47 protein-coding genes and 1 tRNA gene (2 of these 48 cut by a window edge) are annotated in these 57506 nt (G+C 71.6%); 33 read left to right on the top strand and 15 right to left on the bottom strand.

Features of this window, described 5'->3' with window-relative positions:
• A protein-coding gene (locus EJV46_RS02185; RefSeq protein WP_131546947.1) for a hypothetical protein crosses the window boundary here: on the bottom strand, nucleotides 1-8 show its beginning. 199 nt of this gene lie to the left of the window's left edge; the window shows 8 of its 207 coding nt (coding positions 1-8); its start codon is at nucleotides 6-8; its stop codon lies off the left edge, out of view.
• 333 nt (nucleotides 9-341) lie between these two features.
• Nucleotides 342-497, bottom strand: coding sequence for a hypothetical protein (locus tag EJV46_RS22630; RefSeq protein WP_165585287.1), 156 nt, complete (start codon nucleotides 495-497; stop codon nucleotides 342-344).
• Nucleotides 498-957: 460 nt separating this feature from the next.
• Between EJV46_RS22630 and EJV46_RS02180 the strand changes: the two genes are divergently transcribed.
• The 4 genes from EJV46_RS02180 to EJV46_RS02165 all read left to right on the top strand — a co-directional run bounded on the left by EJV46_RS02180 (nucleotide 958) and on the right by EJV46_RS02165 (nucleotide 4665).
• Nucleotides 958-1926, top strand: coding sequence for a tripartite tricarboxylate transporter substrate binding protein (locus EJV46_RS02180; protein WP_131546946.1), 969 nt, complete (start codon nucleotides 958-960; stop codon nucleotides 1924-1926).
• Nucleotides 1927-1930: 4 nt separating this feature from the next.
• Nucleotides 1931-2914: a tripartite tricarboxylate transporter substrate binding protein gene (locus EJV46_RS02175; protein WP_131546945.1), complete on the top strand. Its 984-nt coding sequence runs from the start codon at nucleotides 1931-1933 to the stop codon at nucleotides 2912-2914.
• Between the two features lie 69 nt (nucleotides 2915-2983).
• The gene (locus EJV46_RS02170) at nucleotides 2984-3700 is read left to right on the top strand and encodes a DUF1028 domain-containing protein (RefSeq protein WP_131546944.1); all 717 of its coding nucleotides are present in this window, start codon (nucleotides 2984-2986) and stop codon (nucleotides 3698-3700) included.
• Complete coding sequence (locus EJV46_RS02165) at nucleotides 3697-4665, top strand: tripartite tricarboxylate transporter substrate binding protein (RefSeq protein WP_131546943.1); 969 nt, start codon at nucleotides 3697-3699, stop codon at nucleotides 4663-4665. Before EJV46_RS02170 ends, EJV46_RS02165 begins: the two co-directional genes overlap by 4 nt.
• Nucleotides 4666-4674: 9 nt before the next feature.
• On the opposite strand, the gene EJV46_RS02160 is transcribed toward EJV46_RS02165, so the two are convergent.
• The 7 genes from EJV46_RS02160 to EJV46_RS02130 all read right to left on the bottom strand — a co-directional run bounded on the left by EJV46_RS02160 (nucleotide 4675) and on the right by EJV46_RS02130 (nucleotide 12058).
• Nucleotides 4675-5670, bottom strand: a complete 996-nt coding sequence (locus tag EJV46_RS02160) for a tripartite tricarboxylate transporter substrate binding protein (protein WP_131546942.1) — start codon at nucleotides 5668-5670, stop codon at nucleotides 4675-4677.
• Between the two features lie 116 nt (nucleotides 5671-5786).
• On the bottom strand, nucleotides 5787-6545 hold the full coding sequence (locus tag EJV46_RS02155; RefSeq protein ID WP_131546941.1) for a hypothetical protein: 759 nt from the start codon (nucleotides 6543-6545) through the stop codon (nucleotides 5787-5789).
• Nucleotides 6546-6701: 156 nt separating this feature from the next.
• On the bottom strand, nucleotides 6702-7325 hold the full coding sequence (locus EJV46_RS02150) for a response regulator transcription factor (RefSeq protein WP_131546940.1): 624 nt from the start codon (nucleotides 7323-7325) through the stop codon (nucleotides 6702-6704).
• Nucleotides 7325-9532 (bottom strand): ATP-binding protein, encoded by a 2208-nt coding sequence (locus EJV46_RS02145; protein ID WP_165585286.1) that lies wholly within the window; start codon nucleotides 9530-9532, stop codon nucleotides 7325-7327. The genes EJV46_RS02150 and EJV46_RS02145 overlap by 1 nt, the downstream gene beginning before the upstream one ends.
• Before the next feature lie 109 nt (nucleotides 9533-9641).
• Entirely contained in the window at nucleotides 9642-10598 is a 957-nt protein-coding gene (locus EJV46_RS02140) for a tripartite tricarboxylate transporter substrate binding protein (RefSeq protein ID WP_131546938.1), read from the bottom strand.
• Between the two features lie 66 nt (nucleotides 10599-10664).
• Nucleotides 10665-10740, bottom strand: a tRNA-His gene (locus EJV46_RS02135).
• A gap of 127 nt (nucleotides 10741-10867) precedes the next feature.
• Nucleotides 10868-12058, bottom strand: a complete 1191-nt coding sequence (locus tag EJV46_RS02130) for an aminotransferase (protein ID WP_131546937.1) — start codon at nucleotides 12056-12058, stop codon at nucleotides 10868-10870.
• 290 nt (nucleotides 12059-12348) lie between these two features.
• Between EJV46_RS02130 and EJV46_RS02125 the strand changes: the two genes are divergently transcribed.
• The 4 genes from EJV46_RS02125 (at nucleotide 12349) to EJV46_RS02110 (ending at nucleotide 16295) form a co-directional block, all read left to right on the top strand.
• Entirely contained in the window at nucleotides 12349-12687 is a 339-nt protein-coding gene (locus tag EJV46_RS02125; protein WP_131546936.1) for a P-II family nitrogen regulator, read from the top strand.
• A 134-nt stretch (nucleotides 12688-12821) separates the two neighbouring features.
• Complete coding sequence (glnA, locus tag EJV46_RS02120) at nucleotides 12822-14246, top strand: type I glutamate--ammonia ligase (RefSeq protein WP_131546935.1); 1425 nt, start codon at nucleotides 12822-12824, stop codon at nucleotides 14244-14246.
• Between the two features lie 331 nt (nucleotides 14247-14577).
• On the top strand, nucleotides 14578-15696 hold the full coding sequence (locus EJV46_RS02115) for a mandelate racemase/muconate lactonizing enzyme family protein (protein WP_131546934.1): 1119 nt from the start codon (nucleotides 14578-14580) through the stop codon (nucleotides 15694-15696).
• 2 nt (nucleotides 15697-15698) lie between these two features.
• A complete protein-coding gene (locus tag EJV46_RS02110; RefSeq protein ID WP_131546933.1) occupies nucleotides 15699-16295 on the top strand; it encodes a GAF domain-containing protein in 597 nt (198 codons plus the stop codon).
• Between the two features lie 46 nt (nucleotides 16296-16341).
• Here the strand turns inward: EJV46_RS02110 and EJV46_RS02105 are convergent, their stop codons facing one another.
• Complete coding sequence (locus EJV46_RS02105; RefSeq protein WP_131546932.1) at nucleotides 16342-17034, bottom strand: cyclase family protein; 693 nt, start codon at nucleotides 17032-17034, stop codon at nucleotides 16342-16344.
• A 126-nt stretch (nucleotides 17035-17160) separates the two neighbouring features.
• Here EJV46_RS02105 and EJV46_RS02100 point away from each other — a divergent pair, with 126 nt between their 5' ends.
• Nucleotides 17161-18141: a tripartite tricarboxylate transporter substrate binding protein gene (locus EJV46_RS02100; protein ID WP_131546931.1), complete on the top strand. Its 981-nt coding sequence runs from the start codon at nucleotides 17161-17163 to the stop codon at nucleotides 18139-18141.
• A gap of 27 nt (nucleotides 18142-18168) precedes the next feature.
• On the opposite strand, the gene hutU is transcribed toward EJV46_RS02100, so the two are convergent.
• Nucleotides 18169-19854 carry a urocanate hydratase gene (gene hutU, locus EJV46_RS02095; protein ID WP_131546930.1) on the bottom strand — a complete coding sequence of 562 codons (1686 nt, stop codon included), beginning with the start codon at nucleotides 19852-19854 and terminating at the stop codon, nucleotides 18169-18171.
• Nucleotides 19855-19958: 104 nt separating this feature from the next.
• Here hutU and EJV46_RS02090 point away from each other — a divergent pair, with 104 nt between their 5' ends.
• From EJV46_RS02090 to EJV46_RS02035, 12 genes are all read left to right on the top strand, one after another.
• Complete coding sequence (locus EJV46_RS02090) at nucleotides 19959-20234, top strand: DUF3297 family protein (protein WP_131546929.1); 276 nt, start codon at nucleotides 19959-19961, stop codon at nucleotides 20232-20234.
• 124 nt (nucleotides 20235-20358) lie between these two features.
• Nucleotides 20359-21354 (top strand): YMGG-like glycine zipper-containing protein, encoded by a 996-nt coding sequence (locus tag EJV46_RS02085; RefSeq protein ID WP_131546928.1) that lies wholly within the window; start codon nucleotides 20359-20361, stop codon nucleotides 21352-21354.
• A 7-nt stretch (nucleotides 21355-21361) separates the two neighbouring features.
• A complete protein-coding gene (locus EJV46_RS02080) occupies nucleotides 21362-24280 on the top strand; it encodes a caspase family protein (protein WP_165585284.1) in 2919 nt (972 codons plus the stop codon).
• 85 nt (nucleotides 24281-24365) lie between these two features.
• Nucleotides 24366-26273 (top strand): type VI secretion system Vgr family protein, encoded by a 1908-nt coding sequence (locus EJV46_RS02075; RefSeq protein WP_240782440.1) that lies wholly within the window; start codon nucleotides 24366-24368, stop codon nucleotides 26271-26273.
• 1 nt (nucleotide 26274) lies between these two features.
• A complete protein-coding gene (locus EJV46_RS02070; protein ID WP_131546925.1) occupies nucleotides 26275-26865 on the top strand; it encodes a DUF6931 family protein in 591 nt (196 codons plus the stop codon).
• On the top strand, nucleotides 26865-27164 hold the full coding sequence (locus tag EJV46_RS02065; protein WP_131546924.1) for a PAAR domain-containing protein: 300 nt from the start codon (nucleotides 26865-26867) through the stop codon (nucleotides 27162-27164). Before EJV46_RS02070 ends, EJV46_RS02065 begins: the two co-directional genes overlap by 1 nt.
• Nucleotides 27165-27330: 166 nt before the next feature.
• Nucleotides 27331-29058, top strand: coding sequence for a type VI secretion system-associated FHA domain protein TagH (gene tagH, locus EJV46_RS02060; protein WP_131546923.1), 1728 nt, complete (start codon nucleotides 27331-27333; stop codon nucleotides 29056-29058).
• A 36-nt stretch (nucleotides 29059-29094) separates the two neighbouring features.
• Complete coding sequence (tssK, locus tag EJV46_RS02055) at nucleotides 29095-30432, top strand: type VI secretion system baseplate subunit TssK (RefSeq protein ID WP_131546922.1); 1338 nt, start codon at nucleotides 29095-29097, stop codon at nucleotides 30430-30432.
• Nucleotides 30433-30495: 63 nt separating this feature from the next.
• Nucleotides 30496-31878, top strand: a complete 1383-nt coding sequence (gene tssL, locus EJV46_RS02050; RefSeq protein ID WP_131546921.1) for a type VI secretion system protein TssL, long form — start codon at nucleotides 30496-30498, stop codon at nucleotides 31876-31878.
• A gap of 1 nt (nucleotide 31879) precedes the next feature.
• Nucleotides 31880-35422, top strand: coding sequence for a type VI secretion system membrane subunit TssM (gene tssM / locus EJV46_RS02045; RefSeq protein WP_131546920.1), 3543 nt, complete (start codon nucleotides 31880-31882; stop codon nucleotides 35420-35422).
• A 97-nt stretch (nucleotides 35423-35519) separates the two neighbouring features.
• Nucleotides 35520-36068, top strand: a complete 549-nt coding sequence (gene tagF, locus EJV46_RS02040; RefSeq protein WP_165585283.1) for a type VI secretion system-associated protein TagF — start codon at nucleotides 35520-35522, stop codon at nucleotides 36066-36068.
• Entirely contained in the window at nucleotides 36065-36775 is a 711-nt protein-coding gene (locus EJV46_RS02035; protein WP_131546918.1) for a PP2C family serine/threonine-protein phosphatase, read from the top strand. Before tagF ends, EJV46_RS02035 begins: the two co-directional genes overlap by 4 nt.
• Before the next feature lie 40 nt (nucleotides 36776-36815).
• Here EJV46_RS02035 and EJV46_RS02030 read toward each other — a convergent pair whose 3' ends face one another.
• The 3 genes from EJV46_RS02030 to tssH all read right to left on the bottom strand — a co-directional run bounded on the left by EJV46_RS02030 (nucleotide 36816) and on the right by tssH (nucleotide 40697).
• On the bottom strand, nucleotides 36816-37178 hold the full coding sequence (locus EJV46_RS02030) for an H-NS family nucleoid-associated regulatory protein (RefSeq protein WP_206020679.1): 363 nt from the start codon (nucleotides 37176-37178) through the stop codon (nucleotides 36816-36818).
• A 208-nt stretch (nucleotides 37179-37386) separates the two neighbouring features.
• Nucleotides 37387-37866: a type VI secretion system tube protein Hcp gene (locus EJV46_RS02025; RefSeq protein ID WP_131546917.1), complete on the bottom strand. Its 480-nt coding sequence runs from the start codon at nucleotides 37864-37866 to the stop codon at nucleotides 37387-37389.
• Nucleotides 37867-38099: 233 nt separating this feature from the next.
• Nucleotides 38100-40697 carry a type VI secretion system ATPase TssH gene (gene tssH / locus EJV46_RS02020; protein WP_370323067.1) on the bottom strand — a complete coding sequence of 866 codons (2598 nt, stop codon included), beginning with the start codon at nucleotides 40695-40697 and terminating at the stop codon, nucleotides 38100-38102.
• Between the two features lie 356 nt (nucleotides 40698-41053).
• Here tssH and tssA point away from each other — a divergent pair, with 356 nt between their 5' ends.
• The 12 genes from tssA (at nucleotide 41054) to EJV46_RS01960 (ending at nucleotide 55434) form a co-directional block, all read left to right on the top strand.
• A complete protein-coding gene (gene tssA / locus EJV46_RS02015; RefSeq protein WP_131546915.1) occupies nucleotides 41054-42187 on the top strand; it encodes a type VI secretion system protein TssA in 1134 nt (377 codons plus the stop codon).
• A gap of 158 nt (nucleotides 42188-42345) precedes the next feature.
• On the top strand, nucleotides 42346-42852 hold the full coding sequence (tssB, locus tag EJV46_RS02010) for a type VI secretion system contractile sheath small subunit (protein WP_131546914.1): 507 nt from the start codon (nucleotides 42346-42348) through the stop codon (nucleotides 42850-42852).
• Between the two features lie 4 nt (nucleotides 42853-42856).
• A complete protein-coding gene (gene tssC, locus EJV46_RS02005) occupies nucleotides 42857-44353 on the top strand; it encodes a type VI secretion system contractile sheath large subunit (protein WP_131546913.1) in 1497 nt (498 codons plus the stop codon).
• Between the two features lie 22 nt (nucleotides 44354-44375).
• On the top strand, nucleotides 44376-45902 hold the full coding sequence (tssC, locus tag EJV46_RS02000) for a type VI secretion system contractile sheath large subunit (protein WP_131546912.1): 1527 nt from the start codon (nucleotides 44376-44378) through the stop codon (nucleotides 45900-45902).
• Nucleotides 45903-46023: 121 nt separating this feature from the next.
• A complete protein-coding gene (locus EJV46_RS01995; protein WP_131546911.1) occupies nucleotides 46024-46824 on the top strand; it encodes a type VI secretion system accessory protein TagJ in 801 nt (266 codons plus the stop codon).
• Between the two features lie 33 nt (nucleotides 46825-46857).
• A complete protein-coding gene (gene tssE, locus EJV46_RS01990) occupies nucleotides 46858-47370 on the top strand; it encodes a type VI secretion system baseplate subunit TssE (RefSeq protein WP_131546910.1) in 513 nt (170 codons plus the stop codon).
• Between the two features lie 109 nt (nucleotides 47371-47479).
• Nucleotides 47480-49309: a type VI secretion system baseplate subunit TssF gene (gene tssF, locus EJV46_RS01985; protein ID WP_131546909.1), complete on the top strand. Its 1830-nt coding sequence runs from the start codon at nucleotides 47480-47482 to the stop codon at nucleotides 49307-49309.
• On the top strand, nucleotides 49306-50454 hold the full coding sequence (gene tssG, locus EJV46_RS01980) for a type VI secretion system baseplate subunit TssG (protein ID WP_131546908.1): 1149 nt from the start codon (nucleotides 49306-49308) through the stop codon (nucleotides 50452-50454). The genes tssF and tssG overlap by 4 nt, the downstream gene beginning before the upstream one ends.
• Nucleotides 50455-50559: 105 nt before the next feature.
• On the top strand, nucleotides 50560-52047 hold the full coding sequence (locus EJV46_RS01975) for a class I SAM-dependent methyltransferase (protein ID WP_131546907.1): 1488 nt from the start codon (nucleotides 50560-50562) through the stop codon (nucleotides 52045-52047).
• Between the two features lie 2 nt (nucleotides 52048-52049).
• Nucleotides 52050-53531, top strand: coding sequence for a class I SAM-dependent methyltransferase (locus EJV46_RS01970; protein ID WP_131546906.1), 1482 nt, complete (start codon nucleotides 52050-52052; stop codon nucleotides 53529-53531).
• Nucleotides 53532-53675: 144 nt separating this feature from the next.
• A complete protein-coding gene (locus tag EJV46_RS01965) occupies nucleotides 53676-54350 on the top strand; it encodes an OmpA family protein (protein WP_131546905.1) in 675 nt (224 codons plus the stop codon).
• 70 nt (nucleotides 54351-54420) lie between these two features.
• Complete coding sequence (locus EJV46_RS01960) at nucleotides 54421-55434, top strand: hypothetical protein (protein ID WP_131546904.1); 1014 nt, start codon at nucleotides 54421-54423, stop codon at nucleotides 55432-55434.
• Nucleotides 55435-55489: 55 nt separating this feature from the next.
• On the opposite strand, the gene EJV46_RS01955 is transcribed toward EJV46_RS01960, so the two are convergent.
• A protein-coding gene (locus tag EJV46_RS01955) for a serine/threonine-protein kinase (RefSeq protein WP_131546903.1) crosses the window boundary here: on the bottom strand, nucleotides 55490-57506 show its 3' portion. The gene runs 95 nt beyond the window's last position; the window shows 2017 of its 2112 coding nt (coding positions 96-2112); its start codon lies off the right edge, out of view; the stop codon is at nucleotides 55490-55492.

Below are 57506 nucleotides of genomic sequence, written 5' to 3'. Positions count from 1 at the left end.
AGGCGCATGTGCAACTCCTGCGCCGGAGCGGCGCGCGGCAATTGGAAGTGCGAAGGCGAGGCAGGCCGCAGTTCAGCCATGGCGATACATCCCGCCAGCCGGGACGCGCAGGGTCCGGAAGCTGTCCGAGGCATCGCCTTCTCCTCTGTGAACTGGAGCGGCATCTTGGCGGGATCCGACGCCCTTCAAGGCCCGACGCGGTGAATTCATCCTTGCCGGAAAGTGGCCGGAGCCCGAAGGCCCCGGCCAAGGTCATGGGAGGAAACGCTAGCAAGGCGTCGCCTGACACGGCCCGAAGGCCGCTCCGCCGGCGACAAGCGGAGAGGGTGCACGCGTAAGATCTAGGACGCGAAACTGGCGGCCAGGACAGCGTGCGCGATGTCCTCGGACGGCGGCGGGTAGCCGGCGTGCAGCACGAGGCCCAATGCCGCGGTCCAGAAGAGGGCCAGGAGGGGAAGGGCGAAGCCGGCGGCTTCAGCGAGTTCGACGAGCGACATGGGTGGATCCGGAAGGGTCAGGAAGGGCGGGGCGCGTTCACACGCGACAACACCCGCCAGCTTGGATCGTCCGATGCGTGATCATGACGAAGGATTATGCGACCAATCGGTATAGGTCAAGCTCTTTCCACGAGCTTATATGTATATTTTTAGCTGGCCCGAAAACTGTATAATACGCTGTAAATAAACATCTATTTTAAGACATCAGGATGACGGTGGGGGCGAAATCCTGCCGGATCGACGAGAGTAATGCATTTTACATTGTAAAATAATATTTCTATCCCGTAATCCGGTGTCATATTGCGGCCGTCAGCCATCACGGAGCCATCGCATCCTCGCCATGTCCGCAGAACCACCCGTTCCCGCGAAGCATGTTGACGCGGCGCGATGTCGGAAGGCCGCCCGGCGCGCCTGACGCGCGGTCCGCACCGCCATCCCCTCCTTCCATCGGAACTGTCCCATGCTTCATCGCCGCCACATCCTGGCCGCCGGCGCGCTCCTCGCCGCACGTCCGGTCCAGGCCAAGACCTTCCCGCAGCGCCCGCTGCGTCTCGTCGTCTCCTCCGCGCCCGGCGCCAGCCTGGACGCGCTGGCCCGCATTCTCGCGCCCACGCTATCGGCCCGCCTCGGCCAGCCCGTGCTCGTCGAGAACCAGGGCGGCGCAAATGGCCTCCTCGCCGCCCAGCAGGTCGCCCGTGCCGAACCCGACGGCCACACCCTGCTGCTGACCGGCGACGCCATCATCCTCGCCGCCCTGGCCGAGCCGCGCGCCGGCATCTCCTTCGAAAGCTTCGCGCCGGTCATCCATGCCGTGCGCGCCGCGCAAATCCTGGTGACCCATCCCGGCACCGGAATCCGCGACATGGCGGGCTACCTGACCGCCATGCGCGCGCGGCCGGGCGGCCTGAACGTCGGCATCGCGGCCCAGGCCGGCATCGCCCAGGTGGTCCACGAGCTGCTGACCGCCCGCCTTGGCGACCTCCGGGTGGAATTCGTCTCCTATCGCGGCGGCGGCCCGGCCGCGACCGACCTCATCGCCCGCAACACCGATGCTGTCGTCATCACCCTGCCCGCGGTCACCGAATACATCCGCCAGGGCACCATGGTGCCGCTCGGCGTCAGCACCGGCGCGCGCGATCCTGCCCTGCCGGAGGTTACAACCTTCGCCGAGACCGTGGCGCCTGGCTTCGACGTGGATTCCTGGCAGGGCATCCTCGCCCCCGTGCGCACGCCGCCCGCCATTGTCGCGGCGCTGCATCAGGGCGTCGCGGCAACGCTGGCCGATCCCGCTGTCGCCGATCGCCTGCGCGGCCTCGGCTTCACCATCACGGCCCTGCCGCCCCAGGAGTTTGCCGCCCGGGCGGCGGCCTCCAGCGCGCAGGCCGCCCCCGTCATCCGCGCCATTGCCGAACGCTCTCCCCGAGGCTGAACCCATGATCCGCATCCCCCGCCGCGCGCTGCTCGCGGCCTCCCTCCTCGCCGCCCCCGCCATTCAGACGGGGGCCGTCCAGGCACAGGGCTTCCCGAGCCGGCCCGTCCGCGCCGTCGTCCCCTTCCCGCCCGCCGGCGGCGTGGACGTCTTCGCACGCGCCTTCGTGCCGGCCTTCGCGGCCGCGCTCGGCCAGGGCGTCGTCATCGAGAATATCGGCGGCGCCTCCTCGCGCGTCGGCAACCAAGCGGTGCTGCGCGCCGCGGCGGACGGGCACACCATCCTCATCACCAACGACACGCTGGCCGCCGTGGAGGCGCTGCCCATTCCCGGCAGCGGGCCCTTCGTGCCGGGGCTGGCGCCCGTGCTGCTCGGGGTAGCGGCCTCGCATGTGGTCGTGGCCCACCCGCGCGCCGGCCTGCCCGATGCGGCGGCCTATGCCGCGCGGCTGCGCTCGCGCCGCCCGGTGAATGTCGGCGTGCCCGGCCTGGGCACCGCGCATCATTTCGCCAGCGAGCTGCTCGGCCAGGCGCTCGGCGGCCGGCCCGAGCACGTGGCCTATCGCGGCGGCGGCCCGCTGCTGGTCGACGTGTTGGGCGGCACGCTGGATGCCGGCGTGGTCACGCTCAACGCAGCGCTCGACCACATCCGCGAGGGCCGCCTGGTTGCGCTCGGCGTCACCGGGAAGGAGCGCAGCCCTGCCGCACCGGGCATCCCGACCTTCGCCGAAACCGTCGCGCCGGAATTCGAGATCCGCACCTGGATCGGCCTGCTGGCGCCTGCCGGCACGCCCGCGCCGGCCCTGGCCGCGCTCCAGGCTGCGGGCCTTGGCGCCCTGCGCGATCCCCGTGTCGTCCAGCGGCTGAACGGCCAGGGCTTCGATGTCGAAGGCCGCGGGCCGGAGGCCTTCGGCGCCCTGGTCCGCGACACGGTCGCCCGCTTCGCCGCCGTGGCGGGCGCGGTCGGCCTTCGGCCGGAAGATGCCTAGCGGCCATAGCGATTTGCGCTCCGGAGGAGGAAGGCGCTAGCATTCCTTATAGGGAATGGAGCAGCTGCGATGACCTTCACAGTTCTGGGTTTCTGCGAGGAGACCGGGCGCCTCGGCGTCGCCATCGCGACCTACTCCCTCGGCGTCGGCGCCAAGTGTCCGCAGGCGCGCTCCAACCTTGGTGCCGCCAGCAGCCAGGCCTTCTCCAACCCGAGGCTGGCCCGGCTTTCGCTCAGCTTCCTCGCGCTCGGGCACGATGCGCGGTCCGCTCTGGCGGCGACGCTCGCGACCGACGAGTTCGCGGACTACCGGCAATGCGGCATCGTCGATCGCAACGGCGGCTCGGCCGCGCATACCGGGCCGAACACGCGCCCCTGGCACGGCCATCGCACCGGCCCGGGCTATGCGGTCTTCGGCAATGTCCTCGCGGGCGAGCAGGTGGTGGACGCCATGGCCGAGACCTTCCTGGCCACCAGGGGAGAAACGCTCGCCGAGCGCCTGATGCGCGTCCTGGAAGCGGGACGCGACGCAGGCGGACAGTCCGGCGGCAACGGGCACCTGCCGGAGCGCTCCTCGTCCCTGCTCATCCAGCATCGCGACGAGCAGCCGGAGCTCGACCTGCGGGTGGATTCCCACCCGCACGCCGTGGAGGAAATGCGTCGCATCTACGAGGAGTACAGCGAGTACCTGCCGCTCTACCGCATGCGCGCCGAGCATCCGCCCTCGGCCCCGCCGCAGGAGAAGTTCGTCGCCGAACTGGCGGCGCGCAAGGCCGCCAGGGCATGACATCGCGCCGCCCCCTGCTCGCCGCCCCTTTTCTCGCCTTGCCCGGCCTTGCCCAGGCGCAGGCGCGCTATCCGAACCGCCCCGTGCGCGTGATCGTCGCGCTGGCCGCCGGCGGCGACAACGACCTCGTCACGCGGCTGCTGACCCAGCGCATGTCGGACAAGCTCGGCCAGCCCTTCGTGGTGGAGAACCGCCCGGGCGCCGGCTCGCTGGTCGGCCACGAGGCGGCGGCGCGCGCGGCACCGGACGGCTATAACCTCATCATGAGCACGATCAGCGCCCTCGGCGCCAACCTCGCGCTCTACAGCCGGCTGCCCTACGACCCCGTGAACGACTTCGTGCCCATCATGCTGGCGGGCCTCGCGCCGGGCGTGCTGGTGGTCGGCGGCAGCAGCCCCTTCCGGACGCCGCAGGACATCGTCGCGGCCGCCAAGGCGCGGCCGGGCGTGCTGACCTTCGGCTCGGCCGGCAACGGCAACCTCACCCAGCTCATCGCCGAGGTCTTCAAGCGCGCAACCGGCATCGACGTCGTCCACGTCCCCTATCGCGGCATTCCCGATGCCCAGCGCGACGTCGCCGCGGGCCGCGTCGACTTCATGTTCGCGATCTCGCCCTCCTCCGTGCCGCTGATCGAGGGCGGGCAGCTGCGCGCGCTCGCGGTGACCTCGGCCACGCGGCTCGCGGTGCTGCCGCAGATCCGCACCATGGCGGAGCTCGGCTATCCGGATTTCGACATCAGCTCCTGGTACGGGCTGATGGCGCCGCGCGGCACGCCGCCGGAGATCGTCGCCACGCTGAACGAGGCCGCCAACGAGGCGCTGCGCGATCCCAACGTCGAGGCCAGGCTGCGCGGCATGAGCGTCACGCCCGGCGGCGGGTCGCCCCAGCAGTTCCAGGCCTTCATCGAGCGCGAGCGCGCCCGCTGGGTGGCCATCGTGCGCGAGGCGGGGATCACCGTGGACTGAGCGGACGCGCTACTCCACGCGGATGTCGTTCGCGCGGATCACCTGCGCATAGGTCTCGGTGTAGCGCCGGATCTCCGCGCCGAACTGCGCCGCCGGACGCGCCAGCACGGTGAAACCCGTCTCCTCCAGCCGACCCTTCACCTCGGGCCGCGCGAGCGCCGCGGTCCAGGCCGCCTCCAGCCGCGCCCGCGCCGCCTCGGGCACCTCGGCGCGCGTCAGCAGCCCGAACCAGCTGTCGGAAAGCACCAGGGGAAAACCCAGCTCCGCCATGGTCGGCACGTCCGGCAGCTCGCGGGTGCGGGCCTCGGCCGAGATGGCGACGGCGCGGAGCCGGCCCCCCTGCACCGGCTGGATCACATCCGGCAGGTTGGAGAACATGAACTGCAGCCGGCCGCCCATGAGGTCGGTATTGGCCTGCGCCGCGCCGCTATAGGGGACGTGGGTGGCATTGAGCCGCGCCAGCTCGCGGAACTGCTCGCCGCCCAGGTGGTTCGAGGTGCCGATGCCGTAGGAGCCGAAGGCCAGCCCGCCGCCCGGCCGCCGCCCGGCCTCCAGGAAGCCGGCGAAGTCCCGCGCCACGGAGGGATGCACCACCAGCACATGCGGCACGACGGTGCACATGGAGATGGGCGCGAAGTCGCGCAGCGGGTTGTAGGGCATGCTGGGCCGCAGCGTGATATTCGCGGCGAAGCTGTTCGCCACCATGATCATCGTGTGGCCGTCCGGCGCCGCGCGCATGACCTCCTGCGTGCCGACCACCGTGGCGCCGCCGGGCTTGTAGTCGATGACGACGGGCTGTCCGAGCTCCTGCTGCAGGAAGGTCTGCGAGAGGCGCACCACCGGGTCCATTGTGCCGCCCGGCGTGAACGGGATGATGACGCGGACCGGCTGCGTCGGCGACCAGCGCGATCCGTTCGAACCCTGCGCCAGGGCGGGCGAGACGAGGGTTGGCGAGGCAAGCATCGCGGCCGCGGCGGCGCGGCGGGTGAGGCGGATGGACGGCACGGCTTGGACCTCCTGCGTGGAGGTCCGATCCTTGCCGGGCGGAGATGCCGGTCAAGCGCGCTTCGGCTCGGAACATGGCTTTCCGTGCAAGCTTTGCCCAGCAAGCGCGCAAAGCGTCACCGGGCAGGCAGCACCCGCTCCACCGGCACGCCTCGGCAATCCATTTCGTATTCCAGGTCCTGCACCGGCGGCCGGCAGAACTGCCAGGCGAGGCCGTGCCGCGCGGCGCCGCGACGGACGATCTCGCTCGCCAGGAAGGGGTGCAGGTCATGCACCGTATAGACCTGCACGCCGGTCGTGTCGGCCCAGCCGAAGCCCAGCGCCTTCATGCGCCGCTCCATCTCGCCGAGCACGAATTGCCCCTTGCTCAGGAGCCCGGCCGGCGAGAGGTCGCCCAGCGCGATGGCGTGGTCTCGGTAATTGGCCTTGCCCTCCTGGGATTCGCCGCTGCCCGCGACCACGAAGCTCGGCGCCGCGCCGCCATCCGGCACCGTGTAGCTGAAGGCGTGGAAGGAGGGCTCGGCCGGCGGGGCGATCTCGGGGCAGACATTGCTGCGCGCCACGGGATTGTCGCCGTCCAGGAAGATGCCCCATTCCGTGAGCACGCCGCCGTAGATCTTGTTGAAATCGGCAAAGCCCTGCTCGGTGAAGGGGGCCGGCGAGCGCAGCTCGCAGGCGCAGAAGGCCGTCCTCGGCCGTCCTGCGGCCTCCAGCACCGCGGCAATGCGGGAAAAGCCCGCGGCCATCGGAACGGGGTCTGCGAAGCGCACGCGCTCGATGCGGAAGCCGGGCTCGGCCGCCACGCCCGCGGAGTACTGGTAGACCCCTGGCACGTAGCGGAAGCCGCGATCGGCGGCGAGGCGGGTCGAGGACATGCGGCGGGCGTCTCCGGCTGAGCATCTTCAAGTCCGGCGGAAGCGCCGGATGCCCGGAAAATGCGACAAAGCAAAGAACCGGAGCGGCAGCAGCCAGCGCAGCGGAAACCTCTCCGGATCCCGCGGATGCTGGACCGCCCCCGTGATGGCCGCAAGCTATCCTGCCCCGCCGATGCCGCCCTCAAGGCCGATCCGCACCGCCTCGGGCAGGCTGCGGACGCCGAGCTTCTCCATCAGATTCGCGCGATGCACCTCCACCGTGCGCGGACTGATGCCGAGCTCGAAGCCGATCACCTTGTTGGCCTTGCCCTCCATCAGCGCCGCCAGCACCTCGCGCTCGCGGGGCGAGAGCGCGCCGACCTTGGCCTGGGCCTGCGCCGCGAGCAGCCGCTGGCGATCCACCTGCCGCGAAGAGGCCAGCGCGCTGCCGACCGCCTCCAGGATACGCTCCTCGGCATAGGGCTTCTCGACGAAGTCCAGCGCTCCCGCGCGCATGGCCCGCACCGCGAGCGGGATGTCGCCATGGCCCGTCACGACCACCACCGGCAGCCGGATGCCGCGCCGCGACAGCACCTCCATGAGGAGAAGCCCGTCCATCCCGGGCATGCGGACGTCGAGCACGATGCAGCCCTGGGCCAGCCCGCCGGGCGCCTCCGCCGTCTGCAGCAGCGCCTCCGCGCTGCCATAGGTCTCCACCTGGTGGCCTGTGGAGCGCAGCAGCATCGCGAGGGACCGGCGCACCGCCGTGTCGTCATCCACCACATGCACCACGCGGTTCATCAGCCCGAGCCCTCCGCTGGGGCGAGCGGCAGGTCGATGCGCATCACCGTCCCTCCGCCCTCCCGCGCCATTGCCGTGATCCGGCCGGCATGCGCTTCGACGATCGCACGGCAGATGGCCAGTCCGATGCCCATGCCCCCCTCCTTGGTCGAGACGAAGGGCTCGAAGAGCCGCTCCTTCACCTCCGGCGGCAGGCCGGGCCCGCCATCGGCGAAGCGCAGCACCGCCCGCCCCTCCTCCTGCCGGAGCGAAACGGAGAGGCCGCGATCCTTCAGCCCCTCCGTCGCCTCGATCGCGTTGCGCAGCAGGTTCACGAAGACCTGCTGGAGCTGCACCTCGTCCGCCATCACGATGCAGCCGTTGATCGCGATGTCGAGCGCGATGGGCAGGCTCTCCTCGCCGCGCGCCGCGCAGATGAGCGCCACGCCGTCGGCCACGAGCGGGCCGAGCGCGACATATTTCTGATCGGTCTCCCCGCGGCCGATGAAGTCGCGCAGCCGGCGGACGATCTCGCCGGCGCGCTGGGCCTGGGCGGCGGCCTCCTGCATCGCCTCGCGCGCGGCGCCGATGCGCGCCGGATCCGGCGAATCGTCCTGCAGCCACCGGGCTCCCGCGCGGAGGAAGTTGGCGACAGCGGTGAGCGGCTGGTTGAGCTCGTGCGCGACGCCCACGCCCATGGCGGTGAGGCTGTCGGCACGGGCGATGCGCCGCATGGCCTCCTCGGCCGTGCGCAGGCGCTCCTCGGTGGCGCGGCGCAGCGTGACGTCGCGCGCCACGCTGACCAGCCCCGCGATGCGGCCCGACGAATCCCGCCAGGGCCCCTTCACGGTGAGGTAGGTGCGCGCCTCGTGCCCGTGGCCGGGCAGGACGACGCGGTTCTCGTATTCCTGGGTGATGCCACTGTTCATCATGGCGCGGTCGGTCAGGGTCATCTCGCGGGCCACGTCCGGGTGGGTGAGCTCCGCGTCGGTGCGGCCGATCACCTCGTCCTCGCTGCGGCCGAAGGCGCCGGCGGCGGCCCGGTTGACCAGCACGTAGCGCAGCTCCGTGTCCTTCACGAAAATGGCCTCGGGCACCGACTGCACCACGGATTTCAGCAGCCGACGCTCGTCCTCGGCCTCCCGCGTGAGCAGCAGGTTCTCCTCGGCCGCGCGGCGGGCGGCCTCGGCCTCGCGGCGGGGGGCGTTCTGGGCGGCGACGACGGCCGCGGCGAGCGCCTCGAACTCGGCCACGCGCGCGGTCCCGGGCGGCTGCACGGTCGTGCCGTCCACGAGGTTCTCGAGCGGCCGCATCAGCCGCCGGATCAGCAGCAGCATCGCGGCCACGGCCAGCAGCAGCAGCGCCGCCACCAGGCCCAGGCGCCAGAGCACGACCGGCTGCCAGGTCGCCCGCTCCTCCGCCTCGCCGACGCTGACGACGACGACCCAGTCGTTGATCGGCAGCCGCTTGAAGGCCATGACCGAGGGCAGCCCGTCGAGCCCCTCCCCCCGCAGGATGCCGCGCCGCCGGTCGCCGATCGCCTCCGAGATCCAGGCAGGGGCCGAGCGGGTGATGGTCCGCTCCGGATCGGGCTGGCGCGCGACCAGCCGGCTGGCCGGCCCCAGGATGAAGGCGGTCGAGCCCAGCGCGTCCGGCAGCGGGCGCAGCGGCTGCTCGATGCGGCTGGTGGCGAGCGGCATGGCCAGCGCGCCCCGGACCTGGCCGCCGCGGATCACCGGCACGGCGACGATGGCCAGCGCGCGGTCGATCTCCGGCATATAGACCGGCGGCACGAAGGTGGGACGGCCGGTGCGGGCGGCGATCACCGAGGCCGCCCCGTTGGGCACGCTGGGCAGCGGGCCGCCGAGGGGCTGGCCGGTGTTGACCGCCTGCTGGCCGAGATCCTCGATGGTGACCAGGATGACGAAGGTCTCGAGCTGTGCCGCCACCTCCCGCGCCTGCCAGTGAAAGGATTCGAGCCGCCATGTGGCGGGATCGAGATGCGGCGAGGTGGCGAGCGTGGTGAGCACCATCAGCGCGCCCTCCAGCTCCTCGTTCACGGCCAGGGCGGCCGCGCGGGAGCTGGTGGTGAGGTCGTCCTCGGCCTTGCGCTGGAGACGGACGGCGAGGTCGTAGGTCATGCCGCCGCCGAGCAGGAGGCCCGGCAGCAGCAGAACGGCGCCGAGCAGCGCCAGATGGCCGCGCAGCCCTCGTGCCGGCCTCCTCACCTGTCCTGCGCCAGCCAAATCCCGTCTCCGAGCCGCGGCGAGCATGGCAGAGCCCGCCGGGTTCGTCCAAGGCGGGACGCCCGGCACCAGGCCTCGTGCGACGCTTCCCTCAGCCCCCGGGCGCGATGCGGCCGCGCAGCAGTTCCTCCCAGCGGGCCACTTCGCGAGCCACGTAGGCCGCCGCCGCTTCTGGCGTGCTGGCGACGATCCGGTCCACGCCCAGGCCGAGCATGCGCTGACGCACGCCCTCCTGCGCGAGCGCCGTGGCCATGGCGCGCTGAAGGGCGAGCTTGACCGGCTCCGGTGTCGCGCTGGCGGTGAAGACCGCCTGCCAGACGTTCATCTCCGCATCCAGGCCGATCTCGCGCAGGCTCGGCACGTCGGGCAGCGCGGGGCTGCGGCCGGCGCTGGTGACGGCGAAGGCGCGGGCCTGGCCACTTCGGGCGGTCTGAACCCCGGTCAGGGCGACGTCGAAGACCAGACCTATGCGCCCGGCCGCGAGGTCGAGGGTGGCGGGCGCGCCGCCGCGATAGGGGATTTCGTTGAGCTGGAGCTGCGCCGCATGCAGGAAGAGCAGCGCGGCCATCTGCAGCGTGCCGCCCCCGCCGGTGCTCCCGTAGTCGTAGCGGTTGGGGTTGGCGCGGGCCAGGGCTATGAACTCGCGGACGTCGCGGGCGGGAAAGTTGTTCGCCACCAGCATGACCATGGGCATCTCGGAGAGCACCGAGACGGGCGCCAGCGCCGTCGTCACGTCGATCGGGGCATTGGGCACGACGAGGCGCAGCACCGCGTGGGAGGTGTTGTTGAAGAGCAGCGTGTGCCCGTCGGCTGCCGCGCGGGCTACCAGCTCCGAGGCGACGATGCCGGCGCCGCCCACCCGATTCTCGATCACGATGGGTTGCGGCAGATGGGACGCCATGGCCTCGGCCAGCACGCGGGCACCGACATCGGTGGCGCCGCCGGCCGAGAAGGGCACGACCATGCGGATCGGGCGATCCGGGAAGGCGGAGGCCGGCGCCGCGCCGAGCAGCGCGAGCAGGCCGAGGAGAAGGATACGGTGCATCATGGACGATTGTCTCCCGGTCTGGTTACCGGAAGCTTAATCGGACCAAGGGCATATGAATATGTCGGATGGGGCGATCGACGGGACTCGAACCCGCGACATCCAAGACCACAACCTGGCGCTCTACCACCTGAGCTACGACCGCCGCACGGCGCGCTGGATAGGCCCCCCGTGCGGGATGCGTCAACCCACGGTCACGGCCGCAAGCGGCGGTGGCGGATGATGGGGCGCTTTTCGCGCGCCCGGGCGGCGAGCGCCGCCTGGGCCGGCAATCACCCTGCCGCGCGCTGGGCGCCGGCCCGCCGCTCCATCCAGGCGCCGATGCGGGCCAGCGCCTCGCGCAGCACGCTCTCGTTCTTGCAGAAGGCGAAGCGCGCATAGTGGCTGGGCGGATTCGCGCCGGCATAGAAGGCCGTCACCGGGATGGCCGTGACCTTGGCCTCCTCGGTCAGCATGCGGCAGAAGGCCACGTCGTCGCCCGTGAAACCGATGGAGCGGATGTCGGCCGTGACGAAGTAGCTGCCCATGGCCGGCAGCACCTGGAAGCCGAGCGCCGTCAGCCCCTCCGCCAGCAGATCCCGCCGGTCGGCCAGCTGGCCGGAGAGTCCGGCGAAATAGGCGTCGTCCTTGGCGAGGCCCACCGCCACGGCCCGCTGCAGGTTGGGCGCCGTCGTGAAGGTGAGGTTCTGGTGCGCCTTGGCGACGTTGGGCGCCAGCGCCCGGTCGCAGGTGACGTAGCCCACCTTCCAGCCGGTCAGGTTGAAGGTCTTGCCCGCGCTGCCGATGCGGAAGCAACGCTCGCGCATGCCGGGCAGTGTCATCAGCGGGATATGCGACCAGCCGTCATAGGTCAGGTGCTCATAGACCTCGTCGCAGACCGCGTAGCAGTCGTGCCGCTGCACGAGGTCGGCGATGAAGGCGAGCTCGGCCGTGGTGAAGACCTTGCCGGTCGGGTTCATCGGCGTGTTGAAGAGGATGGCCTTGGTCCTCGAGGAGAAGGCCGCCGCCAGCTCGTCCCTCGGCAGTTCCCATTTCGGCGGGCTCAGGCGGACGAGCTTCGGAACGGCGCCGAGCAGCTTCACCACCGGTAGATAGGTGTCGTAGAGCGGCTCGATCAGCACGCATTCGTCGCCCGGGTTGAGCACGGCCATCAGCGCGGCGGTGATGGCCTCCGTGGCGCCGGAGGTGACGACGACCTCGGAGTCCGGGTCAACCTCGATGCCGTAGAAGCGCTTGTTGGCGGCCGCCACGGCCTGGCGCAGCTCCGGCACGCCGGTCAGCGGAGGGTACTGGTTGCGGCCGTCCATCAGCGCATCGGCCGCGGCCTTCACCACGTCGGGCGGTCCGTCATAGTCGGGAAAGCCCTGGCCGAGGTTGATGGCCCCGTGCTGCACCGCGAGGGCGGACATGACGGTGAAGATCGTCGTCCCCGTGGCGGAGAGGAGGTCATTCATCGGCTTCATCGGCAGGAACCTTGGATGGCTGGCGAAACGAGGAATCTAGCATGAGGGTCCTCCCCCCGCTGCGCAATGGTCCGGAACGAGACATGCCTTGAACGAAGGCAGCGTGCCCGTCTTTCAGGCGCTACCTTCCGGGAAAGGCATGACAAACGCCGTCACGGGCCGATTGCGCCCATGGCACGGCGCGTGCCAAACAGGGGCGGCTCGACGGGCATCGGCGCGCACCGCGCCCGGGGCCATCGGGGAAACGCCGCGGGCCGACCATCCGCCTGCGCCAATACGTGACGGATGCGATGAAGAAGATCGAGGCCATCATCAAGCCCTTCAAGCTCGACGAGGTGAAGGACGCGCTGCACGAGATCGGCCTCCAGGGCCTGACCGTGCTCGAGGCGAAGGGCTTCGGCCGCCAGAAGGGCCATACCGAGCTGTATCGCGGGGCCGAATACGTCGTGGACTTCCTGCCGAAGGTCAAGATCGAGGTGATCTGCGCCGACGACATGCTGGAGCGCGCCGTGGAGGCCATCCAGGCCGCCGCGCGGACCGGCCGGATCGGCGACGGCAAGATCTTCGTCTCCGACATCTCGGAGGTGATCCGCATCCGCACCGGCGAGCGCGGCGAGGACGCGGTCTGAGCTTCCAGGGGGCCTGACGCCTCCACGAGTTTCGTCCAGCGCTGGCCCTGGGGGCGTCCCTGGCTGGCGGTGGGCGGCTGCGCGGGCTCTCCGCGCGGGACATCACCTAGGGACGCAGTGAACAGGACAGAGACATGGCGATGAATTCCCCCGAAGCCGTCTCCAAGGTCATGGAAATGATCAAGGAGAACAGCGTTGAGTATGTGGACTTCCGGTTCACGGATCCGCGCGGCAAGTGGCAGCACACGGCCCAGCACGTCTCGACGGTCGAGGAAGAGACCTTCGAGGAAGGCATCATGTTCGACGGCTCCTCGATCGGCGGCTGGAAGGCCATCAACGAGTCCGACATGATCCTCATGCCCGACGCCGCGTCGGCCTGCATGGATCCCTTCTCGGCCAAGCCGCAGCTGATCCTGTTCTGCGACATCTACGAGCCCTCGACCGGCCAGCGCTACAACCGCGACCCGCGCTCCACCGCCAAGAAGGCGGAAGAGTACCTGAAGAGCACCGGCATCGGCGACACGGCCTTCTTCGGCCCCGAGGCCGAGTTCTTCATCTTCGACAACGTGAAGTTCGGCACCGGCGGCAACTTCGGCCACTTCTCGCTGGAGAGCATCGAAGGCCCCGGCGCCTCGATGAAGGATTACCCCGAGGGCAACATGGGCCACCGCCCGGGCGTCAAGGGCGGCTACTTCCCGGTGAACCCGGTCGACAGCGAGGTCGACCTGCGCGCCGAGATGCTGTCCACCATGATCGAGATGGGCGTCGTCGGCGAGAAGCACCACCACGAGGTGGCGCAGTCGCAGCATGAGCTCGGCACGAAGTTCGGCACGCTGGTCACCCAGGCCGACCACATGCAGATCTACAAGTACGTGATCCACAACGTGGCCCACAGCTACGGCAAGTCCGCGACCTTCATGCCGAAGCCGATCTATGGCGACAACGGCTCGGGCATGCACGTGCACCAGTCGATCTGGAACGAGGGCAAGCCCGTCTTCGCCGGCAACGGCTATGCGGACCTGTCGGAGACGGCGCTCTACTACATCGGCGGCATCATCAAGCATGCCAAGGCGCTGAACGCCTTCACCAACGCCTCGACCAATTCCTACAAGCGCCTGATCCCGGGCTTCGAGGCCCCCGTGCTGCTGGCCTACTCGGCCCGCAACCGCTCGGCCTCCTGCCGCATCCCCTATGCGACGAACCCGAAGGCCAAGCGCGTCGAGGTCCGCTTCCCCGACCCGACCGCCAATCCGTACCTCGCCTTCGCGGCGATGCTGATGGCCGGCCTGGACGGCATCAAGAACAAGATCCATCCGGGCGACCCGATGGACAAGGACCTCTACGACCTGCCCCCCGAGGAGCTGAAGGACATCCCGACGGTGTGCGGCTCGCTCCGCGAGGCGCTGGGCGCGCTCGAGGCCGACCATGAGTTTCTGCTGGCCGGCGACGTGTTCTCGAAGGACCAGATCGAGAGCTACATCGAGCTGAAGTGGAGCGAGGTGTACCGCTTCGAGCACACCCCGCACCCGGTCGAGTTCGAGATGTATTATAGCGTTTGATTGATGCCCTCAGACGCCGGGCGCGCGCTCCGCGCGCTTGGCTTCGCGCCGCCACGGTGGCGCGAAGCCGAACGGTAGTCCTGGGCGCGCCGGCCGCGCTTGCGGCCGGAGAGTTGGAAGCCCGTCGCCAGTTCTGGCGACGGGTTTTTTGTTGGGGTGCCCTCAGACGCCGGGCGCCGCCTCCGGCGGCTTGGCTTCGCGCCGCCGCAGTCGCGCGAGGCCGTCCGGTAGTCCTGGGCGCGCCGGCCGCATTCGCGGCCGGAGAGTTGGGAACCCGTCGCCAGTTCTGGCGGCGGGTTTTTCATTGGCGGGGAGTGTGGTTCCCTGCGCCATGAGCTTTGCCTGGCCCCTCCGGATCGCTGATGTCGCTGTCTGGCCATTGCGCATTCCGCTGAAGAAGCCGCTGCTGCTCGCCAGCGAGACGATCACCGACGCCGAAACCCTGCTGATCGAGCTGCGCGACGCCGAGGGTCGCTCCGGCTGGGGCGAGGCCAGCGTCGCGCCGACCATGACCGGCGAGGTGCTGGCCGGCATGGCCGAGGTCGCCGGGCGCTATCTCGGCCCGGCCCTGCTGCGCGAGGCGCTGCCCGATGCGGACGCGATCGGCCCGCGCCTGGCCCGCGCCATCCGCGGCAACACCGGCGCCAAGGCCGCCGCCGAGATGGCCGTGCTCGACCTCGCCGCGCGGCGCGCGGGGCTGCCGCTCTCGCGCTTCCTCGGCGCGCCGCTGCGCGATTCCGTGCCCGCCATTGCCATGATCGGCGGGGCCGACGACGCCTCGGTGCTGGCGGCCGCGCGCGCCGCGCAGGCAGAGGGCTTCCGACATATCAAGGTGAAGCTTGGACTGCGCGCCGATCCGCGGGAGGATGCGGCGCTCATCCGCGCGCTGCGCGCGGCACTCGGCCCGGAGGCCCATCTTTCGGGCGACGCCAACATGGCCTGGGACATCACGGCCGCGAGCGCCTTTCGCGCAGCCCTGCCCGAGGGCACGCTCGACTATCTGGAACAACCCCTGTTCGACGACGACCTCGCCGGCCTCGCCGTGCTGGCGCGGCAGCCCGGCTGCCCGATCTGCATCGACGAGGGGCTGCACGGGCTGCGCGACATCCCGGCGCATCGCGGACTCGCGGCCGGATTCGGCCTGAAGTCGATCAAGCTCGGCGGGCTGCTGCCCACCCTCGCGGCCGATGCGCTGCTGCGCGAGAACGGCATGCGCGGCACGCTGGCGTGCAAGATCGCGGAGACCTCGGTGGGCGCCGCCGCCGCGCTGCATCTCGCGGCCCTCCTGCCGGACGTCGAATGGGGCCTTAGCGTCACGCATGGCATGCTGGCGGAGGATATTATAAGGAATGGCGCCGTGACGGTGCGCGGCGGTCAGGCCATCCTGCCGCCCGGACCGGGGATCGGCGTGGTGCCGGATCCCGAGAGACTGTTGCGGTTCAAGGGTTGAGCATGAGCTTCGAACACATGGCGGGCTTTGCCCGGATCGCGGCCGAGGGCGCGGCGGCGGATGGGCCCGAGGAGGCGCTCTACGCCATCACCCGCGCCATCCCCGCCCTGCTGGGCGATCCTTCCGCGGCGCTGCGCCCCAATGCCTTCCGGGAGGATCCGCCGCCCAAGGTCGGCGCCGCCTGCACCGCCTTCATGCGCACGGCGGACGGGCGGCACCACATGATCGTGGCGCCGGTGAACTTCGCGCCTGAGCAGCATCACGAGCTGGTGGACATCCATCTCGGCCATCCGGGCGAGGTCGCCCACAGGCAGCAGCCGATGCTCCTGCGCGACACGGCGCTGCATGCGAGCTTCGTGAAGATCCTGCAGAGCTTCCGCGCCGGCTCCACGCTCTTCGCGCCGCTGATGTGGAAGGGCGAGTATCTGGGCGTGCTGATCTGCGCCAATGCCGCGCGCAACACCTTCGGCGAGGCGGATCTGGTCGCGCATCGCGGATTCGCGGCGCTGGCGGCCTCACTCTGGATCGCGCAGGGCGGCCGCGAATGGATGGCCGCGCAGGATCTCTCCATCCTGCCGCGGCGGTCGGTCGGAACCTGAAGCCCGGAAGGAGCGCCGGCCTTCGGGCCGGCGCTTCCGGCCCTGGCTACTCCTCCAGCCAGGCGACGGGCCGCACCGGGCTGCCCGTGCCGCCACGGATCTTCAGCGGGAAGGCGATGAAGCGGAAACGCCCCTTCCCCACCACCTTGTCGAGGTTGATCACGCCCTCGTAATGCGTGAATCCCATGTCGCGGCAGACATGGTGCACCTCGAAGTTGTTGCGGCCCGGACGGCCGGGGCTCACGGATTCCACGGTGAAGGCCGTGATGCCCTTCTTCCCGAGCCAGGTGGCGCTCTCCTTCGTCAAGCCCGGGAAGTCGGTGATGTAGCCCTCCGTGCCGGTCGCGCGCTTGTAGAAGCCCGTATAGAGCAGCACCGTGTCCTTCGGCTGGATGGTGATGCCGGCCGCCTTCTCCGCCGCCTCCAGATGGGCGATCGTGATGTCGGTCTTGTCGGCCACATGGGTGAGGTCGAGGCAGACGGCCTCGGTGAAGAAGGTCTCCAGCGGCATCTGGTCCACCGTCATCGCGCCCGGCGTCTCGTCGAAATGGACCGGCGCGTCGACATGGGTGCCGCCATGGTCGCCCATGTGCAGGACCATGGTCGCGGAGGAGAACTCGTAGCCGTCGGCCACCCGCTTCTCGTCATGCGTGCTGAAGGGATAGACCTCGATGGTCGGGTGATTCACGAGGCGCTGGCCCTTATGATGAATTTCACGGGACAGATCGATCAGTTTCATGGCGGCCTCTGCATGTTCGATGGGCAAGTATGGCGCCGCAGACAGAGATCGCAAACCCTGCTTCACTTCCGGAAAGCCGGACCAGAGCGCAATCTGTGCCGGATATATCCTTATAAGGAGGAACCCATGCCTCGCAGATTCGCCGCCCTGGGAATTGCCCTGCTCTCCCTGGTGCCGTTCCAGCCGCGCCCCGCCGCGGCACAGTCCTTCCCGGACCGCCCGATCCGCATCGTCGTGCCGATCAACCCCGGCGGCGGGACGGACATCTTCGCCCGCGTGCTGCAGGAGATCGTCGGCAGCTCGCTCGGCCAGCCGATCATCGTGGAGAACCGCCCCGGCGCCAGCGGAACGATCGGGGTGCAGCATGTGATCGACTCCCGGCCCGACGGCCACACGCTGGGCTTCATCTGGAACACGCCGATCACCGCGGCGCCGCACACGCTCGGCGCGCGCTACACGATCGACCAGATGGCGCCGGTCTTCACCGTGGGCTACTCGCCCTTCGCGCTCTGCGCCAAGCCGGACTTCCCGGCCCGCAGCCTGCCCGAGATGATCGCGAAGATCCGCGAGAACCCGAACACCTATACCTGGGGCAATGAGGGGCTCGGCGGCGTGATGCATCTCGGCGTCGAGCGCATCCTCCGGCGCCTCGACCTCCAGATGACGACGGTGCCCTTCCAGGGCGCGGGCCAGACGCTGCCGGCCTTCCTCGGCGGGCACATCACCTTCTATGGCGGCTCCATCGTCGGCGCGATGCCGGCCATCCGCGCGAACAGCGCGCGCTGCCTGCTGCTGACAACGCGCGAGGGCCATCCGGCCGCGCCCGACGGCGCGGGCCTGGACAGCCTCGGCCTCGGCGACATGGCGGTGACCATCTGGTGGGGCATGATCGCGCCCGTCGGCATTCCGGCTGACCGCATGGCCAGGCTCAACGAGGCCTTCGGCGCCGCGATGCGCACGCCGCGCTTCCGCGAGGCGATGGACGCGCAGGGCGCCACGCTCGCGCCGCTCTTCGGGGACGAGATGGGCCGCGCGATGCGGGCTGAGTACGAGGCGTTGGGCGAGGTGGCGCGGACGCTCGGACTGTCCCGGCCACCGGCGCGGTAGTCCGCGAAGGGCGCCGCCCCCTCGCGATCAGCGCAGGATGCCGGGCAGCTCCAGCCCCTTCTCCCGCGCGCAGTCGAGCGCGATGTCGTAGCCCGCGTCGGCGTGGCGCATGACGCCCGTCGCCGGGTCGTTCCAGAGCACCCGCGCCAGCCGCCCGGCCGCCTCCGGCGTGCCGTCGGCCACGATCACCATGCCGGCGTGCTGGCTGTAGCCCATGCCCACGCCGCCGCCATGATGCAGCGAGACCCAGGTCGCGCCGCTCGCCGTGTTGAGCAGCGCGTTCAGCAGCGGCCAGTCGGAGACGGCGTCGGAGCCGTCCCGCATGGCCTCCGTCTCGCGGTTGGGCGAGGCGACGGAACCGGAATCCAGGTGGTCGCGCCCGATGACGACGGGGCCGATCTCGCCGCGCGCCACCATCTCGTTGAAGGCGAGGCCGATCCGGTCGCGGTCGCCCAGGCCCACCCAGCAGATCCGCGCCGGCAGGCCCTGGAAGGCGATGCGTTCGCGCGCCATGTCGAGCCAGCGGTGCAGATGGGTGTCGTGCGGCATGAGCTCGCGCACCTTCGCGTCGGTCCTGGCGATATCCTCGGGGTTGCCGGAGAGCGCGGCCCAGCGGAAGGGCCCGACGCCGCGGCAGAAGAGCGGGCGGATGTAGGCCGGCACGAAGCCCGGAAAGTCGAAGGCGTTTCGCAGCCCCTCGTCCTTCGCCATCTGGCGGATGTTGTTGCCGTAGTCGAGCACGGCCGAGCCCATCTTCTGGAAGTCGAGCATGGCCTGCACGTGCTGCACCATGCTGCGCTTGGCCGCGGCCGAGACGGCGGCCGGGTCGCTCTCGCGCCTGGCCGCCCATTCGCCGAGCGTCCAGCCCGCGGGGAGGTAGCCGTTGCCCGGATCATGCGCGCTGGTCTGGTCGGTCACGATGTCGGGCACGACGCCGCGGCGCACCAGCTCGGGAAACACCTCGGCGGCATTGCCCAGCAGGCCGACGCTGATGGCCTTCTTCTCGGCCGTGGCCTTGCGGATCATCTCCAGCGCGGCGTCGAGATCGTCGGCGCGGTGATCCAGGTAGCGCGTCTCCAGCCGCTTCTCGATGCTGCTGGGCTGGCACTCGACCGCGAGAACGCAGGCGCCCGCGAAGACGCCGGCCAGCGGCTGCGCGCCCCCCATGCCGCCGAGCCCGCCCGTCAGAATCCAGCGCCCCGCCAGCGAGCCGCCGAAGTGCTGGCGCCCGGCCTCGACGAAGGTCTCGTAGGTGCCCTGCACGATTCCCTGGCTGCCGATGTAGATCCAGGAACCCGCCGTCATCTGGCCGTACATCATGAGCCCCCTGCGATCGAGCTCGTTGAAGTGCTGCCAGTGCGCCCAGGCGGGCACGAGGTTGGAGTTGGCGATGAGCACGCGCGGCGCGTTCCCATGTGTGCGGAAGACTCCCACCGGCTTGCCCGACTGCACCAGCAGAGTCTGATCGCCCTCCAGCTTTTTCAGCGAGGCCACGATTCGCTCGTAGCTGTCCCAGTCGCGCGCGGCGCGGCCGATGCCGCCATAGACCACGAGCTCGCCCGGCTTTTCCGCCACCTCGTCGTCGAGGTTGTTCATCAGCATCCGCATTGCCGCCTCGGTGGTCCATTGGCGGCAGGTGATCTCGAGCCCGCGCGGCGCGCGGATGGCGGGAGCGTTGCGGGAGCGGCCCGGGAGAGGCTGGCTTGGCGACATGCGGCGGAAATCCTTCCGTGAGGCGGCCGCCATCATGACAGCCTGGCGGCCGTCGCCAACCGGACGAATTCCCAAGCGCGTGCCTTCTGCGCTAGGAGGGCGGCATGTCCGACGATGCCAGGCCCGCCACTCCCCCCGACCGCCTCGCCAGCGATCCCAAGAGCCCCTTCCACGATGCCGCCGCGCTCGAACGCGGCGTGGGAATCATCTTCAAGGGGGTCGAGAAGACCAATGTCGACGAATACTGCGTCAGCGAGGGCTGGGTCCGCCTCGTCGTCGGCAAGGCCGTCGGCCGCAAAGGCCTGCCGCTGACCATGAAGGTCCAGGGCAAGGTCGTGCCCTACTTCCGGGACATGCCCCGCCCCGACCCCGCGGACTGAGCAGCACCGTCGCGGGGAGTTCTGTCGCGTCTGTCTCACGGGGCCGTTGCAGCGTGTAATGTGCCTAGGCGTTTTTCGAGCCGCGCATTAGCATGCAATTCTCTTGCGTTAGGGATGAACCGCCATGGCCAGCCGTCCGCTCACCCGCGCGACCGCGCTTCTCACTGCGACCGTGATGCTCGCGGGCTGCGTCACGACGCAAGCCGGCCGCATCGGCGCGGATGACGGGCGCGATGTCTGCCGCCAGTACCTCGTGGCCCTCGACAGCACGGGCGACTACTACGGCGAGGACATCCTGCAAGGTGCGGCCGTGGGCGCGCTGGGCGGCGCCCTCGTCGGCGGGCTGGCCTCCGGCAGCTGGCAGGGCGCGCTGATCGGCGCGGCCGTCGGCGGCGCGACCGGCGCGGCGGTCGGCTACTACTCGGCCCTGCAGCGCCAGGCGCAGAACCAGCAGGCCATCTTCGCCCAGATGAGCAGCGACCTCTCGCGCGAGAACGCCCAGCTCGATCGCACCCAGGTCGCCTTCGACCAGCTGACTGATTGCCGCCTCCGCACGGCCGCGACCGTGCGCGACGCCTTCAAGTCCGGCCGCCTGAGCCGCGACGTCGCGCAGGCCCAGATCGCCGAGATCCGCGCACGGTTCCAGGGCGACATCCAGGTCGCGCAGCGCATCAACCAGAGCATCACCGGCCGCGGCGCCCAGTTCGACACCGCCTTCGACAGCGCCCTGCCCGGCGGCAAGTCGGCGGTCATGGCCAGCTACAGCCGGCCCCAGCCGGTCCGCGCCGCGCCGCGCCGCGCCGTCGTCGTGAAGCTCCGGCCGGACGCCGGCAGTTCCGAGGTTGCGCAGATCAACGCCCGCGAGGTCGTGGCGACGCGCCCCGGGCCGGCCGGCTACGTCCAGGTCGAAACCGCCTCCGGCGTGCGCGGCTATGCGCCGGCGGATGCCTTCCCCCCGGCCCCCCGCGGCCAGCGGGCGGCCGCGACACCGCCCTCGGGGGGCACGGACGTGCGCTCGCTGGCGGCGACCAATATCTCGCGCCGCGACAACTTCTCCGAGAGCGTGGGCAATGCCGAACGCCTGGCCGCGGCCGGCGGCGGCTTCGAACTCGCGGGCTGAGGCCCGCTTGCGCCGGCCCCTCACGGCGGTCTTCGCGGCCGGCCTCGTCCTCGGCGGCCTCGCGCTTGCCGGGGCGGTCCGCGCGCAGGAGCCGCCGCAGGCCCCGATCCTGCGGGTCGAGGCGTCGGCGCATATCGCGCCCGTCGCCAGGCTAGCCACCGATGCCACGGGGCGCATTCTCGCCTCGGTCTCCGATGACAAGACGCTGCGCCTCTGGGCGCTGCCCGACGGCACGCCGATCGGCGTGCTGCGCCCGCCCATCGGCGACCGCGAGGAGGGCGAGCTCTACGCCGTCGCGCTGACGCCGGACGGCACCCGCGCCGTCGCGGCCGGCTATACTGGCCGGTCCTGGGATGGCGCCTTCTCCATCTACGTCTTCGAGACCTCGAGCGGCCGTCTTCTGGCGCGGCTGCCGAACCAGCCGGCGCCGGTCTTCCATCTCGCCGTCTCGCCGGACGGCACGCGCATCGCGGCCGCGCTCGGCGGGCGCTCGGGCATCCGCATCTGGGACGCGCGCAACGGCCGGCAGCTCGCTGAGGACAGCGCGGGCTGGATGGGCCCGGCCCGCATGGTCGCCTTCGACGGCGCCGGCCGGCTCGCCGCCAGCTCGGCCGACGGAAAGGTGCGCGTTTACGACGCCTCCGGCCGCAAGGTGGTCGAGCGCGCGCCGGTCCAGGGCGGGCGCCCCTACGGCCTCGCCTGGTCGCCGGACGGCGCGTTGCTGGCCATCGGCTTCGAGGACCGGCTGCGCGTCGAGGTCCTGCAGGCCAACGACCTCCGCAGCGTGCTGGTGCCTGACACCACCTGGCTCCAGGGCGAGGGCCTGCCGGCCGTGACCTGGGCCTCCGACGCGCGTGGCGGCGTGCAGCTCTATGCCGGCGGCTATGCCCGGCGCCAGGGCGGCGCACCGGGCGCTGCCAATTTCGTCATCCGGCGCTGGTCGGATTTCGGCCTCGGCCCGGCGCGCGACATCCCCGCCGCGCGCGACGCCATCTCGCACCTCCTTCCGCTGCCGCAGGGCGGGCTCGCCTATGCCGCCGCCGATCCCGGCTGGGGCCGCATCGCGCCTGACGGCTCGGTGGTCCAGGCGCCGAGCCCGTCGGGCGGCGACTTCCGCAACACCGCCGAATGGCTCGCCGCCAGCCCGGATGGGCAGCGCGTGCGCTTCGTGATTCGGCCGGGCACGCCGCCCCTCGTCTTCGACGGGCAGTCGGGCCAGCTCGTGGCCGATGAAGGCCGGGGGCTGCTGCCGGCGCGGCAGCAGACCTCGACGCCAGGGGGGCGCCTCGTCGTCACCGACTGGCAGAACCGCGACCGGCCGCGGCTGAACGGCCAGCCGCTGCGCCTCGCCGAGGGCGAATACAGCCGCAGCCTCTCGATCCTGCCGAAGGACGAAGCCTTCCTCCTGGGCACCGACACGCATCTGCGCCTGTTCGACCGCTCGGGCCGGCTGCTCGACCAGCTGCCCATGCCCGGCACCGTCTGGGCCGTGGTCGCCGTCGAGGGCATGGCCGTAGCCGCGCTCGGCGACGGCACGATCCGCTGGTTCGAGGCGACCGACCAGCTGCGCGAGCGCGGCGCCCTCTTCGTCCATGCCGATGCCCGCCGCTGGGTGACCTGGACGACGGAAGGGCTCTTCGACCACGCGCCCCACGGCGGGCAGGAGCTGGTGGGCGTCCATCTCAACAACGGCCGCGGCCAGACGCCCGAATGGGCGAGCTTCCAGCAGGCCTATCGCGCGCTCTACGCCCCCGCCGCCGTGCGGGCGCGGCTGCTCGGGGACACCCGGCTCGCCCAGGCGCGCATGAACGAGCTCGGCGAGGTGCGCGCGCGCATCGGCCGGCTGCCGACGCTGTCCGCCGGGCAGGCCTGCGCGGTGGTCGAAGGCGGCTGCTCGCCCGTTGCCTGGGGCGGGGCCGAGCTGCCGGCCGGCGCCAGCGCGCTGCGCCTCACCTTCAACACGACCGATCGCGGCCTCGGCCTCGGCCCGCTCGACGTCATGGTGAACGACCGGATCGCCGTGCGCAGCGCGGCCGTGGCCGGCCCGAATTCCGTGGAGGTTCCGCTCGACCCCGGGCCGAACCGCGTCGCCGCCCGTCTCTATGCCGATGACCGCACGCTCTTCGCCGAGGGCCCGGTGATGGAGCTCCGCCGCCCCGGCGAGGCCGCGCCGCCGCCGGGGGCCGGCCGCCTGATCCTGGTCGCGGTCGGCGTGGACCAGTACCAGCTGGCCGACCTCAACCTGCGCTTCGCCGTCGCCGACGCGCGCAGCGTCGTGGAGACGCTGCGCAGCCGGGCGCAGGGCGTGTTCCGCGAGGTCATCTCGACGGTGCTGACCAACCGCGAGGCCACCCGCGCCAATATCCTGGCGGCGCTGACCTCGGCGGCCCAGGTGGCGCGGCCGGAGGACACCTTCGTGCTCTATCTCGCCGGCCATGGCGTGCGGTCCGAGCCTGACCGGCGCTTCCTCTTCCTGCCGCACGAGACGACCAGCACCGCCAACTGGGACGCGCTGCGCCGCACCTCCCTGGACGAGGGCACGCTGGTCTCCGCCCTCGCCCGCATCCGGGCCAGGGACGGCTTCCTCTTCATCGACACCTGCCATGCGGGCCAGGTGACCATCGACAGCCTCGCCGCGCTGGGCAACGAGACTGGGCGTTTCCTGCTGGCCGCCAGCAGCAGCGTGCAGGAGGCGCTGGACAGCTACGACGACCGGAACGGCGTCTTCGCCTTCGCCATCCGCGAGGCCATGAGCGGCCGGGCGGCGACCGACAGCGAGGGCCATGTCTCGGCGCTGGCGCTCGGCGAATGGGTCACGCGGCGGGTCCCCGTCCTTGCGGCCGAGAAGCAGCACCGACAGGATGCGGTCTTCCGGACGGCGCAGCGCGAGTTGCGCTCGTTCCCGATGGGGGTCGTCGCGCGATAGACATGACAAATCTTATGTCCCCGTCGTGGTTTAGGCCCTCTAAGGTCGTGATCAGGATTCGTGGGGAACGCCTCCTTTGAGCGACGTGTTGAATCTGTCGCATGCCGAGCGGCTGCTGGAGATCTCGTCTCCACTCGGCGCCGACAAGCTGATTCTCCGGCGCCTGTCGGTGCAGGAGACAATCGGCCGGCCCTTCGCGCTGACGGCCGAGGTCATCAGCCAGGAGATGGACCTCCAGCCCTCCGCGCTGATCGGCAAGGCCGTCACCTGCACGATCCGCGTGAAGCATGTGGACCCACGGCACTTCCATGGCGTCGTGCGCGCCTTCGGCCGCGTCGGCGCCTTCGGCCGCGGCCTCGCGGCCTACCGGCTGGAGGTGGTGCCGAACTTCTGGCACCTCTCGCGCACCGCCGACTGCCGGATCTTCCAGGACAAGTCCGTCAAGGACATCGTGACGGCCGTCCTGGGCGACAGCGGCGTCGCCCCGGTGCGCTGGGGCGGCTCGGTGCCGAGCAGCCCGCGCACCTACTGCGTGCAGTTCAACGAGACCGACCTCGACTTCTCGCAGCGCATGCTGGACGAGGCCGGCTGCGGCTATTTCTTCGAGCACAAGGACAACGAGCACACGCTGGTGGTCTGCGGCGCCAACAGCGACTACCCGATGATCGGCGGCGACCCGCAGGTGGTCCGCTCCGATGCCGGCGAGGTCGGCACGCTGATCGACTGGAAGCCGGTGTCGTCGCTGCAGCCGGGCAAGATGGTCGCCGAGGACTTCGACGGGCTGAAGCCCAATACCCTCCTGCAGAAACAGACGGGCACCATCCTGAGCTCGCCCAATGCCTCGAAATACGAGATCTACCGCTGGCCCGGCGGCCAGGCCGTGCGGCCGGAGGGCGACCTCGCCAAGCTCGGCATGGAGACCTACGAGACCGCCGCCGACCGCATCACGGCGACGGGCAACGACCCCACCATCTTCGCCGGCGGCCGGCTCAAGGTGAAGGCCGGCATCGACATCGCGGCGCCGGTCACCTGGCTCGTCGCCTCGACACGGCACGAGGCCTTCGACGAGACGCATCTCTCGGGCGGCGGCGCCTCCGGCTACAGCAACAACCTCGTGCTGATGCCGGCCGACCGGCCCTGGCGCCCCGCCGAGCCGCGGCCGCGGCCGCCCATGGTCGGGCTGCACAGCGCCATCGTCACGGGCCCCTCCGGCGAGGAGATCCACTGCGACGAATACGGCCGGATCAAGGTCCATTTCCTCTGGGACCGGGCGGGCAAGAAGGACGACACCTCCTCCTGCTGGGTGCGCGTGGCGCAGAGCTTCTCGGGGAAGTGGGGCGGCTCCTGGACGCTGCCGCGCGTCGGCGACGAGGTGCTGGTGGCCTTCGAGCATGGCGACCCGGACCGGCCGATCGCCATCGGCAGCGTCTACAATTCCGAGCAGAAGCCGATCTACACGCTGCCCGCCAACAAGACGCAGTCGGGCTTCAAGACGCGCTCCAGCAAGGGCGGCGGCGCGTCCAACTTCAACGAGCTGCGCTTCGAGGACAAGAAGGGCTCGGAGGAGATCAACATCCAGGCCGAGAAGGACATGACCCTTCTCATCAAGAACGACCGCACCGAGACCATCAAACGGCACCGCACGGAAACGGTCGACGGCAAGCACACCGAGACCACGAAGCTGGACCGCACCGCCACGGTCAGCCAGGGCAACGACAAGCTCACCATCGAGATGGGCAACCTGGACCGGCTGGTGAAAATGGGGAACATCACCGAGAAAGCCTCGCTCGGGAGCATCAAATACGAGGCGATGCAGTCGATCACGCTCACCTGCGGCCAGAGCAAGATCCACATGACGCCCATGAGCATCAGCATCGAATCGCTGAACATCGACGTGAAGGCGTCGCTGATGCTGAACAGCCAGGGCCTCATGGCCACGCACAAGGGCGATGCGATGCTGACGCTCAAGGGTGGCCTGGTGATGATCAACTGACATGAGCGCCTCCTCCCCGAACAAGCTGACCACCCCCCTCGAACCGCTGCTGCCGCGGCTCGAGCTCGATGGCCCCGGCACCTCGCTGGTCACGGGCTTGCCCGATGCCGCGGCCGGCGTGGCCCGCCTGGCGGAGGCGGGGCGCATGCCGGACGCGCTCCGCCTGGTCGCCCATGCCCTGCCCAAGCGCGAGGCGGTGTGGTGGGCCTGCATGTGCGCCCGCGCCGTGCCCGTCGCGGAGCCGCCGGCCTGCGACTCCGAGGCGCTGACCGCCGCCGAGACCTGGGTGCGCAAGCCCGACGAGCCGGCGCGCCGCGCCACCATGGAGGTCGCGCAGCGCGGCGGCTTCCGCAGCCCCGAAGCCTGGGCGGCCGTTGCCGCCTTCTGGTCCGGCGGCAGCATGGCGCCGGAGGGCCAGCCGGTCGTGCCGCCGGCCGACCACCTCACCGGCGTGGCCGTGGCCGGGGCCATCATCCTGGCGGCGACGCGCGTGGCGCCGGAGAAGGCCGAGGCGCGCTTCCAGCGCTTCCTTCAATCCGCGCGCGACATCGCCGGCGGCGGCGCCGGCCGCCTCGAACCGGAGAAACCCTGATGGGCATGCCCGCCTCCCGGATCACCGACATGCATGTCTGCCCGATGGTCACGCCGGGACTTCCGCCGATCCCCCATGTCGGAGGTCCGGTCGTCATGGGCGCACCGACGGTGCTGACGGGCATGCTGCCGCAAGCCAGGGTCGGCGACACCTGCATCTGCGTGGGCCCGCCGGACGCGATCGTGCTCGGCAGCTTCACCGTCCTTGTCTGCGGAAGTCCGGCCGCGCGGATCGGCGACATGACGGCGCATGGCGGCTCGCTGATCATGGGCCTGCCGACCGTGCTGATCGGCCCCTAGCTCTTCGCCTCGGGCGCCGGGCGACCGTCGCGCGAGGCAGTCCCGCCAGGGCGTTGCGCTTGACGCAATCGCGCCGCGGGACGCCTACTGTCACGGCGCAAGCCGAAGTAAGAGGCCTCAAACGCGTCCGCATGGACGCCGCCGAAGGGTTGAGAAAGAACGTCGCATGGTGCTGGTCCTGTCCGTCCTTCGCTGTCCGGAGCAGGCCACCCCTGAGCAGCGGCGCGTGCCGGGCGGCGAATACGTCATGGGCCGCGGCACCGAATGCGACTGGCCGCTGCGCGACCCCGACCGCGTCCTCTCCAAGCGGCACTGCGCCGTCGAGTATCTCTCGGGCGCGTGGCAGGTGCGCGACCTCTCGACCAACGGCACCTTCCTGAACAGCAGCGCTGAGCCGGTGGGCCGCGACCAGGTCCGCGTGCTGCGCGACGGCGACCGGCTGCGCCTCGGCGCCTACGAGATCGAGTGCCGCGTCGAAGAGGAGGCCGGCTACGGCGAGGGCCGCTGGCAGTCCGCGGCGGCCGTGCCCGATCCGATGGCGCCGCCCGCCGCCCCGGTCAGCGACATCTTCTCCGTCCCCTTGCCGGGACTCTCGGCCGGCGACAGCCCTCCCTCGGGCGCGGCGCCGCTGCTTCCCTCGGATTTCGATCCCTTCGCGCCGGACGACCATGGCCCCGTCATGCCCGACCACCGGCCGAGCACGAACGACGTCTTCACCCCGCCCCGCGCCACCATGCCGGACCTGCTGCCGACGAATTGGGACGCGCCGGTGGGGCCGAAGCCGGCCGGAACGGCCGGCGATCCCTTCGCGAATCTGCCGGATCCCTTCGCCGACGCGCCTCCCCCCGGTGCGCGGCAGCCCGATCCCTTCGCCCCCCCGCCTGCGGCCCCGGTTGCCGCGCCGCCGCCCGTCCCCTTGGGCGACCCCTTCGCCGATGTGGCAACCCCGCTGCCCCCCGCCCGGCCGGCGACGCCGTTGCCCGGTCCCTTCGCGGATCTCGCGCCGGCGGCGTCGCCGCCCGCCGTCGCGTCCTCGCCCCTGCCCTCGCCCCTGCCCGACCCCTTCGCCGACGCCCCGCCACCGGGAGTGCCGGCCGCCGCGCCCGCCCTCGGCGATCCCTTCGCGGACCTGCCGCCGCCCACGCAGGCGCCACGCCCCCCGGCGCCGCATCCCTCCGCCCACCAGCCGCCGCCGGCCTTCCCGGAACCGGCCCCGCCTTCCGCGCGATCCGCCGATCCGTTCCTGGACGCGCCACCGCCGCCTCCACCGCCGGGCCCGGCGGTGACCGTCGCGGTCAACGTGACGCCGGCGGCGGCACCGGCAGGGGGCGGCGACCTGCAGGCCGCGCTCGCCATCGTCTTCCAGGCGGCCGGGCTTCCGCCGCCGCCGCCCAGCCTCGATCCCTCGGCCGCGCTGAGCTCCGCGGGGCTCGCGCTGCGCGCAGCCATCGCCGGCATGCGCGCCCTGCTCATCGCGCGGGCCGACGTGAAGCGCGAGTTCCGCATCGAGCAGACCATGATCCGCGCGGCCGGCAACAACCCGGTGAAGTTCGCGGCCGACGAGGATGCGGCGCTCCAGGCGCTGCTCACCGCGCCGCGCGGCGGCCCGGCCGCGATCCGCGAGACCGTGCAGGACCTGACGGCGCATCAGCTCGCCACCCTCGCGGCCACACAGGCGGCGGCCAAGGCGCTGCTCGCGCGCCTCGCGCCCGCGCCGCTCGAGGGCGAGGTCACGGGCGGCGGCCTGCTGCCCGGCGCGCGGGAGAAGCGACTCTGGGAGGCTTACAAGCGCCTGCATCAGCAGGTGACCGACCAGTTCGAGGACGATTTCGACAGCGCCTTCGGCAAGGCCTTCGCCCGCGCCTATGAAGAGGCCGCGCGCGGCGGCCGATGATCAGCCTCTAAACCCAACCGGGGAACGTCACGCGGCATGGCTTGGAACGACAAGGTCGTCTGGCAGGAGGGCATGTTCCTCCGCGCGCAGCACTACCAGCAGCAGGACCGGTATTTCGAGCACCTGCTCCAGGCGCGCAGCGCGCCGCTGCGCCCGCATCCCTGGGGGGTGACGGAGATCGCGCTCGACCGCGACCTGCTGGGCGCCGGGAAGTTCGCGCTCTCCAACATCGCCGGCGTGCTCGAGGACGGCACGCCCTTCGCCATCCCCGGCACGGCCGACCAGCCGGCCCCGCTCGACCTGCTGGAGGGCACGCGCAACCAGATCGTCTACCTGGCGCTCCCCGTCCGCCAGCCCGGAAGCCCCGAGGTCACGGCGACGGAGGGGCCGGAGGGCGCCGCCGCCCGCTACGGCCTGCGCGCCTTCGAGGCCTATGACACCCATTCCGACGCGACCCTGCCGGCCGAGCTCGCCGTCGGCCGCCCCCGCCTGCGTTACATGCTGGAGAGCGAGGAGCGCGCAGGCTTCACCTGCCTCGGCCTTGCGCGCATCGTCGAGGTGCAGGCCGACCGCCGCGTGCTGGTGGACGACCGCTTCATCCCGCCCTGCCTGCGCGTCTCCGCCGTGCCGCCGCTCTCCAACGTCCTGGGCGAGCTGGTGGGCATGCTGGGCCAGCGCGCCGAGGCGCTGGGCGCCCGGCTCTCGCAGCCCGGCGCGCGCGGCGTGGCGGAGGTCGCCGACTTCCTGCTGTTGCAGACGGTGAATCGCTGCCTGCCCCTGCTCGCGCACTACGCCGATGCGGGCAACGTGCATCCGGAGACGCTCTACGGGACGCTGGTGCAGATCGCGGGCGAGCTCGCCACCTTCACCGCGCCCGACAAGAAGGCCACCACCTACCCGGCCTATCGGCACGACGATCTGCAGCGCAGCTTCGCGCCCGTGATCGCCGATCTCCGCCGCAGCCTCTCGGCCGTGCTGGAGACCAACGCCGTCGAGATCCCGCTCCAGGAGCGCAGCCACGGCGTGCGCGTGGGGCCCATCCTCGATCGAAACCTGCTGCGCGCCGGCCAGTTCGTGATGACGGTGATGTCCGACATTCCGGGCGAGACCATCCGCCGGCAATTCCCCAACCAGGTGAAGATCGGCGCGGTCGAGCATATCCGCGAGCTGGTGAACGTGGCGCTGCCCGGCATCATCGTGCGGCCTTTGCCCGTCGCACCGCGGCAGATCCCCTTCCATGCGGGCGCCGTCTATTTCGAGCTCGATCGCGGCTCGCCCCACTGGCAGCAGATGCAGACCAGCGGCGGCTTCGCGATCCACGTCTCGGGCGATTTCCCCAATCTGCGTCTCAGCCTCTGGGCGATCCGCGCATGAGCCCCTTGCCCTTCCCGAAATCGGCCGGCCGCGCGCCGGCCGGCAGGACCGTCGAGAACTGACATGAGCGACAATCCCTTCGGCGAACCCGAGGACAACGACCGCACCGTCGTCGGGCGCGGAGCGCCGCGGCCCGTGGCCGGCGTGCCGCAGGGCGCGGCGCCGCCGCCGCCGCAGGCCAGCTCCGCCGGCGCCGCCGCGCCACGGCTGGCGGGCGAGGCCGAGGCGCTGCCCAAGGTCGGGCCCGGGCCGCTCGCCGCCGCCGCATCGCCCCTGCTGCAGATCCTCGCGCGCCTCGCCAATGCCGGCGTGGCTGGCCAGCCACCCGTCGAGGAGCTGCGCGAGCGCGCGCTCCGGGCCCTGCGCGCCTTCGAGGCCGATGCGCGTGATTCCGGCGCGACGGCCGAGGAGATCCGCGCCGCGCATTACGTGATCTCCGCCGCGTTCGACGACGTGGTGCTCAGCACGCCCTGGGGCGCGCAATCGGCCTGGGCGCAGAAGTCGCTGGTCTCGACCTTCCACCAGGAGGTGCGCTCGGGCGAGCGCGTCTTCGACCTGCTGACCGGCATGCAGAAGGATCCCGGCCGCTACAAGGGCGCGCTGGAGGTCAGCTACCTGGCCCTCTCGCTCGGGCTGCAGGGCAAGTACCGTCTGATGCCGCGCGGCGCGGCCGAGCTCGATCGCGTGCGCGAAGGGCTCTACCAGCTCCTGCAGCAGCTCCGCGGCAACTACGAGCGCGAGCTCTCGCCGCGCTGGCGCGGCGTGGACGCCCCGCATCGCGGCGTGAGCCGCAGCGTGCCGGCCTGGGTGGCCTTCGCCCTGGCCTTGGCCCTGCTGGGCGGCGGGTGGTACTACCTCTCCGACAAGCTCGGCGCCCAGGCCGGCGACCTCTATGATCGCATGGCGGCGCTGCCGCCCGGCGCGCTGCCCGCCATCGACCGCACCGCGCCGCCCGTTCCGCCGGCCCCCGCGCCGCCCCCCCCGCCCACCGCCGCCCCCCGGCCGGATGCCCTGCCGACGCTGCGGCAGTTCCTGGCCCCCGAGATCGCGCAGGGCCTCGTGACCGTCGAAGGCGACGCGCAACGGGTTCTCGTCCGCATCCGCGGTCGTGGCATGTTCCCCTCCGCCTCCTCGACCGTGGCGTCCAGCTTCCACGACCTGCTGCGCCGCATCGGCGAGGCGCTGAAGACCGAGCCTGGCCGCGTGTTGATCCAGGGCCATTCGGACAACCAGCCCATCCGCTCCGTGCGCTTCCCCTCCAACTTCGCGCTGTCCCAGGCGCGCGCGCAGGAGGCGGGGAACATCATCATCGCGGCCAATGGCGAGGCCGCCCGTTTCACCATCGAGGGCAAGGCCGATGCCGAGCCCATCGCCTCGAACGCGACGCCGGAGGGCCGCGAGGCCAACCGCCGCATCGAGGTGATCCTGCTGCGAGGGGGCCGCTGACATGCGCAGCCTGTTCACCATCCCGGCGCTCGGCGCCCTGTTCGGCGTCCTGTTGCTGGACGTCGTCATCTGGCTCTTCTCCCCGCTGCTGGGCGAGGCCTTCGACGCGATCTGGCTGCGCGCGATCCTCGTCGCGATCCCGGTCATCCTCTGGTTCCTGGTCTTCTTCCTGATCGGCCGGAAGCGCGAGAGCCGCGACGCGGGCCTTGTCGAGGCCGCCGCCGCGCCCGACCCGCAGGCCAAGAAGGACGAGGCCGCCGCCGGCGAGGAGGCCGAACTCCGCGCCAAGCTCACCGAGGCGCTGGCCAAGCTGAAGGCCGCGACGGGTGGCAAGGGCACCTATCTCTACGACCTGCCCTGGTATGCGATCATCGGCCCGCCGGGTTCGGGCAAGACGACGGCGCTGCTCAATTCCGGCCTCGAATTCCCGCTCGCCGAGGGCCGCGTCGGCGGCGTCGGCGGCACGCGATTCTGCGACTGGTGGCTCACCGAGCGCGCCGTGATGATCGACACGGCCGGCCGCTATACCACCCAGGACAGCGACGCCGATGCGGACAAGGCCGGCTGGGAGCGCTTCCTCGACCTGGTGAAGAAGAACCGCCCGCGCCAGCCGCTGAACGGCGTGCTGGTGGCCTTCGGCGTCGACATGCTCTCGCGCCTCGACGCGACCCAGCGCGAGGCGCATGCGCGCAGCGTGCGGCGGCGCATCAAGGAGCTGGAGACGCGGCTCGGCCAGCGGCTGCCGGTCTATTTCGTCGTCACCAAGGCCGACCTGCTGCCCGGCTTCATCGAGTTCTTCGACGACCTCGACAAGAATGCCCGCGAGCAGGTCTGGGGCTTCACCTTCCCCATGGGCCACACGCCCGAGGGCGCGGTGACGCAGTTCGGCCAGGAATTCACGGCCCTCTCCGAACGGCTGATGGTCCGCCTCATCGAGCGGCTGCAGACCGAGCGCGGACCGCAGCAGCGCGCGCTGATCGCGGGCTTCCCGACCCAGCTCGCCTCGCTGGAGTCCGCGCTGAAGGAATTCGCCCAGGCGGCCTTCGGCGGCTCCAAGCTCGATCCCGCGCCCCTGCTGCGCGGCGTCTACTTCACCTCGGGCACGCAGGAGGGCACGCCGCTCGACCGGCTGGCCGGCGCGCTCTCGCGCTCCTTCGGGCTGGATCCGAGCCGCCCGGCCGCGATCATGGGCCAGAAGGGCCGCGCCTACTTCCTGACGCGGCTGCTCAAGGACGTGGTGTTCAACGAGGCGCGGCTCGCGGCCAATGACCGCGGGCTGGAATCGCGCCGGCGCATCGTGCAGATCGGCTCCTGGGCGGCGGCGCTGCTGCTGGTGCTCGGAGGCGGCGTCTGGGGCTGGACCGCGCTCCACGCGGAAGGCGGGCGCAGCGAGCGCCTCGCGGTCGCCGTGACCGCCGCCGAGCGGGCCGGCGGTGCCGCGCCGCTCGACCGCGTGCGCGGCCCCGACCTCGCGCCCATCCTCGCCTATCTAGAGGCCGCCAAGACCCTGCCGCCGGCCGCCGCCGGCGAGGGCCCGGGCTTCGGACTCAGCCAGCAGGAGATGCTCCAGGCCGGCGCCGAGAGCGCCTATGGCCGCGCGCTCAACCGCGTGCTGCTGCCCCGCCTGCTGGCGCGGCTGGAACAGCAGATCCGCGAGGGCATCCAGCGGCCCGACTACCTCTACGAGGCCGTGCGCGTCTACCTCATGCTCGGCAAGCAGGGGCCGATGGACCGCAGCCTCGTGAAGGAGTGGTTCGGGCTCGACTGGCAGGCCGCCTTCCCGGGCGCCGTGAACCAGCCGGGCCGCGATGCGCTCGGCCGGCATCTGGACGCGCTGCTGGCCGGCCAGCTCGCCACCTATCCGCTGGACGGCGCGCTGGTGGACCAGGCGCGGCGCGTCTTCTCGCGGCTGCCCATGGCCCAGCGCGTCTATGCGCGGCTCCGCAACCTCGCCGACACGGCCAATGTCCCGGCCTGGGCGCCGGCCCAGGCGCTGGGCGCCGCGGGCCAGCGCTACTTCGTCCGCCCGAGCGGCCGCCCCCTGACCGAGGGCGTGCCGGGCTTCTTCACGGTGAACGGGCTCTACGGGGCCGTGCTGCCGCGCCTGCCGCAGGCCGCCCTCGAGGCGGCCAGCGAATCCTGGGTGCTGGGCCCCGAGGCCGCGACGGCCGGGGCGGGCGATCCGCGCCGGCTCGAGGCCGACGTGCTCGCCCTCTACGCCGCCGACTACGTGCGGGCCTGGGAGGCGATGCTGCAGGATCTCGTGCTGCCGCCGGTCGTCGGGCTGAACGCCTCGGCAGAGGCGCTGAACCTGCTCGGCGCGCCCAATTCGCCGATGAAGGACCTGCTCCGCGGCATCGCGCGGCAGCTCTCGCCGGGGACGGCACCCGAGGCGCCCGGCGCCGCCGGAGCCGCGGGCCAGGCCGCCCAGGGGGCCGCGAGTGCCGCCGCGGGCGCCGCGGCCGGGGCCGCGAGCCGGGTCGCCGCGGCCGTCGGCGTCCAGCTCGGCAACGGGGCCGCGCCGGTCGCCGAGGTGGTGGAGCGGCGCTTCCAGGCGCTGCGGGAGGCGTCCGGCCAGCCGCTCGACGGCGTGCTCGCCATCATGAACGACCTCTATGTGCAGGTCGCGCGGCTCGCCAATTCCCCGCCCGGCACGGTGATGCCGCCGAGCGTGGGCCTCGATCCCGGCCAGCGTCTGCTCTCCGAGGCGCAGCGCCAGCCCGAGCCGCTTCGCAGCTGGATGACGGCGCTGGCCCAGGCGACCGGCCGCGCCCGCGCCGGCGGCGCCCAGGCGGCCATTGCCGCCGCGGCCGGCGGTGGTGGTGGTGGTGGCGGAGGCGGCGGCGCCGCGGCCGGGGGCGGAGGCACCAGCCTCGTCGCGCTCTGCCGAGGCATCGAGACGCGCTTCCCGTTCCGGCGCCAGCCCAATACGCCCGACATGCCGGTGGACGACTTCATCCGCCTCTTCGCGCCGGGCGGAACCTTCGACACCTTCTTCACGCAGTATCTGCGCCCCTATGCCGACGTCACGCAGCGCCCCTGGCGCCCGGTGGCGACGGACGGCCTGCCGCCGCCCGTCTCGGCTTCGGACCTGATGCAGTTCCAGCGGGCCCAGGCGATCCGCGACGCCTTCTTCCCGGCCGGCGTGGCCAATGGCTTCCGCTTCCAGATCGTCCCGGCCGGCCTCTCGGCGGGAACGTCGAGCGCGACGCTGGAGGCCTCCGGCGCGCGCGTCTCGCTGCCCGTCGGCGGCGGGGGACGGCCGATCGACCTGCAATTCCCGTCCTTGCAGCCGATCACGCTGACCTTCGACCCGGCCTCGAGCCGCGGCGACCTCGCCTATGACGGCGCCTGGTCCACGCTGAAGCTCGTCTTCCTGCACCGCGTGGTGGCGACGCCGCAGCCGGACCGCTTCCGCCTGAGCGTCATCCAGGGCGACAGGACGGCGGACTTCACGCTCCAGGCGGCGAGCAGCATCAACCCCTTCGGGCTACGCGAGATGACCGACTTCCGCTGCCCGACCTTCGCGCCGCCGCAGAATTAGGAGGCTTCCGGATGGACCGCGGATCGATCGCCGAAGGAGGATTTCCGAAGCTGGCACGGCTCGCGGCCATGCCGCGCGCCGGATGTGCCGCCTAGCCATGGACGAGGTGCGTACCGGGCTGTTCGGCAAGCTCCCCGCCCATGGGGACTTCGTGCGGCGCGTGCTGCCGCGCAGCTTCGTCGCGCCCTGGGACGCCTGGCTGAGCGAAGGCGTCGCCGCCTCGCGGGAGCAACTGGGCGAGGATTGGGAGACGGCCTGGGAGGCCGCGCCCGCCTGGCGCTTCCGGCTGGCGCCCGGCGCCTGCGGGCCGGACGCGGCCTTCGGCATCGTCGTCACCTCGGCCGACACGGTGGGCCGGCGCTTCCCGCTCACGCTCGCCGCCGTGCTGCCGATGGCGGGCCTGCCTCCGCCGGAGGCATGGTACGACGCGCTGGAAGCGGCCGCGCTCGAGGCCCGCGCGGGCGAGATCGACGCCGACAGCCTGGCCGCGCGCCTGCCCGATCCGCCGCCCGACGCCGATCCGGACGTGACGCTCGACGGCCGCAGCGTCTTCTGGTCGGCAGGCCAGCCATCGCGCGCCATGCCGGCGCCCGTCGATTTCGTGCTCCTGCTGGAGCGGCACGAGCTGGAGCAGCCCGAGACATGAGAGCCACCCTCCTGGCCTCCAGCGCCGCCACGCATCCGGGGGCCGTGCGGACCCGCAACGAGGACAACCTCGTGGACCGGCCGGACCTCGGGCTCTGGGCCGTCGCCGACGGCGCCGGTGGGCATGGCGCCGGCGACGTGGCGAGCACGGCGATCGCCGATGCGCTCTCCGCCATCCCACCGGGCCTGACGGCGGCGGAGATGCTGGCCCAGGTACGCCTGCGCCTCGCCGGGGTGCATGCGGAGCTCCAGGCCAGGGCAGAGGCGCGCGGCACCGGCGGCGTCATCGCCTCCACCATCGTCGTGCTGCTGGCCCGCGGGGCGTATTTCGCGGCGCTCTGGGCCGGCGACAGCCGCATCTACCTCATGCGCGACGGTCAGCTCCTGCGCCTCACGCGCGACCACAGCCTCGTGCAGGAGCTGGTGGATGCGGGCGAGATCGACGCGGCGGATGCCGAAGCCCATCCCCGGGCCAATGTGATCACCCGCGCGGTGGGCGCGGGCGGCGAGCTGGTGCTGGACAAGGTGGCCGACCGCATCCAGCCGGGCGACCGCTACATGCTCTGCAGCGACGGCGTGTTCAAGGAATTGCCCGAGGCCCGCATCGCCGCGCTGCTGTCTCAGGGCGCCCGGGCGGAGGATCTCGTGCGCCTCGCGGTCGAGGCGGGCGGGCGCGACAATGTCAGCGTGGTGCTGATCGAGGCGTGATATAGGGCGCGATGGGTAAAGGCCGGAACCGGCCGGCCCCTCAGATCAGGAACTCGTCCCTGCTGCGGCCCTCGGCCTCCATGGCCGCCAGCCAGTTCGGCATGCGGCCGCGGCCCGTCCATTCCTCGCCATTCGGGCCGCGGTACTTGGCGGCGACCTTCTTGCCGGCATCCGACCGCTGCGAGCGCGAGCCTTCCGGCGCCGCGGCGCCCACCAGTTCCTCAACCGACAGCCCGAGGCGCTCGGCCTTGAGGCGGAACTCCTCCAGCAGCGCGGCGCGGCCCGCGGTCGCCATGTCCTCGCGCGCCTTCTCGATGGCGTCGGACAGCATGCCGAGCTCTTCCATCGACAGGCCCGGCAGGGCGGCGATCAGCGTCTCGAGCTTGCCGTCGGAATCGGGCATCTGTGGACTTTCGGTCAAAGGAAGAATCCGGCCCGGACGTCAGGGCCCAGTTCCCTGGCGCTTATGGCGCGCCGGGCGGATTTGCAAGCGTCCTTCCGAAAAACGCCCTGAAAACGATCGGCGCGCCGCGACCCTCCTGGGCCGGGCGCGCCGTGCGCGAGCCTGGGCTGCAGGCCGGGGCGGGTTGCGCCCCGGCGCCACGCCTCGCTTACGAGAGCTTCGAGAGCCCGATGTCGAAGATGACGTGACCCGTCGTCTTGGACGCGAACTTGTCGTCGATGTTCATGTACTCGCTGTCGACCTTCGCGAAGTTCAGGCTCAGGCTCTCCGAGGGGCGCGCGCCGCCGGAGGAGATGCTGTAGCCGGAGATCAGCGTGTCGGTCAGGATGTACTTCTGGAAGGCGACGTGCTTGCCGCTGTTGTCGGTCTGCGTCAGCTCGATCTTGACCTCGACGGCCTTGCCGCCCAGCGCTTCCTTGAAGATCAGGGGCGAGGAGATGTCCATCGTCTTGGTCAGCGTGATCTCGCTCACCGACGGGGCCGAGGCCTCGCGCTTGGAGCCGCCGCCGACGCCCATCGAGATGCCGCGGCCGACGCCGAACTGGAAGGACTCGATCTCGATCCATTCCTTGTGCGCCAGCTGCGTGGTCTCGCCCTTGATCGTACCGTACTTCAGAAAGATGGCCATTTCTTCTTCACTCCGTTGCCGCGCGCTGAGCCGATCCGGGCGCCGCGGCGGCGACCTGGCCGGTTTGATCCAACGGCGAGACCACCTCGCCGCCTGGCAGGTTCCCGCACATTCGGACCATTTTGTGATGCCGATGCTTGCGGAATCCTGAAATCCACAGTCACAGACTCACGCGAAGTACCTATTCCTGCAACGGCATATTCTTCGCGTGTGTCGCGCCGTCCCATGCGAGTTCATTCGAGCGTGTAGCTGAACCCGCCCTCGTCATTCATTCCCACGCGCACCTTGGCGATCGGCTTGCCTTCCGAGAGGCGCTCCAGCACCTGCGCCGAGAGCTCCGGCAGCAGCGTGCGGTTGAGGATGTTCTCGATGTTGCGCGCGCCGCTTTCGACTTCCCGGCAACGCTCCACGATCGCCTCGGTGACCGCGGGATCGACCTCGAAGGAGGCGTCGTAGGATTCACGCACGCGCTTGCCGATGCTGCGCAGCTTGAGGCCGATGATCTGCTTCAGCACGTGATCCGCGAGCGGATAGTAGATCACGACGTTGCAGCGGCCGAGGAAGGCCGGCTTGAAGGACTTCAGCAGGTCCGGCCGCAGCGCCTCGACAAGCGCCTCGGGCTCGGGCGCCGTTTCGGGATCGGCGCAGAGCTTGGCGATGGTGTCGGTGCCGGCATTCGACGTCATGATGATGACGCAGTTCTTGAAGTCGATGTCGCGGCCTTCGCCGTCCTTCATGTTGCCCTTGTCGAAGACCTGGTAGAACACGTCCTGGACGCCGGGATGCGCCTTCTCCATCTCATCGAGCAGGATCACCGAATAGGGCCGGCGGCGCACCGCCTCGGTGAGCACGCCGCCCTCGCCATAGCCCACATAGCCGGGCGGGCTGCCCATCAGCGTCGCGACCTTATGCTCTTCCTTGAACTCGCTCATGTTGATGGTGGTGAGGTTCTGCTCGCCGCCATAGAGCAGGTCCGCGACCGCCAGCGCCGTCTCGGTCTTGCCGACGCCCGAGGTGCCGGCCATCAGGAAGACGCCGATCGGCTTGCGCGGATCGGCGAGGCCGGCGCGATTCGTGCGGATGGCCTGGGCGATGGCGGCGAGCGCATGGCTCTGGCCGACGACGCGCTCCTCCAGCTTCTCCTGCAGCGCCATCACGCCCTTGATCTCGTCGCCCGCCATGCGGCCCAGCGGAATGCCGGTCCAGGTCGCGACGACCTCGGCGACGGCCTGGCCGTCGACGACGGGATGCACCAGCGGCTCCTCGCCCTGCAGCGCGCGCAGCTCCGTCGTCAGCTTCGTGAGATCGCCCAGCGCGGCGACCGTGTCGTGGCCGTCGGCCGGCGCCTCCAGGCCCTCGCGCAGCTCGCGGATCTTCGTGACGTAGTCCTTCTCCTGCTCCCATCGCTCCTTGAGCGCCGCGAGCTCGGCCTCGACCTCCGCCTGCTCGACGACGAGCGCGCCGGTGCGCTTCTCGTGGTCGCCGCCGGTCGCGGCCTCGCGGCCCAGCGCCGACAGCTCCGTCGCGATCAGCGCGAGGCGCCGTGTGCGGTCCTCGATCGGCGCCGGGATCGCCGCCTGGCTCATGGAGACGCGCGCGCAGGCGGTGTCGAGCAGCGAGACGCCCTTGTCGGGCAGCTGGCGCGCGGGGATGTAGCGGGCGGACAACCGCACCGTCTCCGTCACCGCCTCGTCGAGGATACGCACGCCGTGGTGCTTCTCCAGGGTGGCGACGAGGCCGCGCAGCATGGCGTTGGCCAGCGGCAGCGTCGGCTCCTCAACCTTCACGACCTGGAAGCGACGGGTGAGCGCCGCGTCCTTCTCGAAGTACTTCTTGTACTCGGCCCAGGTGGTGGCGGCGACGCAGCGCATCTCGCCGCGCGCGAGCGCGGGCTTGAGCAGATTGGCCGCATCGTTCTGGCCGGCCTGGCCGCCGGCGCCGATCAGCGTATGCGCCTCGTCGATGAACATCACGACGGGAACCGGCGAGGACTTCGCCGCGTCGATCACGCCCTTCAGGCGATTCTCGAACTCGCCCTTCATGCCCGCGCCGGCCTGCAGCATGCCGAGGTCGAGCGACATCAGCTTCACCTTGGCCAGCGCCTCCGGCACGTCTCCCGAGGCGATGCGCAGCGCCAGGCCCTCGACGACCGCGGTCTTGCCCACGCCCGCCTCGCCGGTGAGGATCGGATTGTTCTGCCGGCGGCGCGTCAGGATATCGATCATCTGGCGGATCTCGGCGTCGCGGCCGAGGATCGGGTCGATCTTGCCGGCCTTGGCCTGCGCCGTGAGGTCCGTGCAGAACTGGTCGAGCGGGCCGCCGGCACGCGGCGCGCCCTCGGCAGGGGCGCCGCTCGCGCCCGGGGGTGCGGCGATGGAGGCCTGCGCCTCTTCCTCGCTGCCCTTGGTGAGCGCTTCGAGATTCTTGCGCAGCGCGTCGGTGGGAATGTTGAGCAGCGTCGGCGCGCTGTCCTTCACCGTGCGCGCCAGCGTCTCGTCGCTGATGAGCGCCGCCAGCATGTGGCCGGTGCGGATCTTGCCCTGGTTGGCCTCGAGGCTGGCGATCATCCAGGCCTCGCGCAGCCAGGTCACGATGTCGGGCGAGAGGCCGGGCGCGCGGGCATTGCCCGTCCGCATCTTGTCGAGCGCCTTGGTGAGCTCGCTCAGCACGCGGCCAACATCGATGCCGGCCTGCTTGAGGATCATCGAGACGTCGGAGCCCGGCGTCTCGATCAGCTTCATGAGGAGATGCTCGATCTCCACATTGTAGTGGGTCCGGGACAGCGTGAGTCCGGCCGCAGATTCCAGCTGCCGGCGGCCCAGCTCCGTCATCCGGGCCACCAGGGACTTCAGATCGATCGCTACCATGAAGCCGACGTCTCCCTTGCCGCTTGCCCGGCACCCTAACCTTTGATCGGCGGGAAGCTACGGGTCGCTCTTGCCCTGTGTCCAGGGAAGATCATGAATGGATGAGAATTTCGTGCATGTGCACGACGTGTTGAATACCCGCAGGATCACGTCCTGCCATCATGCAGAATTCAACAAACGGCACGCGCGCGACAGACGCGACAAACCTGTCCGGGCAGCGGGTCGAAAGCCGCGCCAAAAGGTGCCAAAGCCCAGGCTTCATGCTCTAGTTCGGCGAAGCGGTGCCCGACTGGCGCTGCAATGGCAATCGGGGGATTCGGATGGTCGACGACGTGGTGGATGTGGCCACGCTGGTGGAGCCGCTCGGCAGCGGCGACGGCGCCGGTGAGGATCTCCGGCTCGATTACTCTCCTTCCTCCATCTACCAGAAGCTGCGCGACGCGCGGGCGGAGGCCCGAGCGGAGGAGCGCGCGCGGGACAGCGAGGGCGAGGGCGAGACCGCGCCCGTCGAGGGCTGGCGCCAGGTGCGCCGTCTCGCCGTCGACGCGCTCACCAGCAACAGCAAGGACTTCGAGATCGCGGCCTGGCTGACCGAGGCGCTGGTCCGGCAGGAGGGGCTGGCCGGCCTCTCCGCGGGCGCGCGCGTGCTGGCGGGGCTGCTGGAGCAGCATTGGGACGCCGGCTTCCCGCAGCCGGACGAGGACGGGCTGGAGGGGCGCTCCGCGCCGCTCGGCGGGCTCGCGGGCGGCGACACCGACGGCACGGTGATGCAGGCGCTGCGCCGCGCGCCGCTCTTCCGCCGCCCCTCGGGCGAAGGCTTCAGCATCTATCAATACGAGGCCTCGGCCGACACGGCGGGCATCTCCGACGAGACGCGGCGCGAGCAGCGCTTCGCCCAGGGCGTCATTCCGCTGGAGACGGTCGAGACGGAGGCCAAGTTCGACCGCCCGGGCCTGCGCGCAATGGTCGCGCTCACGACGGAGACGCGGGCCGCCTGGCAGCTCTTCCAGGACCAGCTCGACGCGCGCTTCGGCTACGACGCGCCGCCGTCACGCCGGGTTGCCGAGGTCCTTGACCGCATGGCCGAGGTCGCGACCCGGCTCGGCGGCGGCGCCGAGGATGCCGGGGGCGGGATGGTCGCGGAGGATGGCGCGCCGGCCGCCCCCGGCCAGCCGGCAGCTGCAGCGGCGGCGGCGGGGGGCGGCCTCGTGATGCCCGGAGCGGGGAGCCTCGCCAACCGCGAGCAGGCGCTGAAGACGCTGGAGCAGCTCGCCGAGTTCTTCCAGAAGACGGAGCCCCACTCCTTCCTCGCCTATACGCTTTCGGACGCGGCGCGGCGCGGCCGCATGTCGCTGCCCGAGCTGCTGGCCGAGGTGATGCAGGACGAAGGGGCGCGGACCTCCATGCTCACCGCGCTCGGAATTCATCCCCGCGCGATGGACGCGACAGAATAGCCGCTTCCCTCGCCTGCAACGGGCAGTAGAATAAAGGCGATCGCAAGATTGACGCCGCGAAATCCGAAGGCTTACGCTCCGCGCCAAGCGGAGCCCGGCCGGAGGCCCCGCGGCGTGCAGACCAACCAGGGCGGCGCCGTGGCGCCGGGGAGAATGCCATGGCCAGCGTTCATGACAAGTTGAACCGCGTGCGCAAGCCGCGTGTCCACATCACCTACGACGTCGAGACCGAGGGCGCGGCGATCGAGCGCGAGCTGCCGTTCATCGTCGGCGTGATGGGCGACTTCGCCGGCGACCCGAGCGAGCCGCTGAAGCCGCTCGCCGAGCGCAAGTTCACGCAGATCGACCGCGACAACTTCAACGACGTCATGGCGCGCATCGCGCCGGGCCTCAACATGAAGGTCGAGAACACGCTGGCGGGCGACGGCAGCGAGATGGGCGTGAACCTGAAGTTCCGCCACATGGACGATTTCGAGCCCGCCAAGGTGGCCGAGCAGGTCCCGGCGCTGAAGGCCCTCATGGAGACCCGCAGCAAGCTGCGCGACCTCATGAGCAAGGTCGACAATTCCGAGAAGCTGGAAGAGCTGCTGGACGAGGTCCTGCAGGACGAAGCCAAGCTGAAGCAGCTGTCGGACCAGCTCGGCCTCGGCAAGACGGAGGGCTGACCCCATGAGCAGCACGCAGACCCAGCCCGGCGCAGCCGGCACGACCACCACCGAAGAGGGTGGCGCCTCCTTCCTCGACCAGGTCATCGGCGCGACGCGTCAGACCGAGAAGGATCGCGCGCAGGATCTCATCAAGGCCCTGACCGAGGAAGCGCTGAAGGGCACCGTCACCTACAGCAAGAACCTCACCCAGACCTTCAACCGCGCCATCGCGGAGATCGACGCCAAGCTGTCCCAGCAGCTCAACGCGATCATCCACCACGAGAAGTTCACGAAGCTCGAGGGCTCCTGGCGCGGGCTGAACCATCTCGTCATGAGCAGCGAGACGGGGACGAGCCTCAAGATCCGGCTGCTGCAGGCCTCCAAGCGCGAGCTCAACCGCGATCTCACCCGCGCGGTGGAGTTCGACCAGAGCGGCCTGTTCAAGAAGATCTACGAGAACGAGTTCGGCACCCCCGGCGGCGAGCCCTACGGCGCGCTCATCGGCGACTACGAGTGGACCAACCACCCGGACGACGTCGAGACGCTGCGCCTCATGTCCAACGTCGCGGCGGCGGGCTTCGCGCCCTTCATCTCCGCGGCCGGCCCGGGCATGTTCGGCTTCTCCGACTATCGTGAGCTCTCCAAGCCGCGCGACCTCACGAAGATCTTCGAGACGCAGGAATACGCCAAGTGGCGCTCCTTCCGCGACAGCGAGGACAGCCGCTTCGTGACGCTCGTGCTGCCGCGGGTCATCGCCCGCCTACCCTATGGCGCGAACACCAAGCCGATCGACGAGTTCGCCTATGAGGAGGCGCCCTTCAACGCCGACGGCACCGCCAAGGCGATGGAGCACAGCGACTATTGCTGGATGAACGCGGCCTATGTCCACGCCGCGCGCCTCACCGACGCCTTCGCCCAGCATGGCTGGTGCACCGCGATCCGCGGCGCCGAGGGCGGCGGCATGGTGACCAACCTGCCGACGCACGTCTTCACCTCGGACGACGGCGACATGGACACCAAGTGCCCGACCGAGATCGGCATCACCGACCGCCGCGAGGCCGAGCTGTCCAACAACGGCTTCCTGCCGCTCTGCCACTACAAGAACACCGACTACTCGGTCTTCTTCGGCGCGCAGACCACGCAGAAGCCGAAGAAGTACGATCGGCCGGAAGCCACGGCGAATGCGGCGATCTCCGCGCGCCTGCCCTACATCATGGCGACCAGCCGCTTCGCGCATTTCCTCAAGGTCATGGCGCGCGACAAGATCGGCTCCTTCATGGAGGCGACCGATGTCGAGCAGTGGCTGAACCGCTGGATCCAGAACTACGTCAACCCGATCGAGGGTGCGGGTCAGGACAGCCGCGCGAAGTACCCGCTGCGCGAGGCGCGCGTCGAGGTGAAGGAGATTCCGGGCAAGCCCGGCTCCTACAACGCCGTCGCGTACATGCGTCCGTGGCTGCAGATGGAGGAGCTCACCACCTCCATGCGCATGGTCGCGCGCATTCCGCAGAAGGCCTGATCCGCGGGGAAGGGGGCGAGACATGGCGGGGCTTGGCGCCATCTCGCCCGATACAGGACTTCGGGAAGTGGCCCTTTCGGGGCGCCACTTCTCGGCTGGCTCGCCGGCGGCCGAGATGGCCGGCTTCCTCATGGAGCGCGATCCCGGAGCCATCCTGCGCAGCTGGATGGGTCGGGACCGCCTGCGCGCCATCGCCGCCTCGGGGAAGAGCCGCAAGGCCATCCTCGAGGAGGCGCTGGACCGCGATATCGCGGCGCTGGACGCCGCCATCTCCCGCCAGCTCGATGCCGTCCTGCACCATCCCCGGCTGACGCGGATGGAGGGGTCCTGGCGCGGGCTGCACTGGCTCGTCGAGGGCTTCGTGCAGGACCGGCTGGTGAAGGTCCGCCTGCTCACGGCGCGTTGGCAGGAGCTGGCGCGCGACCTGGAGCGGGCCGCCGAATTCGACCAGTCCGTGCTCTTCCGGCTGATCTACGAGGATGAGTTCGGCACGCCCGGCGGCGAGCCCTACGGCATGCTGGCCGCCGATTTCGAGATCCGTCCCGGCCCCGCAGCCGGCCATCCGGTCGACGATGTGCGCGTGCTCGACCAGCTTGCCGCCGTCGCCGCCGCGGCCTTCTGCCCGATCGTGATGCCGGCCTCGCCCGCCCTGCTCGGGCTGGATTCCTGGCATGACCTCGCCACCACCACCTCGCTGGCCGAGATCCTGCGCGCGCCGGAGCGCACGCGCTGGCGCAGCCTCGCCACCCGCGACGACACGCGCTTCCTCGCGCTCGTCCTGCCGCGCACGCTCGGCCGTCCGGCCTGGCGCGACGACGGCAGCCGCGCCGACCGCTTCCGCTACCGCGAGGAGGCGGGCGCCCCATCGCAGCGCGTCTGGACCACGCCGGTCTATGCGCTCGCCTCCGTCGCGGCCCGTGCCTTCGCGCGCTATCGCTGGCCTGCCGAGATCCGCGGCGCGGAGCCGGGCTGGGAGGCCACGGGCGGCATCGTCGAGACGCTGCCGCACGAGCGCTTCCGCGCCGATCCGCCCGGTCCGCCGCCGCGCCCGCCGCTGGAGGTCGCGCTCACCGACGACCAGGAGCGCGAGGCGGCCGATGGCGGCATGGTCGCCTTCTGCGGCCTCGACTCCCTGCCCGAGGGCTCCTTCGGCGCGGTGCCGAGCCTGCACAGGCCGCCGAAGATGACGTCGCAGGTGGCGGATGCCAACCAGCGCATCTCGGCCCAGCTCAACAGCGTGCTCTGCGTCTCGCGCTTCGCGCATATCGTGAAGCTGATGGGCCGCGACATGGTGGGCAGCTTCCTCGGCGCCGACGAGGTGGAGCTGCGCCTGCAGCAATGGCTGAACAAGCACGTCACCGGCCTCGCCGGCAGCGGCGAGGCGGCGGCCAAATACCCGCTGCGCGACGCACGGGTCGAGGTGCGGGACCGGCCGGGGCGGCCGGGCTCCTATGGCTGCACCATTCATCTGCAGCCGCATTATCAGCTGGACGAGGTCGGCGCCTCCTTCCGGCTCGTCACCGATCTCGCCGCGCCGCGCGCGGCTTAGACCATGATGAGTTCGCATTCGCTCACTCACGATGGTCCAAGGCATTCGCTTTGCCGCGGGATTCAGACCTCCGGCGCCTTCGCGCCTGCGGTCATCCCGCTTTAGGAAGGAAAACGGATTCATGGCCACTGCGGGCGAGGCATTCAAGGCGGGCGATCTGACGGCGGCGGTCGCGGCCGCGCAGGCGGCGGTGAAGGCCGCGCCCCGCGATTCGGGGGCGCGCTGGCTGCTCGCCGAGCTCATGCTCTTCGCGGGCGACGCGGAGCGCGCGGACCGCATGCTCGACGCGGCGGTGCTCGACGAGCCCTCGCCTGCGGTGATGGAGTTCCGCAAGCTGCTCCGCGCCGAGGTCGTGCGGCAGCAGGTCTGGAACGAGGCGCGCGCGCCGAAGTTCTCCGCCGACGATGCGACGGACGCGCAGTCCGCCGTCATCCGCGCCTCGGTCCTCGCGCGCTCCGGCGCGGTCGAGGAAGCGCTGGCCGAAGCCAATGCCGCCGAGGAATCCCGCCCCAAGATCTCCGGCCAGGCCGATCTGGCCGACGGCACGACCATCCAGTTCGACGACTTCCGCGACGCCGACGATCTGCTGGCCCCCATGGTCGAGGTGCTGACCACCAATGGCGAGCACATTCTGGTGCCGGTGGAACGCCTGGTCGCGCTCGACTTCGACGCCCCGCGCCGCCCGCGCGACCTCGCCTGGCGCCGGACCACCATCGAGCTGAAGGACGGCACGGAAGGCGTGGTCTACATGCCCACCACCTATGCCGCGCCGGCCGGCCAGCCCGACGCCGTGAAGCTCGGCCGCGTCACCGAATGGACCGAGGGCGCCGGCCCCGTGCGCGGCCGCGGCCAGCGGCTCTTCCTGATCGGCGAGGAGGCGATCGCGCTCTCCGATCTCGCCGCCATCCGATTCGCGCCCTGAAGGGAATGACATGAGCGGGATGAGCGGCCCCCTGTGAGCGGATCAAGCGAGCGCAGTTCCGGCACGCGGCCGACGCAGCGCGTCCGGCTGCCCTTGCTCGACCGTCTGCTGGATCCCGATCCCGGCACGAAGGAGGAGAAGCTGCCCACGCCCGCGGAGGCGCTGGACACGCTGCGCGCCGCCGTTCGCCGCGACCTGGAGGCTTTGCTCAACGCGCGACGCCGGCGCTGGCCGCTGCCGGCGAACGGGCCGGAGCTGGCCCTCTCGCCGCTCGGCTACGGCATCCCGGACGCGACCTCGGGCGCCTATGCGCTGCCCGAGCGGCGCGAGGGGCTGGCGCTGGAGGTGGAGCGCATCATCCGCCGCTTCGAGCCGCGGCTGCTCTCGGTGCGCGTGCAGCTGCGCGAGTCGGGCAACGAGCTGGACCGCACGCTGCGCCTCAAGGTGGACGCCGTGCTGCGCACCGATCCCATCCCGGAGCCGATCAGCTTCGAGACGGTGATCGAGGCTGTCTCCCACGAAGTCATCGTGACCGAGCGCGGCTGATGGCACGCATGCCGTACCTCCTTCATTCCATGCTCACACCACTGCGCGCCATCGGCTTTGCTGGCCGGCCCGCCGATCCCTCCGCTTCGCTCCGGGGCGGGACGGCGAAATGAGCGAAAGCCTCCTCCCCTTCTACAACCGCGAGCTGGCAGCGCTGCGCCGCCTCGCGGGTGAGTTCGCCGAGGCCTATCCCAAGGTGGCAGGGCGCCTGCGCGTCACCTCCGACGGCACGGTGGACGACCCACATGTGGACCGCCTGCTGGAGGGCGTGGCCTTCCTCGGCGGCCGCGTGCAGCAGCGCCTCGAGGATGAGCTGCCCGAGATCACCGATGCCCTGCTGGAGCTGCTCTCGCCGCATCTGCTCGCGCCGGTGCCGAGCATGACCACGGTGCGCCTGCAGCCCAAGGCCGAGGCGCGCGGACCCGCCGTCGCCGTCCGCGGCACGCCGCTGGAAACCGAGGCGGTGCGCGGCGAGCCGCTGCGCTACGTCACCTGCCACGAGGTCACGCTCTGGCCCGTCGTGATCGAGGCCGTGCGGCTCATGGGCCTGCCGCTCGCGGCGCCGGCCAATCCGCGCGCGCCGGGCGCCTCCGCCTGCCTGCGCATCACGCTGCGCACCCAGGTGCCCGACCTCAACTTCGCCGAGACGGGGCTGGACACGCTGCGGCTGCACCTGCGCGGCGCGCCGCAGGTGGCCGCCGGCCTGCACGAGCTGCTGGCCACCGCCTGCGTCGGCATCGCGCTGGCCGACGGGCCGGGCGATCCCTCCCCCACCCTCATCGGCCCGGAGAAGATCCGCCCCTTCGGCTTCGAGCGCGAGCAGGCCGCCCTGCCCTGGCCCCGCCGCGCCTTCGACGGCCACCGGCTGCTCACCGAGTACTTCGCCCACCCCGAGAAGTTCCTCTACCTGGAGATCGACGGGCTGGAGGCGCGGACCATGCTCCAGCACGGCAACAAGCTGGAGATCTTCGTCTACCTCAACCGCGCCGCGCCCGAGCTGGAGCGCACCATCGGCAACGACACGCTGGCGCTGCACTGCACGCCTGCGGTGAACCTGTTCCCGCAGCGCTGCGAGCCCATCCCGATGGACGGCACGCAGTCCGACTGGCTGGTGATCCCCGACGCGCGGCGCCCCGCGGCGCTGGAGATCCACAGCATCGACGAGGTGCGCGAGAGCCGGCCCGATGGCGCCCGCCGCATGGTGCTGCCCTTCCAGCGGCTGGCGCGCGACGGCTCCGCCGAGGAGGACGCCGCGCCGATGCAGTGGATCGCGATGCGCGGTCCCGCGCCCGCCTCGCTGACCGGCACGGAGACGCGGCTCATGCTGCGCGACCTCAACTTCGATCCCGACGCGCCGGCCGACGGCGTGCTCACCGTCAACGCCACCTGCTGCAACCGCGACCTGCCGGAGCTGCTGCCCTTCGGCGGCGGCCAGCCGCGGCTGCGCATCGCCGAGCCGAGCTGTCCCGCCGCGGCCGCGGAATGCCTCTCGGCGCCGACCTCGACGCTGCGGCCGCGGCTCGGCGAGCGCGGCGCCTGGCGGCTGGTCTCGCATCTCGCGCTCAACCATCTCGGCGTGATGGGCGGCGAGAGCGCCGCAGTCGCGCTGCGCGAGATGCTGCGCCTGCACGACCTGCGCGACACGCCGGAGACGCGCACGGCGATCGCGGCGCTGGTGGCGGTGAATTCGGGTCCGGGCGTGGCCCGCATCCCCGGCCAGCGCCCCGGCGTCTTCGTGCGCGGCCTCGAGGTCTCGCTGACCTTCGAGGCACAGGCGTGGAACTCGGGGGGGCTCTATCTGCTGGGCGCGGTGCTGGAGCGCTTCCTGGCCTTGCAGGTCTCGGTGAACGGCTTTGTCCGCACGCGCGCCTATCTGCGCGGCCGTGGGACGCCCGTGGCGAATTGGGCCCCGCGCAGCGGGACGCGCGTGCTGCTGTGAGCTCCCAGGCAGAAAGCGAGGACGATCCGGAAGCCACGATGATCGTGCGGCGGTCGCCCGCCGCGACCGCGCCGGCCGCTGCCCCTCCACCCCCTGCCGCTTCGCCCCCTGTGGCACCGCCGGAGCAGCCGGTCGTCACCATCGCCCCGGCCGAGGCCGCGATCCTGGAGCAGCCCGCCGAGGCGCTGCCCGTGGCCCCCGGCGCGCCGGCGCCGAGCCCCATGGCCACCCTCGCCGCCCATCCCGAGCGCTTCGACCTCGACCAGGCCGCCTTCGTCATCGCCCGGGAGCGCGATGCGGTGGACCTGCCCTTCGCCAGCGTCGCGCGGCTCGGCCTGCCGCTCGCCGAAGTGACGGCGGCCGATCCGAAGACCGGCGCCCTCACCTCACCGCTCTTCGGGCTCATCGGACCGGGCGGCACGCTGCCGCGGCACTACACCTCCACGACGGGCGCCGAGCTCCGCAACCGCAGCCGCGCCCTGCACGCCTTCCTCGACATGCTGGCCCGCCGCTTCACCGGCATGTGGGTCCGCGCCGGCGCCAAGTACCGGCCCGCCCGCGATTCCGGCCCGGCCCGGCGCGCGCTGGACGCGGCGATCGGTATGGGCACGCCGGGCCTCTCCGGCCGGCTCGCGGTGCCGGCGGAAAGCCTGCGCTACCATGCCGGCCATCTCGCCGCGCGCACCCGCAGCGCCGAGCGCCTGCGCGCCATGCTCGCCGAGGAGGCCGGCGCCGAGGTCGAGATCGTGGAGTTCGCCGGCGGATGGCTGCGCCTGCCGGTCACCGAGCAGTCACGCGTCGGCGTCGTGCACGGCCGCCTCGGCGTGGACGCGGCTGTCGGCGCGCAGGTCTGGGATCCGCAGGCCCGCTTCATCATCCGGCTCGGGCCGCTGGACGCGGAGTCCTTCGCGCGGCTGCTGCCGGGCCAGCCGCTCTTCGAGCAGATCTGCGGGCTGACGCGGCTCTTCGTCGGGCCGGAGCAGGATTTCGTGCTGAATCCCATCCTCGCCGCCGATGCCGTGCCCGCCACCCGCGCCGGCACAGGCAGCGACGGCGGGCGCCTGGGCCTCACCTCCTGGATGGGCGCCTCCAAGCCCCGCCGTGCGCCCGCCCGGGACGCCTACCTCCGGCCGAGTGGAATATGACGCCCGTCATTGTCTGCCCTCAGGCGCCGGGCGCCCGCTCCGCGGGCTTGACTTCGTCGTCTCCCTCCGCGCGCGGCGCGGCATCGATCGCTTAAGGAAACCGGCATGACCTCCTGGGCCCATGGCTATGTCGCCGACAGCCCCTATACCTTCGCCTATCAGGCCGCGCAGGCGCCGGGGAACCTGGCACTGATCTGCGCCATGATGGGCGTCGACTGGCAGCCCACCGCGCGCATGAACGTCGCCGACATCGGCTGCGGCCGCGGCTACACGGTCAACACGCTGGCCGCCGCCAATCCCGGCTGGACGGTGCTCGGCCTCGACTACAACCCGGCCCATATCGCCGAGGCCGCTGCGCTGGCAGAGAAGGCGCGAATCGACAACGCGACCTTCGTCGAGGCCGACCTCGCCGAGATGACCGATGCCGAGATCGACCAGATCCCCGAGCTGGACGTGGTCAGCCTGCACGGCGTCTGGACCTGGGTGTCCGACCCTGTGCGCGCCGGCATCGTGCGGCTGCTGGCGCGGCGGCTGAAGCCGGGTGGCCTCTGCTACGTCGGCTACAACGCCCTGCCCGGCTTCGGCGGCGACATGGCCCTGCAACGGCTGTTCCGGCACCTGACCGCCCTCCAGCCCCTGGGCTCCTCGCCGGAGAAGGCGCGGGCCGTCATTCCGACGATCCGCGCCCTGCACGCCTCCAAGCCCGCCAACCTGCTGCCCACGGGCATGCTGAAGCGCATCGCGGAGGACGAGACAGAGCTGGACGCCTCCTACCTCGCCCACGAGTTCCTGACCGCCCATTGGCGCCCGGTCTTCTTCGAGGATCTCTGCGCCGACCTCGCCCCTGCCAAGCTCGATTACGTGGGCAGCGCCGGCTTCCACGAGAATGTGCCCGACCTGATCTTCTCGCCCGAACAGCGCGCGATCTACGAGACCCTCCCCATGGGCCCGGCGCGGGAGTTCATGAAGGATCTCGTGCTGCAGCGCCCCTTCCGGCGCGACGTCTTCGTGCGGGGGCTGCGCCGCACCGACCCCGCCGTCGCGCTGGACCGCCTGGTGCTGGGCGCCTGCAAGACCCTGCCCGAGAAGAGCCCCAGCATCGGCGTGCCGGTGGGCTCGGCGGAGCTCGGCCCGGATCTCTGGGAGCCGATCGCCGCCGCGCTGCGCGAGGCGCCGCAGAGCCTCGGGCGCCTGCGGAGCCTCACCCCGGACCGCAACCCCAACGCCGCCGAGCTGCTGACCGTGCTCGCCGGGGCCGGCTTCGTTCTCCCCGTGCTGCGCGACGTGGGGCCGAGCGAGGCCACGCAGCGCTTCAACCGCGCCGTCGCCGAGACCTATTGGCGCGAGGGGCGGCGCGGCGGGCAATATGCCATGGCCTCGCCCGTCACGGCGGCCGGGCTGGCCTGCACCTGGATGGAGCTTGCCGTCGCCTGCCAGATCGGGGATTCCGGCCCCGAATGGCCCGATGCGGAGACCATCGCCACGCGCATCCTGCCCGACATCTCCGGCGAGGCCCTGGAGGCCGCCAAGGGCATGGTCGAGGAGCTGCTCAGTGAGCGCCCGGCCATCTGGCGGCGCTTCGGGATCATCTGACGATGGCAGACTGGTCCCACGGCTACGTCGCCGGCAGCACCTACGGCGTCGCCTTCCAGGCCGCGCAGACCCCCGCGCACATGGCCATGGTCTGCGCCGCCGCCGGCGTCGACTGGCAGCCCCGCCCGCGCATGACCGTGGCCGACATCGGCTGCGGGCGCGGCTATGCAGCCAATACGCTGGCCGCCGCCAATCCCGACTGGACGGTGGTCGGGCTCGACCACAACCCGGTCCATATCGCCGAGGCGACGCAGACGGCCGGCCGCGCCGGCCTCGGCAACGCGCTCTTCCTGGAAGCCGACCTCGCGGCCCTGGACGAGGCCGGGCTGGACCGCATCCCGCCGCTCGACGTCGTCATGGTCCACGGCGTCTGGTCCTGGGTGTCGGACGAGGTGCGCGAGGGGATCGTGCGGCTGCTGGCGCGGCGCCTGAAGCCGGGCGGCCTGGCCTATCTCGGCTACAATGCCCTGCCGGCCGCCGGCGCCGACCTCGCCCTGCAGCGCCTGCTGCGCCACCTCGCCGGCCCCGTGGGCGCCCATCCCGGCCAAGCCGAGGCGGCCGCCGCCATGGCCCTGGAGCGCCTGCGCGGCATGGCGGGGCACCTGCCGCTGCGCGAGACGCCGATGCTCAAGCGCCTGCTGGCCGATCCGCCGGTGATGGAGCCCGCCTTCGTCGCGCATGAGTTCCTGACCACGCATTGGCGCCCGGTCTTCTTCGAGGATCTCTGCGCCGCGCTGGGGCCCGCCAAGCTGGACTTCGTCGGCAGCAGCAACCTCTTCGAGGCCGTGCCCGGACTGGTCTGCGATGCGCCGCAGCTCGAGGCGATGGCCACGCTGCCCGAGGGCCCGCCGCGCGAGTTCCTGAAGGACCTCTGCCTGCCGCGCAGCTTCCGCGCCGATGTATTCATCCGCGGCGGACGCCGCACCGACCCGCTGGAGGCGTTGGATGCGGTGGTGATCGCCGCCTGCGCGCCCATCCCGGAGGAGAGCCCCGTCCTCGCCACCGGCACCGGCAAGGCGGCCCTGCCGCAGCCGGCCTGGGACGCGATCGCCGCCGGGCTCGCCGAGGGCCCGCAACCGCTCGGCGCCCTGCGCGCCCGCGTCGCGGAGGCCCTCCATCCGGGCGAAGTGCTGGCGCTGCTGACCGGGACCGAGCTGGTGCTGCCCGTCTACCGCCCGCCGGAGCGGGCGCCGGCCGCGACCCGCTTCAACCTGGCCGCCGCCGCCCTCCACGCGCCGACCGGCGAGGGCACCGGCCACTTCGCGCTCGCCTCGCCGGTCGCGGCCGGCGGGCTGCCGGCCACCGCGCTCGACCTGGCCTTGGCCGCGGCGCTGCTGGAGGGCGCCGATCCGGAGGATCCGATGGCGCTGGCCCGCCGCCTCCAGCCGGGGCTGAGCCCCGAGGGCCAGGAGCGCGCGGCCGCGATCATCGCGGAGCGCTGGGACGAGCGGATCCCGGTCTGGCAACGCTTCGGAATCCTTTGAGACGCGCCGCGTCCGGCCATTCCGTCCGGACGCGGCCCATGCGACAATTTTTCCCATGACTTCGCCACGTTCCGCTGGTTCTGTGGGCACAGGTCGCATTCAGGGCCGCTCGCCGAATGGCGGCCCACCCAGGAGAGGCACACCATGTCGAGAGCAATCCGTTACGCCGCCCTCTACGCCACCGGCGCGCTGATCGGCGCGACGGCCCTGCCCTTCGCCGGCACCGCGCTCGCCCAGAACGATCCCGCCGCCCGCCAGCTCATCGAGCGCCTGCGCCCGACGGAGAACCAGACGCGCGGAATCCGCATGCCCGGCAGCGACACGGGCACCGTCACCGCGCCGCCGCCCACGCTGACCCCCGCGATGCCGCAGGCGCCGGCTGGGCGCGCGACCGATCCGAAGCCGCCCGGCGTCGCGGTGAACCGGCCGCCGCCGGCCCCCATGCCGCAGACCACCGCGCCGGCCGGCGTCGCGGCCGTCTCCATCACGGTGAACTTCGCCACCGGCTCGGCCACGCTGACGCCGCAGGCCAAGGCCTCGCTCGCCTCGCTCGGCCGCGCGCTGAGCTCCCCCGAGCTCGCGCCCTACCGCTTCCGCATCGAGGGCCACACCGACACGGTGGGCGACGCCGACATGAACATGTCGCTCTCGCAGCGCCGCGCCGAGGCCGTGGCCGAGTTCCTGCGCGCGCAGTTCAGCGTGGTGCCCGACCGCCTCGTGGCCGTCGGCATGGGCGAGAGCCAGCTGCTGGTGCCGACGCCCGACCAGTCCCCGGAATCGCGGAACCGGCGCGTCCAGGTGGTGAACATGGGCGGCTGAGCCGCGCGCGGCGTCCGCGCGGGCGCCGCCTCACCGACTGGCCCCACGAAGCGGGGCACGAGGACACGGCATGAACGAGGACGACACCGTACGTCTGCCACGGGCGGCCGCCATGGACCGCGCGCTGCCCTCCGCGCGCCGCGCCGCCGCCTTGCCCCCCAGCTCCGCGCGCCCTTCCCATGGCCGGCGGAGCCTGCTGGGCCTTTGGACCGGGATCGGCGCGGGCGCCGCGGCGCTCGCAGCCGCCGGCGGCGGCGTCTGGTGGTGGCTGAGCGGCCCGGCCGCGCCGGTCGAGCCTCCACCCATCCGCCGTCCGGCCGAGCCGCCGCCGGTTCCCGAGGGGCCGCCCGCGCTTTCCACCGAGGAGATCCTGGCGAACCGGGCCGTCGAGCCCCTGGCCCTGCGCTGGGCCCCCAATCCGCTGGTCTGGGTGCTCGACTTCCCGAATCTGGAGCTGCAGGGCCGCGCCATGAACCGCATGGCGGCGCTCCTCGAGAAGGCGCGCACCCCGCGCGACCGCGTGCTGGGCGACGAGGCGCTCGCGGGCGCCATCGCCGCCGACGGCCGCACGGCCGCCAACTGGTATTTCGGGCACAATTACCGCGCCTCGGACCTCGCGCGCTTCTTCGAATGGGCCGAGCGCGACGGCGTGCCCCTCAACCCTCTGGAGCTCTGGGTCCGCGAGCAGGTGGAGCTGGCGCGTCGGGTCGACCGCTCCCGCGACGCGGCGATCCTCACCCTTCCGGCGCTCGGTCCGCATGTCGACGCCGCGATGCGCGGCGCCATCCTGCGGCACGAGTTGGGGCACGGGCAGTTCTTCACCCTCCCCTTCTTCGCGGCGCATGTGATGCGCGTCTGGGAGCGCGGCTTCTCGGAGGCGGAGCGCGCCGCGGTGCGCCGCTTCCTCGGCGCCGAGGGCTACGACACGAGGCCGGAGGAGATGATGGCCAACGAGGCCATGGCCTATCTCCTCTACACGCCGGACCGGCGCTTCTTCGACCCGGCGCGCGACCTGGGCTGGTCGGACGAGCAGGCCGACCGGATTCGGGCGATGTTGCGGTCGGGCGCGCCGGAGGAGCCGTGAGGGCCCGCGCAGGACGGCCACGACGCCGCCCGGGCCTTGAGGGCGTGCGTATCGCTCAGCGCGCCGCCGTCTCGATGACGAAGGGGCGGATCTGCACGCGGCGGTTCTGCCCGCGCGCGTTGCGGAGTGCCTCCGCCAGCGCCGCCAGGTAGGCCTCCTGCTTCTCCACCTCGGGGCGCAGCACGGGGAAGAGCGGCCCCTCGCTGACCATCGCCACCAGCAGGTCCGTGCCGAAGGGCTCGCTGACCTCCCAGCCCGGGAAGCCGGCGCGAGGCTCGCCCAGCCGCACCGTGGCATTGCCCGGATGCGGGGCCGAGGGCACCAGATGCGCGACCTCGCCCGAGCTCATGAAATAGGCGACGTAGAGGTTGCCCGCCCAGTCCGGCATGGTGACGTCGAAGCGCAGGAGCTGGCCATTGACCAGCGGCAGGTTGCCCACCGGGCGGACGTGCGGCCCCGCATCCGGCGTGGCGAGATAGGGCCGCAGCACATCCGTCGCGGGGCAGTAGGGCCCGTCGAAGCCCTGGACCGCGAGGCGGGCGGAGGCCAGCGGGATGTCGCGCGCGGCCAGCGCCCGGCGCAGCGTCCCGTCCTCGCCGCGGCGCAGCACGCCTTCCAGGGTCAGGGCGTCGTCCGTCGCGGAAGCGGCGATCAGGCCGCAGGCCGGCGCGGCGGCGGCCGCGCGGGCGGCGGCGCGGAAGTCGAGCGCCGGGCGGGGCGCGAGGGCCAATTGCTGGGGCGGCGTCGGCCGCTCCGCCGGGGGCAGCGGCGCCGAGGGGAAGGTGCCCGTCGAGACGGTGGCCGACGGCGATGGGCCGGGCGTGGCCGGGACGAGAGCCGGCGTGGGTGTCGCGGGCGTGGGCGCCACGGGCGCGGGTGTCACCGGCGTGGGGCGGGCGGGCGCGGGCGCGGGGGCGACGGGAACCGGGGTCGGCACCAGGGGCGCTGGCGGCGGCGCGGCCGGGCTGGGCGCGGCGGGCGCCGCTTGCAGCACCGCGACGTCGGCCGGGCGCGGGGCGGGCGCGGAGGGTGGCGCCGCGACAGGTGCGGAGGGCATCGACGGCGCCGGCGTGTCGGTGGAAGGCCCAGCCGTCGGCGCCAGGGTGATCGTGGTGGGCGCGGGCGTTGGCGAGGGCGCGGGGCCCGTGCCGTTGCCGAGGAACATGAAGGCTGCAGCGCCGGCCACCAGCACGGCCGCGACGCCGCCGCCGATGAGCACCACGGGCGGGCCGCTCTTCGCCTTCGGGGGGGGCGGCGCGGCGGCCGCCACCGGCGGCGGCGCAGCGGGCCGCATCGTGCCGGAGACGACCGTGGCGTCGGAATCGGCCATGGGCAGGGGCGCGGCGGCGGCCGGCGCGGAGAGCGCGCCGCGGATCGCCGCCGCGAAATCCGCCGCGGAGGCGAAGCGGTCCTCGGGACGCTTGGCCATCGCCTTCGCCACCACCGCGTCGAAGCCGCGCGGCGCCGTCACGGAGAGCGTCGAGGGCGGCGTCGGCTCGGTGTGGATCGCCTTGTGCTGCACGGCGGAAAAGCCGCCCTCGAAGGGCTTCTCGCCGGTCAGCAGCTGATAGAGCAGCACGCCCGAGGCCCAGATATCGGCCCGCGAATCCACCGGCTCGCCGCGCAGCTGCTCGGGCGCCATGTAGGAGGGCGTGCCCATCACCGTGCCCACCTGCGTCATCGAGGAGTTCTCGATGCGCGCGATGCCGAAATCGGCGATCTTCACCGTGCCGTCCGAGGTCAGCATAATATTGGCCGGCTTGATGTCCCGGTGCACCACGCCGCGCTTGTGGCTGTAGTCCAGCCCGGCGAGGATCTGCTCCATCACCCGCCCGATCTCGGGCAGCGCGAAGCGCTCGCCGCGGTCGAGCACCTGCTTCAGCGTGCCGCCCTCGACCAGCTCCATGGCGATCCAGGCATTCTCGTGATCCTCGCCGTAGTCGTAGACCGCGACGATATTCGGATGGTTCAGCCGGCCCGCGGCCTGGGCCTCGCGCTTGAAGCGGGCCAGGGATTCCTGCCCTTCGATATCGCCGGCGGCGGGCCGGGGGATCACCTTCAGGGCGGCGCGG

The organism is Roseococcus sp. SYP-B2431 (genome assembly GCF_004336745.1).
GTDB lineage: Bacteria > Pseudomonadota > Alphaproteobacteria > Acetobacterales > Acetobacteraceae > Roseococcus.
This window is presented reverse-complemented; position numbering and strand designations above follow the sequence as displayed.

Bases quoted from the DNA above. Each gene is read 5' to 3' on its own strand.
- EJV46_RS22630 (WP_165585287.1), bottom strand. From the start codon at position 497: ATGTCGCTCGTCGAACTCGCTGAAGCCGCCGGCTTCGCCCTTCCCCTC.
- EJV46_RS02180 (WP_131546946.1), top strand. From the start codon at position 958: ATGCTTCATCGCCGCCACATCCTGGCCGCCGGCGCGCTCCTCGCCGCA.
- EJV46_RS02175 (WP_131546945.1), top strand. From the start codon at position 1,931: ATGATCCGCATCCCCCGCCGCGCGCTGCTCGCGGCCTCCCTCCTCGCC.
- EJV46_RS02170 (WP_131546944.1), top strand. From the start codon at position 2,984: ATGACCTTCACAGTTCTGGGTTTCTGCGAGGAGACCGGGCGCCTCGGC.
- EJV46_RS02165 (WP_131546943.1), top strand. From the start codon at position 3,697: ATGACATCGCGCCGCCCCCTGCTCGCCGCCCCTTTTCTCGCCTTGCCC.
- EJV46_RS02155 (WP_131546941.1), bottom strand. From the start codon at position 6,545: ATGTCCTCGACCCGCCTCGCCGCCGATCGCGGCTTCCGCTACGTGCCA.
- EJV46_RS02150 (WP_131546940.1), bottom strand. From the start codon at position 7,325: ATGAACCGCGTGGTGCATGTGGTGGATGACGACACGGCGGTGCGCCGG.
- EJV46_RS02140 (WP_131546938.1), bottom strand. From the start codon at position 10,598: ATGATGCACCGTATCCTTCTCCTCGGCCTGCTCGCGCTGCTCGGCGCG.
- EJV46_RS02130 (WP_131546937.1), bottom strand. From the start codon at position 12,058: ATGAAGCCGATGAATGACCTCCTCTCCGCCACGGGGACGACGATCTTC.
- EJV46_RS02125 (WP_131546936.1), top strand. From the start codon at position 12,349: ATGAAGAAGATCGAGGCCATCATCAAGCCCTTCAAGCTCGACGAGGTG.
- glnA (WP_131546935.1), top strand. From the start codon at position 12,822: ATGGCGATGAATTCCCCCGAAGCCGTCTCCAAGGTCATGGAAATGATC.
- EJV46_RS02115 (WP_131546934.1), top strand. From the start codon at position 14,578: ATGAGCTTTGCCTGGCCCCTCCGGATCGCTGATGTCGCTGTCTGGCCA.
- EJV46_RS02110 (WP_131546933.1), top strand. From the start codon at position 15,699: ATGAGCTTCGAACACATGGCGGGCTTTGCCCGGATCGCGGCCGAGGGC.
- EJV46_RS02105 (WP_131546932.1), bottom strand. From the start codon at position 17,034: ATGAAACTGATCGATCTGTCCCGTGAAATTCATCATAAGGGCCAGCGC.
- EJV46_RS02100 (WP_131546931.1), top strand. From the start codon at position 17,161: ATGCCTCGCAGATTCGCCGCCCTGGGAATTGCCCTGCTCTCCCTGGTG.
- hutU (WP_131546930.1), bottom strand. From the start codon at position 19,854: ATGTCGCCAAGCCAGCCTCTCCCGGGCCGCTCCCGCAACGCTCCCGCC.
- EJV46_RS02090 (WP_131546929.1), top strand. From the start codon at position 19,959: ATGTCCGACGATGCCAGGCCCGCCACTCCCCCCGACCGCCTCGCCAGC.
- EJV46_RS02085 (WP_131546928.1), top strand. From the start codon at position 20,359: ATGGCCAGCCGTCCGCTCACCCGCGCGACCGCGCTTCTCACTGCGACC.
- EJV46_RS02070 (WP_131546925.1), top strand. From the start codon at position 26,275: ATGAGCGCCTCCTCCCCGAACAAGCTGACCACCCCCCTCGAACCGCTG.
- EJV46_RS02065 (WP_131546924.1), top strand. From the start codon at position 26,865: ATGGGCATGCCCGCCTCCCGGATCACCGACATGCATGTCTGCCCGATG.
- tagH (WP_131546923.1), top strand. From the start codon at position 27,331: ATGGTGCTGGTCCTGTCCGTCCTTCGCTGTCCGGAGCAGGCCACCCCT.
- tssK (WP_131546922.1), top strand. From the start codon at position 29,095: ATGGCTTGGAACGACAAGGTCGTCTGGCAGGAGGGCATGTTCCTCCGC.
- tssL (WP_131546921.1), top strand. From the start codon at position 30,496: ATGAGCGACAATCCCTTCGGCGAACCCGAGGACAACGACCGCACCGTC.
- tssM (WP_131546920.1), top strand. From the start codon at position 31,880: ATGCGCAGCCTGTTCACCATCCCGGCGCTCGGCGCCCTGTTCGGCGTC.
- tagF (WP_165585283.1), top strand. From the start codon at position 35,520: ATGGACGAGGTGCGTACCGGGCTGTTCGGCAAGCTCCCCGCCCATGGG.
- EJV46_RS02035 (WP_131546918.1), top strand. From the start codon at position 36,065: ATGAGAGCCACCCTCCTGGCCTCCAGCGCCGCCACGCATCCGGGGGCC.
- EJV46_RS02030 (WP_206020679.1), bottom strand. From the start codon at position 37,178: ATGCCCGATTCCGACGGCAAGCTCGAGACGCTGATCGCCGCCCTGCCG.
- EJV46_RS02025 (WP_131546917.1), bottom strand. From the start codon at position 37,866: ATGGCCATCTTTCTGAAGTACGGTACGATCAAGGGCGAGACCACGCAG.
- tssH (WP_370323067.1), bottom strand. From the start codon at position 40,697: ATGACGGAGCTGGGCCGCCGGCAGCTGGAATCTGCGGCCGGACTCACG.
- tssA (WP_131546915.1), top strand. From the start codon at position 41,054: ATGGTCGACGACGTGGTGGATGTGGCCACGCTGGTGGAGCCGCTCGGC.
- tssB (WP_131546914.1), top strand. From the start codon at position 42,346: ATGGCCAGCGTTCATGACAAGTTGAACCGCGTGCGCAAGCCGCGTGTC.
- tssC (WP_131546913.1), top strand. From the start codon at position 42,857: ATGAGCAGCACGCAGACCCAGCCCGGCGCAGCCGGCACGACCACCACC.
- tssC (WP_131546912.1), top strand. From the start codon at position 44,376: ATGGCGGGGCTTGGCGCCATCTCGCCCGATACAGGACTTCGGGAAGTG.
- EJV46_RS01995 (WP_131546911.1), top strand. From the start codon at position 46,024: ATGGCCACTGCGGGCGAGGCATTCAAGGCGGGCGATCTGACGGCGGCG.
- tssF (WP_131546909.1), top strand. From the start codon at position 47,480: ATGAGCGAAAGCCTCCTCCCCTTCTACAACCGCGAGCTGGCAGCGCTG.
- EJV46_RS01975 (WP_131546907.1), top strand. From the start codon at position 50,560: ATGACCTCCTGGGCCCATGGCTATGTCGCCGACAGCCCCTATACCTTC.
- EJV46_RS01970 (WP_131546906.1), top strand. From the start codon at position 52,050: ATGGCAGACTGGTCCCACGGCTACGTCGCCGGCAGCACCTACGGCGTC.
- EJV46_RS01965 (WP_131546905.1), top strand. From the start codon at position 53,676: ATGTCGAGAGCAATCCGTTACGCCGCCCTCTACGCCACCGGCGCGCTG.
- EJV46_RS01960 (WP_131546904.1), top strand. From the start codon at position 54,421: ATGAACGAGGACGACACCGTACGTCTGCCACGGGCGGCCGCCATGGAC.